Consider the following 57,671-nt stretch of genomic DNA (forward strand, 5'->3'; position numbering starts at 1 on the left):
GCATGATCGACCTATTCTTCATTTCTACTATATAAAAAATAGTAGTGTGGACCAATGCCTTGGTCCGCACTACTAATCTTAGTATGTTTTAATTTCTTCAGTTTACCCAATCCCGCCATTTGCGAAAAAATGGTATATTATAGTCTATGACATCAATGGTTTAAGACAAGGAGTGATGTAGTATCCGTAAACGGTGGATCATTTCAGCAATTGCTGGATTATTGCTTATTTTATTAAGTGTAATAGCCTTCAATTATTTCGGGAGCGATAAAACGGAAAAAGGAAAAAATGCGGAAGCCAAGGAGTCCAAAATTCCTGAGGTGCAGGATTATGGCGGGATCCACCTAGAACAAGTCGGCGATAAGGTCCGCCAAAAAAATTGGGGAACCTTCACATTGCTTGAAACGAAGTCCATTAATGAGTCATTTGAATTGGCACCAATGGTCATCACAATCAAGGATATACGAAGGATTCAATTGTCTTCACTCTCAGATGAAGCAAAGGAGGAGCTCAAGTCCTATACGGGATTGAGTTTTGAAGAGGCTTATTCGATATATTATAAAGAGGATTTATCTATGGAGGAAATCGATCAACGGGCTGCGTTGTCTAAAACGGATATTGATGAAGAGGTTTCCTATCTAGAGATAACTTATTCCGTGGAAAATAAAGATTCGAAGGAACTTCAGTTCTTCAGCATGGAAAATGTTACTTTCAATGATGATCTTACATATGATGTGCCTACTAAAAATTTCATCCATTCCGGGGATACTTTTATGGGGACAAAAAAAGTAAGCCGATCAGATTACCAACCAGGAGAAATAAGAAATGGCACAATTGGCCTTTTGGTTGATCCCGAGGAAAACTTCGAAAGGCTCGATTCATTTACATTCAGTACCGATGATATAGCCGATGGTGAGTCTCATGAAATATTGGTGGAGGGGACTTCATTTGATATTCCCCTAAAAGGAAGGTAGTTTTATAGTTTATAAAGATAAGATGGAAAACCCTAAATAAGGGGGGCCTCGAAAAAAGGTTTCACTTATTTAGGGTTTCATATGAGTTCCCTAACGATAAGAAATGCTCATCTATCCCCGACAGTAGGGCTCTGTGTTACTTCCTCCATTAATATTCTGCGCAATATTTTCCCTACAGCTGATTTTGGCAGTTGTTCCCTGAACTCAAAACTTCGCGGCACTTTGTATCTGGCCAATCGTTGCACGCAAAACTCCCTGATTTCCTGCTCCGGGACTGACTTTCCTTTTTTTAAGACAATGGCCGCTTTTACCGTTTCCCCACGGTATGAATCCGGTACCCCATATACACATGTCTCTTTTACGGCTGGATGCTGATAAATAATATCTTCAACTTCGATTGGATAGACATTATAACCGCTTGCAATGATCATATCTTTCTTCCTGCCTACGATATAAAAATATCCTTCTTCATCCATCGTCGCGATATCCCCCGTGTAAAGCCATCCATCCCGCAAAGCCGTTGCCGTTTCCTCTGAATTCTTCCAATATCCCTTCATTACTTGCGGACCTTTAATGATCAGTTCGCCTCTTTCACCTGCTGGCAATTCATTATTGCCTGTTTTCAGGTCGACGATTTTAGCGTCGGTATTTGGGTATGGAATGCCGATACTTCCTGGCTTTTTCTGCCCTATGACTGGATTTCGATGGGTAGTGGGGGATGTTTCCGACATTCCAAACCCTTCCAATATCGTGACCCGTAACTTTTTTTCGAACTGATGAATGATTTCTATCGGGAGCGGGGCTGAACCACAGCTGCAGTACTTAAAGCAGCTTAAATCGTCCGCCGTTAAATCCAGGTGATTCAGTAAAGCAATATACATGGTCGGTACACCTGGAAATATGGTTGGCCGATGTGTACGAATCAAATCCACCACCTTGTTTATTTCAAATTTCTCTAATGTGATAAAAGTCGAACCGGCATATATGGCACTATTCAATCGTCCATTACCAAACACATGGAATAATGGGGTCAATCCAAGCATCCGTTCCCCAGGCCTTTGGAGTTGAAGGGCATTTGCCGTAAAGGCAAAGTCTTGATAAACATTCGAGATTAAATTAAAATGCGTGAGCATGACCCCTTTTGATTTCCCTGTAGTCCCCCCTGTATATTGAAGTACAGCCACAGCTTCCTGGGGATCGATGGCCAGAGGAGGAAGTTCCTTTTCTTTCCTTGATAAGTCCGTTCCAGTTTCCATTAATTGTTCGGCAAATATGAACGTTAACCTATCAGAAAAACTTGTTAGCAATAGTTTTTCCCGTTGTTCCTCACGCCCAATGAACCAATTGGCTTCGGAATCGCGTAATATATAATCCAATTCACTCGCCTGATACAGTGGGTTCACTTGAACGACCACACCTCCCAAACGATGAATGGCATAATAGGCAATGATATACTCTAGACAATTTGGCAGCATGATCGCTATACGATCCTCTTTTTGAAATCCACGGTTGCATAAATTAACAGCAAAACGATCGGAGGCATCCTTTAATTCCATAAATGTCATTTCCCGATCCCCATCTATTATGGCTTTGCAAGTTGGATAAAGTCGGGCTGAACGTTCAAGTAGTCCATATAATGACAATACAGGAATGTCAATTTCAGCAGGAGTTTCTTTCGGATAAAATCCATGCCAATTTCTAGTCAATTTTTTTCACACCTCATTCTTTTCAATTAAAATGGAGCATCGTCATTTGTCAGCCAACTTGATCATCCTTGCCTCATTTATCACGAATGATTTTAAAAATTCCTGTGCCCTTAGCAATTGTGTTGCCCTCAGTATCTTTTATTTCTCCTTCAGTAAAGGCAATTTTGTATCCTTTTTGAAGGACTTTTGCTTCCGCAAATAGTTCTCCGCTCGATATGCTGGCTAAATAATGTACAGTTAAGCTTGTCGTAACGACTTTGGATTTGGTAACGGAACGAGTCACCATTCCTAGAATGGTATCCAGCATGGTGGCATGAATGCCCCCGTGCAGTGTTCCATTAACATTAAGCAAATGTTCTTCTATGTTCAACTTTATCGTAACATTCCCCTCTTCAAACCGAATGATTTCAAAACCTATATGTGCAAAGAATGCACTACTTTCAAATTGATTCCGAATATCTTCCACTTCGACAGGCAATCTTCCTCCCCCTCACTTTGGCGCGATTCAACTTATATACGTAAAGGAGCAGAAACGTATGGGGTTTCCACTCCTTAATCGTTGGCCTATACCGTTTCAATCATAATAGCCATTCCCTGTCCGCCGCCAACACAAAGTGTAGCAACACCATATCTTTCTTTCCTGCGAATCAGTTCATATATTAGCGTTGTCACGATCCGGGCGCCCGTCGATCCGACTGGGTGTCCAAGAGCTATCGCTCCGCCATTTACATTAACTTTGTTTTCATCTAGCGATAAATCCCTGATTACTGCCAATGCCTGTGAAGCGAACGCTTCATTTAATTCGAAAAGCCCGATTTCCTCAACCTTTTTCCCGGTGCGCTCCATAAGTTTTCCGACGGCTGGTACTGGACCAATTCCCATGACTTCAGGCGAAACTCCCGCGGTAGCCCAATCGACAATCTTTGCGAGTGGTTGTATTTGTAACCGTTTCGCTTCACCCGCTTTCATTAATACCAATGCAGCAGCCCCGTCATTACGGCCACAAGCATTCCCCGCAGTGACGGTTCCGTTTTCCCTGAAGGCCGGTTTTAAACTTGCAAGTTTTTCCATTGTGGTTTCCGGACGTGGATATTCATCCGTATCAACGGTAACCGTACTCTTCCTGTCAGAGACCTGAACAGGAACAATCTCATCTTTAAACTTTCCTTCTTCTATCGCTTGCGCCGCTCTTCGTTGACTTTCCACTGAAAAGGCATCTTGTTCTTCCCTGGAAATGCTGTATCGTTCTGCGACATTTTCAGCGGTGATTCCCATCCCCAAATTTTTTCCATAAATTTCTTGTGGCTGCTGTCCAGCTTCAGTATTGGAATCCACTAGCTTGGTCCTGTCTCCCCCAAAACGGGCACTTCTTAAATAAAGCGGTGCGCGGCTCATGCTTTCCGTACCGCCGGCAACGACTATATTTGCTTGACCTGAGCTTATCTGCTGTGCTGCTGAGGTGATGGCCTGCATTCCCGATGCACATAACCGGTTTACCGAAAAAGCCGGTGCAGAATCGGGAATCCCTGAGCGCAGCGCTGCCACTCTCGCGACATTCGAGGATTCGGTCGTTTGCCTAACCTCCCCGAAAATGACTTCATCCACTTGTTCTGCTACAATATTCGCACGCTTAATCGCTTCTTTAATGGCTATGCTCGCCAAATGACCGGAACTAATCTCTTTAAATGCTCCACCGTACCTTCCAATCGGTGTTCGAACAGCACTAACGATTACGATATCTTCTCCCATTTCGTTCGTCCCCCTTGAAATTCAAGATTCATAGGCAAAAGACTGCCTGCCCGAATAAATAGTAAGAAATTAACACTCTTCCAAGACATTCCTTGCTATGATTAAACGTTGGATTTCATTCGTTCCTTCATAGATCTTCGTTATGCGGGCATCCCGATAAAAGCGTTCAACTGGATATTCAGCCATATATCCCATTCCGCCATGAATTTGAACCGCTTTATCCGCGACCCGATTAAAAACGTCTGAAGCGAACAGCTTAGCCATTGATGCTTCCTTGATCACTTTTTTTCCTTCATCAATCTTTTGTGCCGCCATCATCGTCAATGCTCTTGCCGCTTCCGTTTCGGTTGCCATATCAGCAAGCATCCATTGAATCGCTTGGTTGTCCGCAATTGGTTTGCCGAATTGAATGCGCTCTTTTGCATATTTGGCTGATAATTCAATCAATTTACCACTTGATCCCACTGATCTTGCAGCCAAACCTACACGCCCTTCACCTAAAATTTTCAGGGCAGAGATATATCCCATTCCAACTTCGCCAATAACATTTTCTTCAGGTATGATACAATCCTCGAAAATGACCTGTGATGTATATGATCCCCTTAACCCCATTTTTTTGTCCTTTTTGCCGACAATTAAACCGGGAAAATCTCTTTCTACTAAAAATGCTGTAATCCCTCCCTTTGCTCCTTTATCTTTATCCGTTAAAGCAAATACGGTATAAACATCAGCTATCGGCCCATTCGTGATGAAATGTTTCGTCCCATTCATCACCCAGTAATCACCCTTCTTTTCTGCAGTTGTTGCCAAATTGGTTGCATCAGATCCCGCTCCTGGTTCAGATAAAGCAAAGGCGCCAATTTTCGTGCCTGCTGCCATTTCAGGCAAATATTTATTTTTCAAATGTTCGGATGCAAGCTTAACCAGACCTGTACTGCCTATCCCGGTATGGGCGCTTATTAATGAAACGAATCCATTATGGGTCCTTCCTAACTGCTCTAATACGGTAGCCTTTCCAACAGCATTCAAGCCAATTCCACCGTATTGTTCTGGAATGCTTATCCCGAATAAGCCAAGGTCTTTTGCTTTTTCCACCAAATGCTCCGGGATGGCATCTTCTTCTTCAATTTGTATGGCGTAGGGCTCGACTTCCCTTTCAACAAAATTACGGATCATTTCCTTCATTTGCTGCATTTCCTTGGTTAAAGTGATTGTCATCAGTTTATTCCTCCTTAGTTCTGTTCATGAGTAGCCATTTTTAAGTTTTCTTCATAAGGCATATAGGGTTGTTATCATCTAATCATTCAATGGAATTCATTGTATTCTGGTAAATTGGAGTCCTCATTCTTACAAAATCAGGCTTCACGTTCAATTATCGTGGCAATTCCCTGCCCGCCTCCAATGCAAGCTGTAATAAGAGCAAACCTTCCAGCAGAACGCTTCAATTCATAAACCGCTTTCGTAATGAGGATGGCACCCGTAGCACCTAGTGGATGTCCATGTGCAATGGCTCCCCCGTTCACATTCACTCTTGCGGGATTCATATCAAGCTCCCTATTACAAGCAATGACTTGAGCGGCGAAGGCTTCATTAATTTCAATGATGTCCATTTCATTTAAAGAAAGACCTGATTTCTTCATTACCTTTCTTATAGCGGGAACAGGTCCTATCCCCATATAATTTGGATCTACCCCTGCAACGGCCTGTGCCCTTATCGTCGCTAAAGGCTTAATCCCCAATTCCACCGCTTTTTCCCTCGACATTATGACTAGGGCCGATGCTGCATCATTCAATCCCGAACTATTGCCTGCAGTCACGGAACCTCCTTCTAAAAAAGCAGGTGATAATTGGGCTAGCCCTTCTTTCGTTATTTGCGGACGTGGATGTTCATCCAATTTAAATTCAATATCATCGCCTTTTCTGACGGGAATGTGAATAGGCGCAATTTGCTCATTGAAACGGCCCTCTTCCACGGCTTTGGCCATCTTTTTTTGGCTTTGTAGTGCGAATTCATCTTGTTCTTCCCTGCTGACCTCATATTTTTCAGCTAAGTTTTCAGCCGTGATTCCCATCGGGGGATCGCCAATCACTTTTGGGGACAACCGGGATTTTCTGAACTGCGGTGGCTTTGCACTGTATGCTTTTTCCGGACGATCCATCAAGTATGGCGCCCTGCTCATGCTCTCGACCCCACCGGCGATATAGATATCACCTTCGCCTGCACGGATCGCTTGTGCAGCCAAGTTGACAGCATTTATTCCCGAGCCGCATTGACGGTCGACAGTCAGTCCCGGAAGATGAAGCGAGAGGCCTGTTTCCAGCGCCGTTAACCTGGCAATGTTTCCACCCCCGCTTAACACATTCCCCATGATTACATCATCTATCATTCGAGGTTCAACATTCGCTCGTTTTATGGCTTCTTTCATCACTTCTGCTCCAAATGCGTGGGCGGGCACCGATGCAAGTGCACCTCCCTGTTTACCAATGGCTGTTCGAACTGCAGAAACTATGACGGCATCTCTATTCATTTTCCCATCCGCTCCTTTTCCTTTTTTCACACCCATTTGAAGGCATTCCTTCATTTCACTAGTTTCATTGAATGTAAGCAGGTTCGACCTTGCCTATGAGGACTTAAGGTCAAAGTTTTCCGAACTTTTATTTTTATGCTTCCCTTTTAATTTGGCTGGTTTAACGAATATCGCAAACAGGATGCCAAAAGCCAGGACAAGGATGGCCATGAACAATATCGATAAGTTATATCCCAATAATTCATTGCCTCCTGCTAAACTTATAATATAGCCAGTTAATAGAGGTGCAATAATGCCTGCTATATTTCCTGATGATGTTAAGATGCTTGTCATCAATCCCCCACGCTCTTGCATTTCATTGATCATGATCGTTGGTCCAATCGGTAAAATTGCATATGTAAGGCCCTTTGCTAAACACATGGCGACTATTACCCAGATTGGATTTTGAAATACCATGATTGAGGAAAAGAACAATGCACCAAGAATCATGGCGCCCGCGACGATAAATACCCTCGATGACCGCCAATTCTGATTCTTCTTGAATAAATGATCAGACATCATCGAAACCCCCATATAAATACATACGGAAACGACTCCGATTATCGCAACGCTGGTTCCCATTTGACCTGGAGTCATTTTTACGGCTTCCACTAAATAAATCGGGAGCCAAACAGAAAACCAAACAACTAAAATATACGTGGAAAAATATGCAAGTGTAGTAAACAAAGCAGTAGGTGATGCGAGTAGCAACAAAAAGTCTTTCAATTTAATTTTTTCTAGTTTCACTTTCTTTTTCTTTTGTACGTTTTCATATACTTCAACTGGATTTTCCTTTGTTAAAAATTGAAAGAGGAAGAACCAAACAAGGCTTGCTCCACCAAGGGCGGCAAAGGCAGCTTTCCAGCCGAATATCGTAATTAAAGAAACGAGGATCGGTGCCACGATCATCGCACCAACGGTTCCTCCGCCAACCACTACCGAATTGGCAAAGCCTTTCAATTTCGGCGGAAACCACTTATCGGCATGAGAGTAAGCGATTGGGCTATAAGGCCCTTCAAATGCGCCCAGTAAAATCCTGTATAGAATCAATAATGGAAGAGCGGTAATGGCTAAAACGCCGAATTGCAAAACAGTCCATGTCAGCATGATGAACCCAAGCACTTTTTTAGCCCCCAGCCGATCAGCCCATGCTGCCCCAAAAATCCCTGTTACTGGGTAGAGCCAATAATAACTGCTTCCAACAAGGCCCCACTCCGCATAGGTAAGATCGAATTCCTTCATGATGGGAACAGCTGCGAGACCCACGATCGATTTATCTGCAAAATTGATGACGGCCCCAAAGAATAATAGAATGAGAACAACCCAACGCATATAATTCCCTCCTCTGCTTCATTTTTGTTCACATACTGATCTACCATCAAACTTAAGCCTCATAAATGAAACCACATCCCCCTCTTTCAATCCTTTTCCAATTCTTCTTTAACTAACAATCTTTTTAATAGTTTACCCACTGTATTCCGCGGAAGTTCTTTTCTCAATTCAAATACTTTTGGTACTTTATAAGGAGTCAATTGGGAATAACAATATCCTTCTATTTCTTCAAGATCCACGGAAGCGCTTTCTTTAGGTACGATGAATGCTTTCACAATTTCTCCTTTTTCTTTATGGGGGATGCCCACCACAGCTGCCTCTTTTATTGCCGGATGTTCATATAGAACACCTTCTACCTCCTGCGGATAAATATTGAATCCGCCGACGATGATCATTTCTTTTTTCCTGCCGACTATATAGAAATATCCTTCATCATCCATGACCGCAAGATCGCCAGTATATAGCCAGTCATTCTGTAAGGCCTTTTTGGTTTCGGCTTCGTTATTCCAATAACCCTTCATGATTTGCGGTCCTTTAATAAGCAACTCCCCGACGCATGAGTTAGGCACTTCATTGTTTTCATCGTCAATGATCATACAGTCCGTCCCTGGAAAAGGGATGCCAATGCTTCCTATTTTCCTTTTTCCGAATGGCGGATTGCGATGAGTGGAAGGAGAAGCTTCCGACAAACCGAAACCCTCTCCGATTTTGGCACCGGTCAGCTCCTCAAATCGCTTGATTACTTCAACCGGCAGTGGTGCCGATCCACAAGAACAACTTTTTAAACAATTCAGTCCATAGTTTTCAATTCCAGGATGATTGACGAAGGCATTATACATCTTTGGAACTCCTGGAAAGAATGTCGGACGGTACTTTTTTATTTTTGCAAGTACATCTTGAAGTTCGAATTTAGGAAATAAAAGGATGGCAGCCCCAATATAGATACCTAGATTCATCGCACTTGTCATGGCATAAACATGGTAAAGAGGCGTAGCTGCCAAAACGATTTCTTCACCGCGTTTCAGGGAATCCCCATACATTTCAAAACTCTGCACGACATTGGAGGTTAAATTATGGTGGGTAAGCATGACACCCTTCATCTTCCCAGTCGTGCCGCCAGTATATTGGATGACTGCTGTATCTTCATACGGGCTTATCATTTCGGGCTTCTTAATGGCATCTCCGGTTTGAATCATCGTTTGAAGGGAACAGGAGCTATTTTGATCATTTTCCGTATCGATGCAAACATCAAATTCATATATCTCTTTCGTTTCTTGGATTGTATTTGCGGCCGTTTGGTCAAATACAATATTCTTGGTATCCGAGTCTATTAAAATTTGCAAAAGTTCCCGCGGTTTATACAGGGGATTAATCTGTACAACTATCAGACCCAGTGCCTGTGCAGCGTAATAACTGATTATGAAATTTGGGTGGTTGGCCATCATCAGACCAATGCATTTCCCTTTGACAAAGCCCATTTCTCTCCATTTCCCCGCAAGTTTGTCTACTTGCATTTTTAGATCCTTATAATTTATTGAATGGTCTTCATAAATGATGGCTGTATGATGCGGAAACTTCCTTGCTGTTATATCAAGCAGTGAATAGACCGATATTTCCGGCAGCTCCATAGATTTCATTCTTTCAACATACCATTGCTCCCATGGTTTATTTATTGTTTTTCGCACCAGTTATCCCTCCGCACATAAACGAATTTCATATCGTGCATGTTAGATTTATACTTATTATTATTATTATGATTATGCAACTTGCATGCCAAGTCCCATTTTTGTGTAAAATCGCTTAGTAGTAAGACCCGTCAATTCATAAATGAATTTTATTCAGTTATATTGCCTTTCTAGAGAGGATTCATCGAAATGCCAATAATTCATTTTTGAATTTTTTTAAAAAACTCTAATTGGTATTCTAGCGATTATGAAACTAGTTTTTCACCATATTATAGATTATACCTACTCACAAATCGTCATTTTGATTTTATCCATTGGTTTTATAAATTTGAATAGCCCATCCAGCAACGGATGGGCTATTGCAACATGTATTGAAAAGTGGCTTACTAGTGAATGATATAGAAAATCTTTTGATCAAGTTCCATTCCTGGATTTTTAGCTTTTGCGCATTCATGGACTGATTGGGCCACCTCTGTATCCAATAATCATCCATAAGTGGTTCAATCGTTCAGACCATCCAGTAAAGATCATATATACAATCAGTCACTTTTTAGTCTCGTTAATAAAGTATAAAAACACTCGAAAAATTCAGGACCGATTTGCAGTTTTGCAGTTCCCAGGGATTTTTTGATGAGCCCCATTAACAAAAATCAGGCTACCGTTTCCCCAGATCCTGTGGTGATACGGCAGCCCTCGAGCCAAAACTACGCGTTCATTTTGTTTAAAAAGCTCGCCATGGATGTGGAAGGAAATAAGATTCTATCGGATTTCACATCATATAACCCAAAGGGATTTAAACGCAGCCCAGGAAGAAAGTCGCAAGTTAAGAATAATAAAGTATACAAAATGTCGTGAAAAGGAAAGCCTCTCTCTTGGAGCACCTTCAATAATTTGTCATTAAATTCAACTGCCTTATCAAATGAAGGATCAGAAGTCATCATTCCGGTAAGCTGTAATGGAATTTCAAGTATTATTTCATTGCCATCGACAATTACGATTCCTCCTCCCAGTTCATGAACTCTGGAAGCTGCTTTTGCCATCGCCTCTGGATTTCTTCCGATGGTGAGCAAGTCTGTCGTTGTATTAAAGGTCGAGGCCATCCCGTCTAAATTCAACGCAAACCTTTCTAAAATACCTTTTGTCACCCACTCCCCCTTTCTATCGATTAGAGCTGCATACATTAGACCCTCTTGGGCCGAAAGATCGACATACCCATTCTTGGCTGGGAGAAACAAATTTTTTCGTTCGGTTATTACATTACTGACAAAATGAATAACAGGGACTGAATCATTAGAAGAGGTGTGTGGATATAGATACAAATCAAGATTTTCCAGAATTTCTCTTGAAAAGGAAAATGTATTTTCAGGTAAATGCTTATCCCAATCCAAATCTGGCATCTGGATCGTCAATTCTCCATTTTCTGCAACAATTCTCCCGTTTGAGATCACTAAGTCGGGACGAAACTGCTCCAAATCTGGCAACAATAATATATCCGCTTTTTTACCAGGAGCCAATCCGCCAATATAATCGTCCTGTTTAAGGTATGTAGCCGCATTGATGGTGACCATCTGAATAGCTTCCATAACCGGGACTCCATGTTCCACAGCCTGCCTTACAAGTCCATCTACGAATCCTTCTTTTTCAATAAATGATGGATGCGGACCATCCGTAGTCATCAAAATCCTGCCCGTACTTACCTGTCCCTCTGTAATCAGCTTGATTATTTTTGACAAGTCCGGACGAAGCGAACTGTTTCTTAGGACTGTCCATAAACCCAACCGTAAACGATCCAGGGCCTCTTCCGCCGTTATCGCTTCATGACAGGCACTTATACCCGAAGCTGCAATCGAATTTAATTTTTCAAAAGAGCACCCCGCATTATGCCCATCTGCCACTTTCCCCATTTTTTTAGCCGCATCTATAATATCGAGTAAAACCGGATCCCCTTTGTATAGTAAAGGCCAACGAGTCACTTCTGCCGTTCCAAGTACTTCTTCAATCGAAAGAAGGTCCATTATATCCTCTTTGTTGAACCAGTCCCTTTCACCTGGATATCCAGCCTGTGAAACTAATCTTATTAACCAAAAAAAGTTTCCTGGCAGTTTCCTCAACTCGCCTAGAAGCTTTTTAAAGCCCAAGTGACCTAAGTGCAAATAAAAAAATAGATTATCATTCACTGTAGTCGTAGTCCCCAGTGGCAATACTTTTGCGGTGATACTTATAGGGTTGTATATAACCCACGGATGTGCATGAGTTTCGATGAATCCTGGAGATACATACATACCATTTGCGTTTATTACTTTGGTGTTTTCATCTATCTTCACTTCATTTTCCCCTACATATGCGATGCAATCTTTATACAACGCAATATTATGCTGAAGAAATTCACCAGAATATACATTAATAACCGTTCCGCCTTTAATGAAAATATCAGCGGGTCGTTTTCCTTGTGCCACTTCGATCAATTCATGCCGGTATGCTCTTGGATTCACTTTTCTCGCCTCCCATCATTCAAATGACAATTGAACCTTGATGCTGGATGAATCCCCTTTACTGTAGACATTCATTTTGAGTCCGCATTCAAGGAGATTGAATCCTCCTTCTTGTTTACGATTGTGATTTGACCTCTGACTCTCTTAATTTAAATCTTTGTATCTTTCCTGTCGAAGTCTTTGGTAACTCGTTCACGAATTCAATGTCACGGGGATATTTATATGGTGCTAACACTTTTTTGACAAATCCCTTTAATTCCGCTTTTACTCCTTCACCTGATTCCGCATTTGCTTTTAATACGATAAAGGCTTTTGGCTTTACTAAACCATTTTCATCCTTTACTGCAACAACAGCCGTTTCCAGTATATCGGGATGTGATAAGAGTGCGTTTTCTATTTCTATTGGCGATACCCAAATTCCATTTACCTTCATCATGTCATCATTGCGGCCCGCGTACCAATAAAAGCCATCTTCATCCTTGAAGTATTTATCCCCTGTCACCAGCCAATTACCAATAAACTTCTTTTTGTTTTCTTCATTAAGATTCCAATAAGAGGCTGCAATGCTTTCTCCCTTAATTAAAAGGTCTCCCACTTCATTCACCTGAGCTTCATGACCTTGTTCATCCACTATTTTAGCTTCATAACCGGGAACGATTTTTCCTGTGCTTCCTTGCCGGATATCATCTACTTGATTGGAAAGGTATATATGAAGTGATTCGGTCGAACCAATTCCGTCTATAATATCCAATCCGAAAACTCTCTTCCATTGTTCGATATAAGAAGCCGGCAGTGCCTCTCCTGCTGATAAGCAAAGTCTAACTGAAGAAAGATCGTACGTTTCCTTCGTCTTCTCAAGGTAATTGAGCATCGATCCATACAGAGTCGGGACACCAAAAAAAATCGTTGGACGATACTTCTCTATCGTCTCGAACACCTTTTCTGCAGTCGGTCGGTCCGGCATTAAAACAGTGGCGGCCCCGGCTCCAAAAGGAAAATACATCGCGTTTCCCAAACCATAAGCAAAAAAAAGCTTCGAAGCCGAAAAAGTAATGTCATTTTCGGTGATTTGCAAAATGTTCCTGGCGTAATTTTTAAAAGCTTCTTCCATATCGGTTTGAAGGTGTATAACCCCTTTTGGCTCACCTGTGCTTCCTGATGTATAGAGCCAGAACGCTTGGTCATTAATGTTGCTAAAACATGGCGGCAGTTCTTTATTTTGTCTGTGAGTAAGAGTCTGGAAAGAATGTTCGTTTTCTTCCTTCAGGTTCAGATCAATCCCATCAACCAAGATGACATGCCTCAAGAAAAGCAATCTATTTTTAACAAGCTTTAATTTCTCCCATTGTTCACAAGTAGTAACCAACACTTTGGAACGGCTATTATTCAAAAGATACTCATAATCCTTTATGGGCAAAAGCGTATTGGTTGGAATCGGGATTGCCCCAACCTTTATTGCACCGAAGAAACTGATGATGAATTCCGGAGAATCATGTAATAAAAGCAGGACGCGCTGCTCCATCTCCATGCCCAGTTCCTTTAATGCCGCACCAAATTGATTACCTAGGGTATTGATTTCTTGATAGGTATAAGATTGATTTTCATAATAAATAGCGGTTTTATCCCCTCTGCCTGCCTCAATGTTTTTTTGGAAGAAATTATAGGAAGCATTGTACATCGCACCCAATCCTCTAATTTTACATTCGGTTTTTATCACACATTTCCCCTCCTCAAAAAGCTACTGGTTTTAGACACGTCACTCCACCGTCTCCTTTATTCCATAAAGAAGGACGGCTGCCATACAAGCCGGATAAACTCCCTATCCTTCCATTTTCAAAATCCCCTTTGTGGAAAAAGGCCATTCACTCGGAAACGCTATACGAACTAATTTGAGCAAATCCCCTTCCCGACAATGCTCTTTTTCATTCAGTAACCGCTTTCAAATCAGTCAAACCTCCAATCAAGGGTAAAGCAATTTCATCAGGCTATGAAACTTATCTTCTGATATCTCCCCCAATATTTTAAACATTCACAGATGCATATTGCACTGGTAAGGCTTTTAACAAGTAGTGACTACCCATTCAGATCAGTTGGCTCATGAGGTCGATCAGTGGAGATAGAACCTTTCCATCGTATACTTTCAAAAACCGTTTTACAGTTTAGGCAATAGTATTGCCTAACGAGCTGTGCAGTACCGAAGGATGAATATAATTCAACATTTTTGCCATCACAAAATGGACATGCCGGATTTTCCTTTTCAACGGGCATTTATTATCTCCTCGTCCCTTAAACGCGGAATTAAAGCTTCCTTATAGGAGTTTACTAAATTACTATTTACAGGAAGGATCTCGTTTTCAATTAGCACACTATTGTTTTCCACTTGTTTCAACCAAGTAATTACTTCTTGTTCACAAAGTTTAAATGCTCTCCCGAAACGGGCAGGAATTGAGCCTCCATCATTCAGTAACTTGAGTGCCCAGTTTTTCGAGTACAGAATATGCTCTACCTGTTCTCTTGCCAATTTATTGAATTGCAGTTCGATTTCACTTTCTTTTTGGTGACTGGTCAAAGCGGTTATCAATGTATTGAATGCCGTATTCATAGAATAGAGGCCTGCAATCAGTGGTATCCACTCCCCGATTTGAACGATGCTGTCAAACGCTTTACCCGTTTGTTCCTTCACTTCCTTTTTGCTGCCTTTTCCGCTCTGCAAATTCGTTCCCCAATTATAGAGAAGGCGGGCATGACCTAGCTCCGATTGGGCCATTGCAATAGCGGCAAGGGTCCCTTCTAAGTCTGGACCACTGACACCGACCTCAACAAGACGATCTCCTAAAATGAATTTATTATCAGCAATCGTCTCTATCAAGGTAATCAATTCAGTGTTGCCATTTGTTGAATTCACCATATTAAATCACCCTTTTCTTAAAAAATGGTTCTGCTTCTCTTATGCAAATCATGTTTTCCCGTTTGACTATAAACATTTCCACCCATTTTTCTTCATCGTAAACATAACGGGCATAAACACGTGCCAACTCATCATTATCTGCTTCAACTGTTCCAATATGCATTAAGTCATCACCACGATTGATTCTTGAAAACACATCATATTCAAAGTTTTGTACCTTATTATCACTCATTTTGAACTGACCCCCCAGGACTTTAATATCTGCCTGCCTGCTTCACTCATTTGGTCGACCGTCCAAGCTGGACTCCAAACCACCTCTATTTCCACTGCATGAACACTTTCTTCTTGAAGAAGCCTTTTTTTAATATCACTTTCGATCCACTGCATGCACCCGCATCCCGTTGAAGTATATGTCATCGTTACATACGCTGTATTCCCTTGCTTTTCTACCCCATAAATCAAGCCCATATCCACGATGCTTATAGGAAATTCAGGATCAGAAACTTCTTGTAACGCATGGATTAATACCGGATCCTTATATAACGTTCCACCCATCTAAATCGCCTCTTTTCGATATGCCTCAAGTAGCTGATATCCTTTTTGAATCCGGTTAACGAACTCCTGATTTTGTGGACCACGCTGCTTAAAACGGTTGATGACATTATCCCACGTATCGGGTTCATCATATTTCCACCGCTTGTTTTCCACATCGAATTTACATGGAAAAGGAACTTTCAATTCATACCTTCCAGTCCCTTCATTATAATGAGCAGGTAGTTTAAGTCCGAGGGATTCACAGAAAGGAACGGCCGTGGACATCCATTTCTGCCTCAATTCATCATTAGTCTTTCCTTTCAATTTATAATCCAGCTGGGCTGACCTGCTTTTCAAGTTATCTGCTACCCCGAAGAATTCAAGGGACATGATGAACATCCAATCAATCGCGTCTTGAACCTGCTTAGCCGTTTCAGGATCTTTCATGGCTGCCTTCATTATGATTTCCCCGTTTCTTAAATGGAATAGTTCCTCCTTATCAACCTTGACCAATGCCCGTTTCCAAGGTCCGTATGAAGTATGTTGGTGCGCATCTCCCAATAAGGTGTAGCCGGCTCGATCAAATAATCCGTTGAATACTCCCAGTTCAACCCAGTTATCTAATTTAAAATCAAAAGCATATGGATTCTTCCATCTATTTGGCGATCGCTCATATAACATGAATTGTACGTTTTCTCCCAAATCCTTTAATAATCTGTACGCAATATGCGCATGGCCGATTTCATCCTGCATCACAGCTAGTGCCGTGATTTTGTAGTTTAAATTGGGGGCATCTTTATAAACAGTCAGAAGTGGCGGAACACTTAATAGTTCTGTATCCGCAACTATCATCAAAGTTTGTTTCAATGCCTTTTTATAGTTTTCATCCATATCTTCCAGTCTCTCGACCACAAACCCAGCTTGGATCTTGCCCATCAAATCATTTGTAAACCCTGTCATCTGTCTCTCTCCTATCATATTATGTTTTTTAAACCATCGTCTTATATAAGTAATATAATAATTTACTTTATCTGGTTAGTCAACACTTTATCAGATTTTTCAGAAAACAAATAAAACGAGATGCACAAAAGTGCAACTCGCTTTATTTGTTATAATTCGTAGCGAAACATTCCGCCATTTGAAATTTTTTGTATTCTGTTTTCTGCAACTAAATATTCCAGATGTGCTAACGTTTCCGCAATGGCGAATCGCCATTGATGATCAGTGAGCTTCTTATGTTGAAAAAGCTTTTCCGTAATCTTATACGCGTCTTTTTTTGATTCCAGAATGGTTAAAATGGTCGCTATACGTTCATGATGATGTTCAATGATTTCCTTAGCCCGCTGGGCAAGGTTCACTATTGGTGTTCCATGTGCAGGATATGCAATGCTCACATCCTGATCAACAAGTTGATGCAAAGTAGAAAAGTAACTTTTTAGAGGGTTTTGATCGGAATTTGGCCAAAGACTAATATTCGGAGTGATCTTATTCAATACTACATCGCCTATTAACATGATTTTTTGGGTCTCTTGATAAAAACATAGATGTCCCTCCGCATGACCGCCATATGTTTTGGCGCTCCATCTTCCTCCAGGACTATCTATATAGGTTTCTTGAAAACTTTCAATCTCAGGAAGTGGACTCACTTTATTCGAGAAAAACAATACGTTTTCTCTCACTTTAGTCAACAAAGGCTCAGGTACGGAATGTTTACCAAATAATTCGTATATTGCTTCAGCCTGTTTTGTATTCCCTCCAAAGACAGTTTTAATCATCTGGGCTTCCGCATCACTCATATAAACGCGAGCACCGGTTTTTTGCTGCATCCAGCTGATTAAACCAGTATGATCAGGGTGAAAATGGGTCAGGATAATCTTTGATATATCTGTTGGTTTAATGCACAACTCTTCAAGGACTTCTTCCCAATACTTCTTGGCGATTTCTGTTGGAAACCCAACATCCACCAGTACGATTTCTTCTTTCATTCGAAATAAATAACAATAAACATGCTTCATGGGGAATGGAACAGGTATGCCTATGCGAATCAAATAATCCGTTATTTGTTGATAGTTCCCAGATGGCTCAGTAATGATCATCACTCCCTAAAACTGGTTTCCAATTGTGTTGAAAGGCAAGCAACGCTTCCTTTCTATCTCCTGTTACGACTGTACACTCATACGCTTTTGATCCAATAGCAATGCCTGTTGTAAATCAGCAGCATTCCCCTTATTATATATTTCCCATAATCAAGGCCATCCAGCCCTTCCAAACCTTTTTCTGTAACATGGATTTTTTACTGCATAACCCCCTTCTTAATCATGATAGATTTCTGAAAAAGGGTTAATGGCTTTCTCACGATTTACAAATCCTGCTTTATCGGGAGGATATTCCATGATTGATTCAAAATATTTCACTGCTTTGACCGAGGTGAGCTGATGAATATTCCAAAATAGCTCCCTAGCCTTGATTCCATGCCAGTCTTCTGGTAATAAATCTAGCGGGAAACCAGGGTCCATGAAAAGGAACTTCCTATATTCATGAACAAGACGGGTTCGTTCATAAAAACATTCTTCATTTGAAATGCTATCTTCCCATACAGCCTGCTGCATGTCCTGAAGCTTCGTTTCATATTGCTGTATGAAAGTTAAATAGTTCTTGTTTATTTCATTTAAATTCCAACAAGCACGTAAAATCTCTTCATTTGAGTGGGTGATGACTTGACTAGAACTGAAAATAATCAGGTAGTCCTTTAAATCATATGTATCCATCAAGGTCAGAACTTGTTTTTCCAAAGGATTGGGACTGACCCAAATACTATTGGACAATAGCCCGAAACCTGTCCAGCTCAATTCCTTACGCACTTGATTCCTCAGCACTCGCTTTTCCTCAGGGATGGAGTAAGTAACAACTCTCCACAAACCATCCCAATGATTATTCCGGATCGTATAAACACGTTTGACACCATCATCCATATTGCGTTTCCCTTTTTGAGTTAATGAATAATAGCTTTTATTGCCTATTTTTCGCCCAGTAATTAAATCCTGTTGGACAAGACGGAGAATAGCCCCACGCACAGAGGATTCAGAAACACCAAAATGCCCCATCATTTTAATAAGTGTCCCAACCCATACTTCCCCGCCGTAGAATTGGACGAAATCACCAAAAAGAGTATACAATAATGACCTTGGTTTCATGTTGATTCTCCTGTTCTCATAAAGCCTTTTCTTCTTAATGTAATCTAAATTGGCTCAATTTTCAAACTTGTTGGAGTTATACATCCCTTCATATCCCACTAAAGGACTTTTAATATTCTTTTTATACTTTCTGGAATTGGTACAGCCTTGAACCCATCATCCCCGATGGAAGTCCAAGCGCGAATTTCATAACCATGCCCAGTCCTATTATCACCACAATAAACCTCATGATGAAAACGAATGGTCTTTGTTTTCACCTCATTCACATGAGTGTATACTGTCACTTCATCGTCATAATACAGCGGTTTTTCAAAAGTACACTTAGCTTCGAGTAATGGAATGATGATCCTCTTCTCTTCTTCTAAATATTTAGGGCTCATATCTATGGAACGAAAAAAATTATGACCCGCTAAATCAAACCATTTATAATAATTCGGATAATAGACAATTCCTGCTCGGTCTGTATCACCCCATTGAATTTGAAATTTCGTTTCGTTCACGCGCCTTTTCAAATGAGTTTCTTCCATTATAGATACACCATCCTCCCAATAGCATTCGTAGTAAAAAAGCAATATCGGCAGGAACCGATATTGCTTTTTTTATTTTTAAAAGGACAAATCACTCATTTACCTTTCCACTGGGGTTCACGCTTTTCAAGGAAGGAAGCTAAACCTTCTTTAGCATCTTCAGAGCGGAATAAAAGATTCTGTATTTCCCCTTCATAACGAATCGCTGCGTTTAAAGGCATTTCTTTACCGTTCATTATCGATAGTTTTATATTAGTTACTGCGTAACTAGCCTTATTTGCGACTTTTTTGGCATATTCCAATGTTTTTTCACGTATTTCATCTTGTGGGAAAACCCGATCTACTAATCGTATTTCCTTAGCTTCCTGAGGTGAGATGGACTCCCCTGTGATATTCAGGTCGATTGCCTTGGAGTGACCAACTAATCTAGCCATACGTTGTGTCCCCCCAGTACCTGCAAGGACCCCAAGGTTAACTTCCGGTAAACCGATTTTCCCTGCATGATCACCCATAAAGCGAAGATCACAACCCATAGCCATTTCCAGTCCCCCGCCTACCGTGTGACCTTCGAGGCATGCAATCCAGATTTGCGGTGAACGAGCAATTTTATCAAGAGTTTCATTACAGAATAAGCAGAATTGTGTTTTAAAAACTGGATCAGCAGCTTTAAGGAAGTTAATGTCCGCTCCGACCGAGAAAAACTTAGGCATATCACTCATTAATACAGCCACTTTCATATCTGGATCAAAACGAATATCATCAATCGCAGCATTTAATTCTTTGTAAAAATCAAGTGTATAGGCATTAGTCTTATTAATATGAAGATGTACCTCCGCTACCCCAGTTTCTTTGTTTTTTTGAATTGTAAGCGTCTGCTTTGTTTCGACTGCTGTACTCATTCTTCAACACTCCTCTGAATTTTGTATTATGTTTTATTACCCTCCGTTTATATAACATAATATACTACTAAATTTTCAGAATTGCAATTATTTTTGGTAAATTATTTAAAATTTACATTTGATATGTTATTTATATCTGTTTGAACAATGATTAAGATTGATCATTTTGACAGCAGTAGAAAGGGTATGAGTTTAATAGAGGACATGATCGATCATAAAGAAAAGCTCTTTTCGTAAGGATTGTCGTTTTTAAAACGAAACTATTTAAGGTTGATTGGAGCGGAAGTGCCGGGAGCAGCGGGACAGGTGAGACCCAACAGGCGTTCACGACGAGGAGGCTCACCGCTAGCCCCGCGGAAAGCGAGCATCTGGAGGGGAAATCAACCACCCGCACTACTTGGTGAATAACAACAAAGTATACGAAAACAGCCTAAAGAAATGACCAACTCATATAGAATTGGTCATCACTTTCATTAACTTCCTGCTAATTTTTAATTCCCTTTAATACCCACACACATCGTTTCTTTGCTTGGATTACTTTTCTAAAATCCTTGGTTGCTATTACATTTTTGAACCACTTTTTCAATCACCATTCTTCATGGTCCAACATATAATACCTCAAAGGAAAACCGGGGGTATCAACATGCAAGACAATCAACATGGATCGCAAATGAATGAGGTTGAAAAGTTTGACGAATGGGTAAAAAGTTTTTTTCTGGATCCGGAAACTTGTGCGTTGGATCATCAACTTTTTTCAATTGATATATACGAAAGTGACGATGAGTATATGGTGGAGGCGGTTTTGGAAAATCATGATGTGAAAGATATAAAAGTTTGCCTATGTGATAATGAGCTATCGATCATCGTTGACGATACTGATAAGCCAATTCTTGAAAAAAAAGAAGATACACTGCCCACACAGAGAAAGATCCCTTTCCCCTTTTCGATTTGCTCTCGAAGAATTACCGCTGAATTCTCGAATCCGATCTTGGTGATTCGCATCCATAAGTTTTCCCCCGGAAAAACGGCTGAAGATATTAACATTGAGTAGTTCATTCATAAAAAATTAAAAGAATGGCCTAGGGAACCACTTCTCCCTTAGCCATTCTTTTTTTTTGATTATCCAGCAAAGTAAAAGGACGTTCGACTTCCATTTTGCGTGGATATGACTTGCAGCTGTGCATCGATTCTTTCTTTCAATTCTGGCACATGGGAAATTATCCCTACCAGTCTACCGGTGCTTTGTATATCCATTAATGCTTCAATCGCATGATCAAGAGATTCAGGGTCGAGCGTACCGAAACCTTCATCGATAAACATCGTTTCAAGTGAAATACCGCCTGCATTCTGCTGGACAACATCCGCAAGACCCAAAGCAAGTGCAAGGGATGCCTTGAAGCTCTCGCCTCCCGAAAGGGTTTTGACATGTCTCTCATGTCCTGTATATTGGTCATACACAGATAACTCCAGACCGCTTTGGATGTTCCTGCGTGTAGGATCAAGCTTTCGCAACAGCTGATATCTGCCGCTTGTCATTTTCAGCAGCCTTGAATTGGCTTCTTTTAAGATATCATCTAAAAAGGCTGCCAGTACATATCGTTCAAAAGTTATTTTGAAGGAGTTTTGACCTTTGGAAATCTCGGACAGATGACCGACGATACTGTACCTTTCATCTAAACTTTTCTGATCTTCCCTGATTTGCGACAATTTCTTTTTGATTTCTTCGTTAGTCCGAATTTCAGCCTGCATTTCATTCTGTTTTTGGCGCAACGACTCCAATTCTCCATCTATGAATTCGAAAGTCTTTTTCAATCCTTCAAGATCTGGTTTGGCCACATCTTTTAATTTCATTTCCAAATCATGAAACAGACTTAAAACACTTTGCCAATTTTGATTATACTGCTGTACTTGCTCCTCCAAATTTCCAAGAGCCGCTTCCGATTTTTTTGCTGCCGTATATTCTTTATAATTGGAAAAGCCTTGATTGGTCATATCCGTAATTAACTTTTCCCGCTCCTCTTTCAATTCTGTATTTAAGGCCTCTATATTTCCACTTAGGGATTCTTTTTTTGCAATGATGGCCGATTCTCTTTCCTTCACCAGTTGGAGGTTTTTTTGTGCATCTTCCAAGGCCGATTGTAAGCGTTTCTGTGTATTTACAGCCATTTGATATGCTTCATTATATCCTTCCTCAGTCCGTATTCCGTCTGGCAGGGAATCGGTTAATCCTGTTAGTTTTGTGGAGTTTTCAATATACCTCGTTTTCCCTTGGTCCTCTTTTCTCTCTAAAGAGATCATATTATCCTTAAGCTGGGATGCTTTCTCTTTTAAATCCTGCAACCTTTTTTCCAGATCATTGAATAGAGACTTTTTCCGCATCAATTCTTTTAGCTGCTCTTGCAGCACTTTTCCTTTTTGTCCAAACTGCAGCAAATGAGCATCAATATTTTCACACCTAAACTCTGGCATATCATTTTGTAAGTCACTAAGCTTCTCTTGTGAAGACTCCACCAGTGCATCATATTTGTATTTCGCTTGATAATATTCACTTTCCGCTTTGCTTTTTTGTTGCTCTGCAGTTTTCAGTTTGTTTTCTTGCTCTTTCAGTTCCAAATCCGTCGGCATATGCTCATGCAATTTCGCTGGTTTTGGATGACTTAGCGAACCGCACACAGGACAATTTTCTCCAGAGTGCAGCACGGAAGCCAGCATACCCGCTTGACCAGATCTCCAGTTTCGGTTCAGGGTTTCCAGTTTTTCCTTCTCCTGAATTTGTATTCTTTGTAACTCTTGGAACCGATTATCCTTATCATCCAGAACTCGTTTCGTATTCTGGATTTCATTAAGAACTGCTTGAAGCTTTTTAATCTTCGATAACGATTGATTATTTCTTTCTGCTTCAATTTCCTGGTCACGATAAATAACAGCCGCTTTTTCCGCTTCTGTTTTTTCTTGAGCGACTTTCTCTGCTTCCGCTTCAACGGCCAGATGCTCCGAAACAGTTTTTTCACGTAGTCGTTTACTAATTTGCCACTCTTTTTCATCTAAAGTAACCTGTGCTTTTAAGCTTGCAAAAGTCATGACAGCCTCTTTTACCTGCTCAAGCTGATGAACAGTCCGTACTGCCTGCTCTCTTTGATCATCCCTCAACTTTTCCTTATCATAGGAATTCTGCTTATCAATGCGCTCAATCCGTAACTTCTCGGACTGCTCATTTAATTTTTGAAGTTCGGCATTCGCCTCTTGTACTTGTTTGCCAATTCGCAAATAGTATTGTTCCTGCTTTTCAAGCGAAGCCGCTTTGTGTGCCATTTTTATTTGGACTTTCACAGATTCCATTTCTGGCAGCTTTGCTTCAAGGGCTTCTTTTTCATTTCGCAGTTTTTCTTTTTCCGAAAATCGGTTTAATAAATCGACAGCTTTTGAAAGTTCTTGATTAACTTGATCACGAGCTTTCTGCTTTTCCTGAATTTGTTTATTTATATTCTCACTTTTTTCTGCCGCTTGCAAAATGACTTCCTGTAACAGCGGTAAGACCTGTTGTTCATTAGGCTCTTCCCCTTGTATTTGTGCCTGTAATTCCACATTATAGCCAGGCTGGATGCCTTTCATTAATTCAATTCGCCGCTGTGCACTTTTTTCACTTTCCTTTTTTAGGATGGAAGCCTCTTCTTTTAATTTTTCTTCTATTCGTTTATAAAGTTCAGTATGAAATAATTTCTGGAGAATCTGTTCTTTATCCTTGCTGTCGGATGTTAACAGTTTTCGAAATTCATTCTGAGGAATCATCAGGATTTGCCGGAATTGATTAGCGTCAAGTCCAATGAGTACTTTGATTTTTTCTTCAACTTCCCGTACATTTGCTCCCAGCAATTTTTTTCCTTCTGCCAATATCTCATATAATTCAGCCTTTGCTCCAACCGTTGTTGTTCCTTCACCTGATTTTTTCTTGCGTTCCTGCTGCGGGGACCGGGTAACCAAATACGTTTTTCCACGCAGGGTAAATTGTAACGAGACTTCCGTCAATATATCATCTTCGGCAAACTGACTTCGTAAATCTTGCCCGCTTCGATCTTCACCACTGGCTTTTCCATATATCGCAAAACTAATACCATCAAATATCGTTGTTTTCCCTGCGCCTGTCTTTCCAGAAATGACAAACATCGTTCGTTCTCCAAGGGAATTAAAGTCAATAGTTTCCCTTCCTGCATATGGCCCAAATGCCTGCATCGTTAAAATATCGGGTCTCATTTCAAAGCCTCCTCTTTCTTAACTGCCTCAATTACCGAAACCATCAAATCCTGCTTTTGAGAATCAAAATCCCGATCGGTCATTTCTTGGTAAAACGTTTCAAACAGGTCCAATTCTGATTTCCGTTCATCTTTTACAGAGGAGAAAGATTTTTTTCTTCTAAGATCGGTCAAATCCCATTTACGCTCTAAATGTAGTACGTTCGGATAAATCTGGCGCAAGCGGTTAATAGGATCGATGAGTGCCCCCTCATCATTTAGTGTTATTTTCAAATAGTCATCCCTTTTTTGCGATTGATAGAAAACGGGATCGAGTAACTCTTCCATAACTCCGGATATTTCCCTCATATCGAACTTGGGTGCCAAAGATCGATAGCGTATATCAAAGCTTCCATCTTCTTGCATATCGACGATGGAAAGCGACTTATTTTGCTTGGCCTCGGAAAAAGAATATTTTAATAGTGATCCAGAGTAAAACACCTTAGGATGACGGATTGCGTCTGGGCTATGTAGATGCCCAAGTGCCGTATAATCGAATGCATCGAATAAGTCGGATGAAACACAGCCGGAGCCACCTACAGACAAGACCCTTTCCGAATCGCTCGTTTTTCCGCCTAATACAAAAGCATGTCCTACGAAGACATTCGGCTCATCTTTATTGAAATTCTCGGCAATCGTTCCGGTTATCCGCTTCATCGCTTCTTGATGGGAATGGATGCTATCATCTTCAAAAAGATGGCGAACCGTCCCAGGTTCTGCATATGGAACACAATAAAAGTTCACGCCCTTGATGCGAACCGGCTCACATTTTTTTGTCAATTTCCCATGAATGTATAACTGGCTATGACGATACCATGATGAACCGAATGAGAGCCTTTCCGCAGAATCATGGTTTCCCGATATCGCAACGATCGGTGTATTCATTTTCACATTAATCGTATAAAGGATTTCATCAAGAAGCTCCACCGCTTCAGTCGGCGGAACGGAACGATCATATAGATCACCGGCAATCACAACGGCATCCGGTTTTTCCTCTTCGACAATTTCTATGAATTGCAAGAGTGCATGCCTTTGATCATCAGTCATATGTACACCGTGAACGATTTTTCCTAAATGCCAATCTGCCGTATGGATAAATTTCATAGTTTCACTCCGTCCTAATTTTTACTTACTATTATTATATCAAAAATTTTACGAATAGCATGGTTTGGGTACAGACGTTCTAATTTTTACCACACTGCACCTTTCTTTTGAAAGATTCAGAATAAAAAAAGCAAACTCCAAAAGAGTCTGCTTTTTTCATCATTAGCTGAATAAGTGTTCATATGGAACCATATTCACCTTTCTTTCAGCCAATTTTTTTTGTAAAAATTTATGGTCACGTTTTGGTGTGGCAATGATATAGCCGCGTATCACCAAATCTTCCGTAATATCGCCCGCTTTTTCCTCTAACGCCAACTCTCCGATTTTCCCCGCGATTTTATGACGTGCAACATCACGAAAAAGTTCTGGCACAGGACTCACTAAATCTTCCAGCAATTCCTTTTGCTGCTTTGACCATAAGTGCTTTGTTTGTTCCAAATAATATTCTTCCCAATCCATATCGGATTTTCCATCTTCTTTGGGAAATCTTTTCAGGAACTTCCGAAACATGAAAAAGCCACCTATGCTCATCAATATAATTAATAGGGCTACCCAAAATAGAATAAACCATAAAAACCATCCACTAAGCAAAGTACCACCTCATATGTATAGAATGATCGTCACTATTATTATAGACAGTAACCCATATCTTTACAAGACTGGCAATGCAATCATTCCTGACCGTTCACTTCCAGCAAGACAAGTGAAAATTCCCCCACCGCATTTTCTTCATATAGATTCGTGACCGTAGTTGCATAGTTAAAGATTTCTGCTCGAAACTCCTCGTTTGACTGTGGAATCTTTAAATCAAATACCATTTGATAAAGCAGTGTTGTAATATCATGATATTCACTATGTGTAACCTTGAAATTGAAACTGACTTTTCTGATTTCCTTTCCTTCAGAATCCTTTACAGTTTCAGAAAGAAAGTCAGTGACATGCAGTGGAACATCGTTTAAAATGACCTTGTCTACCATTATCAACATCTCCTTAATAAATTGGTTAAAGACATGTTATCACTTGAACCTTTCTGCTTCCAATTATTTAACCTCGAAAAAATAAAAAAACGTGCACAGGAAACCCGAACACGTTTTCTTCAAACCAGTTTATTTCCCCTTTTTCACGATTATACGCCATTTAGCGTCATCGATTTGCTCAAACTCCGTGATTTCATGACCTTCGGCAGCAGCCCAACGCGGAATGCTCTCCGTTGCTTGTGTGCAATCGAAATTAATGATTAATTCCTCTCCTATTGCCATGTCCACTATCGCTTCTTTTGCTTCCACTAAAGGGAATGGACATACCATTCCATTCGTTTCCAATACTTTTGCCATTTATATTCCACTCCTCAACTTAAATTTTTTTGATTCGTACCTTATGCCGCTTTGGATGCAGCAGCTGTCTGCTTTTGCTTTCGGATAATCGTGAAATAAGTTGCTACCCATGTACCCAGCAGGAAAAAGACAATCGCGATCCACCCCTGCCAAGCAAATAGCGCCGAGTTCACCAGACCATTACCGATTGTGCATCCCCCGGCAACACTTGCACCGAACCCCATGATCACACCGCCAATTGCATTGTTACGTAACGTTTTCATATCAGGCAAACGCCAACGGAATTCCCCGCTTCCTTTGGCAGCAATGAAAGCACCAAGGAAAATACCCAATACTAAAAACGTACCCCAATCGATTAACGCATCGTCTCCTGTTATAAGGAATGTTAGAATGTTCGCGGAAGGCGCTGTAATTCCTAGTCCGAACATCCTGCCTGTCATTGCACTTAGCGGCCATGCCATGATTGCAATAAGACCGACCAATAATGCCGTAACAAAGGGATGCCACCGTTTCTCGAATAAGATGTGGGCCAATCCCGTTTTTTTCGGTTTCATTTTAAAGATTGGAAGTTTCGGCTTTCTCATTTCACGAATCACCAATAGGCCAACCAAAAGTGTCACAATAATAACAAGCACCCATGGCGAAACATTTAATGTTTCATGAATATACGTATCACTTGTACGATAAGATAACAGATTATCTCCAGCCACTTTCCATACACCATATTTCGTCATTGCTGCCCCTAGCATGTATCCAAAAAGAGCAACCCAACTTCCGATCATACCCTCTCCGGCACGATACCATGTTCCAGTGGCGCAACCTCCTGCCAGAACCATACCAATGCCAAAAATAAAGCCACCCACGATTGTTCCCAACCATGGAAAACCATCATTTCCAAACTGAATGACCCCTGTATCATTCAATGCATAAACACCAATACTTTGTATTGCTATTACAATAAATGTAGCTAAGAACATCCGTCCATCTTTAGCTAAAATCAAATCACGATATGCACCAACAACACAGAAACGGCCTCTTTGAAGCACAAATCCCAGCAGTAAACCACAAATAATCCCGAAGATAATCATTTGTAACATGAACCGTTTCCTCCTTAAGTAAAATATTATAATACTAATATAATATAATTCGGATAAAATTACTAGGTTTTCAGGTGATTTTTTTTACCTTCATAAAAAGTTTCCAGGCAAATGAAAAACCTGAGTCATTATCGACTCAGGTTTTTTGAATGTTCCTTTGATTGAATCCTACAGTACATGTATTACACCATGCTACTTCTGCCGAAACTGGCTGCTTTAACCTTCTTGTATTGGTAAAGCATGGCAATTCTCCACGGAACGATCATCGCAAAAGCAAGTAAGAAAAACATTCCACTCAATACACCGATTTCAATCGTGCTTCCCAACATCAGTTTTGCCACCAGTCGAACCACCATGAGACCAATCAATATGAATATGAAAGCTTTAGATCGCAGAATATAAATTTTTTCATCTCTAACTTCAAATTTAGATGTTTTTATCAATAAGATGGAAAATAACATCCCTGCAACAAGAGCCTCCAACAATTCGTATCGAGTCACCCGGAACATCGGGAAAATAAACATCAACGCACCCGTACTCATAAAAAGCGGCGGTAAAATGATTTTCTTTTCATTAACTGGTTTTTTCGTTTCCTTCATCCGTAACATGAAAACACCTATAGCCATCACAATCGCTATACCTGTTGATATATATATCATCTCTTAACCATCCCTTTAAACTAAAAATAGGTAAGTGCCATTTAAAATTATATATGACTTCAATTTATAAACAAAGTATATATTACCTATTTGAGATAAACAAGGAGAGTGTTATTAATCAAGTACCGTTTTAATGTCATCCAATACTATGGCAGAGCACATTAGCCTGAAATTCCTTCTTAATTTCTTTAACGGCACCCAAGCCCCGCTCAAGATTGGCATGGGAATATTCATCATTATAAGGTCAGGATTGGATATAATTCAATGGCTTCTCGTCCATTCCCGCCTCACTGACCACTGCATGTCCTGCTTTAGGTAAAATGTTTGAAAGTATCATTCTCATAAACTTTGCATCTTCAACGAATAATATTCGGGCCATAGCCGTTCTTCCTGATTGTTTAGACAGAAAAAAAATTAAAAAATCACGTCATAAAACCTAATTAAAGACAATCCATTTTTGAATTTTATTGAAAAAATAACTTATTATGGACTAAAATCCGGTAAAGCCACCGAATAGTCTAGACAGGACTGCGATTATTTTGGTCATCCAATCAAAAAACAAAACCACACCCATTACAATCATTAAATATCCGCCAATCTTCATGATGTATTGGCTGTACTTTTTGATCCATGTCAATTTTCCGACAAAGAAGGATAATATGAAAAACGGGATGGCAAATCCTAAAATATAGGCAGTCATATAGCTCATGGCCGCACTAGGATTAGTTGCACCCAGTGAAATGACAGCACCTAATAGCGGACCTGCACAAGGGGTCCATCCAGCCGCAAAGGCAAGTCCGATAAGAATGGAACCTATATACCCGCTAGGTCGGTTCTTAAATTCAAAACGACTGTCTTTCATAAAAGATTTCGGTTGAAAGATTCCTACAATGAATAAACCAAAAATGATAATCAGGATGGCCCCAATCTGACGAATTAATTCTTTATAATTCGAGAAAAAGGAACCTAGGTATGATGTGCTAAACCCTATTGCAATAAAAACCAGGGAGAACCCCAGGAGGAAGAATAAAGTATGCAGCATGCTTCTTCTTTGGAGCATGGCGTTCTCGGATTTGATTTCACCAACACTCATACCAGTGATATAAGATAAAAAGGCCGGATATAGCGGTAAGCAGCATGGCGAAATAAAACTCAGAAATCCCGCCCCGAAAGCTAAAAAAATATTAATATCATCCAAATAAGCTCACTCCTATGTATGGCAACCTATAAACATTGTAACAAATAAGATAAAAAAATACATTTATGGAACTGTGAATATTTAATGACAACCAAATCCTTATAACTGGATGGGGCTCGGGATAAGTTAACTTATTTGAATTCATTAATCCAAGCCGATATAATTGTTATATTCATACATATTTTACAACGAACACATAAATTAAGGGTACCTTGAAAAAATGTTGGGGCCAGAAAGGAAAGATAATGGCTAAAAAGAATGAATTTCTCGAACAAATTGAATTAAAGAGAAATGAACTTATCAAGATTGTCGCTAAAGATGGTTTAAACTCGCATGTTGCCGTTGAATATAGCCAGCAACTTGATCAATTATTAAATAAATATAATGAACTTTTTTATAAAACAGGTACAGGTTTTTAACTCAGTTCATCTCCAGTGATAACCACATATATTATTATATGAATTATTTTGCTGTCAATCTCCCCTTTTTTACATTCATTCTCAATTTGAATACTTAGGCATGACCATTGCTATATAAAAAACAGGCAAGCGCTATGTGTGCTGCCTGTTTTCCTGTTTTATCATTTAAAATTATGCATATGAATCATGTTCAATATCAACATCGGATGCCGGTGCATAGTTTGTCACAACAAGAACAATAGGAGATCCAGCTAAGAAAAGAAGAAGCGTCCGGTACAGTAATCACAAGACTCCCTACCCCAAAGGCACCTGGTGTGTATGTGGATATAACCTCCATTTGGCTGCATACCATAAACACCTCATATGAGCTATTTTCATTAATTAATACAGGTTCGCACGTGGATTGCAAAAAGAATCGCGGCAAATGACTGCCAACGAATTTATGAAGAGTTGGAATTACTGACATAGATAATCAGGTAACACTGGATCCCAAGGTATCCTATATGAAATTTATTTTAAATGGCGTTTTACAGCCTAATGTAAATTACACTGTTGAAAAGGGAGAGCTTAAATTAAATACCACCAAAAAAGGCACAATCAAATTGCAAATGTTCATTATTTAAATATCTTTAAGTAATAAGCAGTTTTAAACCTTTTCAAATTCCGCCTATAGTCAACAATTAAACAGTCTGTTATTCTTGGTCGACCTTTAATAAATATTAACGAACTCCATATACTATGTCCTATATACTTGTTCAGGAGGGCATTCGCTTGAAGAATTTAATTATGACTTTAGCAGTTTTCATCCTTTTTTTATCATTTGACACTCCAATTATTCATGCCTTTACTTCAAGTCGAGAGGTATATGAAAAAACTGGTTATGTTGTTTGGGAGGGCAATACAAAAGAAAAAATCGTAGCCATAACTTTCGACGACGGACCACATCCTTCGTATACACCTCAAATCCTCGATATATTGGCTAAATATAACGCCAAAGCTACCTTTTTTGTCTCTGGTAATAAAGTGAAAAGAAACCCTGGCATTTTAATAAGAGAAATAAAGGAAGGTCATGAAATTGCTAATCACACCTATCATCATTATTATGATAAAAATATGACCGCTGAGTTATTATCTGCTGAATTAGATAAAACAGATAAAGTGATTTGGGATATTGCCAAATACAAACCTACGCTATATCGTCCTGTAGGTGGACTTTATAACGATATAATCATCAATACAGCTGTAAAAAAAGGATATAAGGTTGTACTGTGGTCCTGGCATCAAGATCCCCAAGACTGGAAAAGACCTGCTCCAAATAAAATTTCCACTCATATCATTAAGTCGTTACGAGCTGGCGATATCATTCTCCTGCACGATTGGAGCGACCGTCCCCAAACGGTAAAGGCGTTAGAATCGACATTGGATTATTTATATAAAAACGGCTATGAATGCGTTACGGTGTCTGATTTATTGTTTCGTTCCAATGTGAGCTCACCCGATTTTTTCAGAACCTTCCCTGTTGAATGAGCCTTAAAACTTAAATTTATGTTTGACAAATCGCTCAAAAAGTATTATCTTTGATTAAAGATAAATTAATTCGAGATAATACCTTTATTTTTTTAATATAAATCTCGAATTAAAGATATCTAAATTAAAAATAAATTCCAGGAGGAATCATAAATGATTGGTATAGGTTTATTAGTTATACGTGTGGTAATCGGATTATCGTTTGTTGGACATGGAGCTCAAAAATTATTTGGATGGTTTGGCGGACATGGCTTGAAAGGCACTGGAGGCTGGTTTGATTCGATTGGCATGAAGCCAGGAATTACCATGGCCCTATTTGCAGGTCTATCAGAGCTTATTGGCGGAGCCTTATTTGCTTTAGGTCTCCTTACACCCTTTGCAGGTATATTAATTGCACTTACAATGCTCGTTGCAATCGTTAAAGTCCATGGAGCAAATGGCTACTGGGCAACTCAAAATGGTTATGAATATAATCTTGCCGTTCTTGCAGTGGCGATTGGCGTTGCGTTAACCGGAGCTGGCCCATACTCACTTGACTCCTTCCTGTTTTAAGGAAGGCTTCGGTTTTATACTCTTTACATTATGAAAAACACGGTGTTGGATAAAACCACTCCGTGTTTTTTCTTTTTCTTTAGAACATCCAGGACATATTTTCTCCAGATCCTAATCTTTGGTACGTACGAATGTATAAGGGTCAGACTTCCAACAAGTGATTTTCGTCTCTTACAGTTTTTTTGTCCTCTATATATTATTGAAATTTATCCGAATTGGAAAAATGAAGATCTACCGAATATTTTACAACATTCCTGACATAGTGGAACCCCTCTTGAAAATGGGCCTGATGGCTATACCAGATCCTTCATTAAACTGAAAAGGCTATCGCAATCGATTATAAACCTAAAAATGGAAGGATAAACTTTTCATTGTATTAAGTTATTAAAATTAATCATTTAGATTAGTATATTTTTTTATTAGATTCCATGTAGTGTTTTCTGGATGGCAGTATACATTATTTTTTTAAAATACTTATACTTTGGTTCCCAATTTGTATTCAATCTGCCCTCTATTAAAGCTTTGTTTCAGGAAGGGTGGTGTCCTCCTTCCTTTTCCTAGCGTGTTCCGTAAAGAAAGCCCCTTTCCCCGCCAAAATTACTGAATGTATGTGCCGTTGAGACCTAATGGCTGTTCAATGAAAATCCGTAAGTCTTTCCCCTATTTGATTTTCCGAAAAAACTTGGCTTTTAAAGGATTGAATTTGAAAAACTTCTATAAATGATCCTCCATAAACATAAAAACCCCGGACTAAGGAACACTTTTATATGTGTGTCCGTTGCCAGGGTTTATTTTTCCAAGTATATTCATTCCAAAATGGTTTTGGAAATCCATTATGCATTTTTCATTTCAGTAATATATGAGCGTCTATTTATTCAATCCCTGGAAACCATCCTGGAGAGTGGATGATCGCTTGCCATAATGGGTCTGGAATATCAAGTTGCTGCTGATTATCCTTGTTTATTTTTGTCACGATCTCTGCTTCCCTGCCTTGTTCCACTTTTTGTACCCATTCAGGATCGATAATAATTTCACGGCCTAATGCGATTAACGGAACCCCCGATTGCAGTGCTTTGATCGCATCATCCGCTGTATAGATGGAACCAACACCAATGATCGGTACTTGATCTCCTATACGTTCTTTTATAATTTCTATCCGAGGTCTGTCAACCTCGGCTCCCCGTCTTGCTTTCGACCAGAAATCCATTAATGAAACATGAAGATAATCAAGATCTTTTGTTACAAGTCCATCAATTAATGCAAGAGTATCATCCATGGTGATTCCTGGTGTTTCCGGCTCCTCCGGTGAAAAACGATATCCTACGATGAACGGATCCTTGGCATGTTCAGCAACAGCCTTTATCACTTCATCCACTACCGCTAATGGAAAAGTCAGACGTTTATCAAGGGAACCACCCCACTTGTCTTCACGACGGTTTGAATGAGGCGAAAAAAATTGCTGTAGCAAGTAACCATTTGCACCGTGAATCTCGACACCATCAAATCCCGCTTTTATGGCACGTCGGGTAGTTTCACCAAAATCGAGAATGATCGATTCTATTTCCTTTGCAGATAGTGGACGCGGAACTGCTTTCCCTTCGCCTTCCGATGGGATATTGCTTGCACTGACAACATCGCCATTTACTAATTCCGGTGGCACCTCGCGTCCGCCATGAAAAATCTGAAGAATTGCCTTTGCACCTTTCGCTTTAATCGCTGATGCCAAACGACTTAGACTAGGTATCAATTCATCCTGATCTCCGCCAAATTCCCCATGAAAGCCTTTGCCATTAGCAGTTACGTAAGTACATGCCGTTATAACCATGCCGACCCCGCTTGACCTACGTTCATAATAGTTTACTTCGGCGTCGGTTACAGTCCCGTCAGGATTAGAAGAGAAATTTGTCATAGGCGCCATCACCAATCGATTTTTCACTTCTATTTTCTTTCCTAAATTGTACGATTCAAATAATGGTGTATATTTAGAATTCATTTAGTCATCCTCCATTTAGTTACCCACCATATTGGCTGGTATAAGTCCTTAATTCACAATACACATCCGCATATTATGATAATTATTAGGATCATGCATGTTTTGTGATTAATGCCGAAATGGCTTCTTTTGGCTGGAAGCCAATAGCTTGATCTACCTTTTCTCCATCTTTGAATAGAATTAGAGCTGGAATTCCCATCACTCCATATTCGCTTGTCGTATCTGAATTTTCATCCACATTAAGTTTTACGATCTTAACCCGATCACCCATTTCCACATCAATTTCATTAAGCACTGGGGCAATCATTTTACACGGACCGCACCACGGTGCCCAAAAATCAACCAATACTAAACCTTCCTTGATTTCACTAGCAAAATTATCATCTGTTACATGTTCTATTGTCATGATCATTTCCTCCTTGTATTATCCGAAATATTTATAGTCTTTATTCTTCATCTATTTAAATCAAGTTTAGCGATTCTATTTCCCGAGATAAGAAACTCTGAATTCCTAGCATTTATTTTAGGATGGATTTTGATGGATTCCAATTTACCGGATAACTCCATAAACCATGTTTCATCTTTAGAAAGTAACGCTAAATCAATTAAGGCCAAAAGATGATTTTCGTTACTGACTTCTAAATCCGGCAGTTTTTCAGTCCATTTACTCGGAATCCAAATCGATTTCCCAATCGCCTTTTCATTGTCACTTTCCACCACATTCACTTTAACGATTTCTCGATTATCACTTACCGTTTCAATGAAACCATGGATAAGTTCCCCATCTCTTGATTTTCCCTGTACCCAATCCCCATTTTTGAGTTGATTGTTTTCAACCATTTCCTTAACACCCCTTTTAGTTCAGTTGATATTTAAACTATAGTTATTAACTGTAATAATAAAATATACATTTAGTGCAAAGAAAAAATTAAATCAATATCACGGACATTGTTTAATTTTTTCCAAAAAAGTGCTGAGAGTTATATCTTCTAAATATTTTTCAAAATATAATTCAGCTTCATCGAATATTTGATTCATGACTATCTGGGTATTGGAAGATATGACACATTTTTTCTCCGGATCCCCTGTACACCACTTTGGTTTCAAGGTCCCATGTGAAACAGTTATATAAATATCCGCCAAACTTACCTCTTCAGGGTTACAGTCTAGAATATAGCCTCCGCCAACACCTTCTTTAGTTTTTACAAAACCTTTTTTTCTTAAGCAGCTCATCATCTTTCGAATCCTTGCCGGGTTTGTACAAACGTTTTCTGCGATGGACTCGCTGCTAGCCATATGATCTGGTAGATAAGCTAAATAGACCAAACTATGCACAGCTATTGTAAAATCACTATTCACTTTCGCATCCTCCTCAAGAAGATTACTGTAATAATAATATTTACAGTTGATAAAGTCAAGCCAAAAAACTCAACAGCTTCCACAACTATTTTGTTTATTGAAATCCACTCTAAAAAAGGATAGAGGAGATTTTTAGCGAGATATCTCATTGTTGAGAAAGATTTAATGCATATGCCGATATTAGATTAACCTGGATTGCTCACTTTTATCCCGAGGATATAACCATATAATCACCCATTAACCCAAAAGAAATTAAATGCCCCTATACCAAGCCCTGATATTATCGTAAATGTTACAACTTCAGCCATTTGCGGTTGGGATTTGAGTATGATTCCACAAAGGATTCCAAATAAACCAATGGAGGCTGTCGAGGAAGTTGGTCCTGGTGTAAATATTCCTATATAAAAAAATAAGCACTCGACCAATTCAGGTTAATTGCATTTCTTTTTATAAGGTTCATTCAACTCAAAAACACCCGATTACTTGGATGCTAACCATTAACCTATATATTAACTGACTCTCTATTGGCTAAGTGCCTAAATAAAAAGATTAATAGCATTTGAATTTGGATTCCTATTTGTTCTCTTTAAATTCACTTTTGTGTTCAAATGTATGTTCACATAAAGGAAACCATACCTTTACAAGTATCCTCTAAGCATTTTTTGACAAAATCATTTATCATATTAACATCCTCCTTGATACTGTATATACATCTTTAGATGGAAGGTGTGGGCAAGTATTGTTTTTAGTTTGCGTTTTTACCTTCAAAATAAAAAAGCGCTCACATAGAACGAGGAGGACTTTCCTTTCAATTCCAAAACAAAAACCACCTTTACTGAATCATTCAGAAAAAGTGGCTTAAGAAACATAAATGAAAGATAAAACAAAATCTTAAATAAAATCGGTGGAAAAATTCAGTCTAAATGGATCAACTATTTCGATATTATATAAAATTATGAATACAATCTTCCAAGAACATTGATATATCAAGGTTTCATGCTATCTTATTTTGTTTGTTGTTTATTCATGGCGCTCATCATTTGATTAATTTTCTTTTGGGATGGTTTCATACCCATTTGCATCATCATCATTTTCAACATCTGTTCGTTAATTGGCGGATTTTTCTTTAAGTAATCCATCATGTATTTACGAGCGATGAAAAATCCCAGCACTACTCCAGCAATCAATGCCAGTACGCCAACTAGAATGTAAACCCACATACTATTTCCTCCTTCATGTTGTCTAACATCAGTGTACTAGACCAAAGGTTATTATACAATACCCGCTACCGAAAAGTCCCCCATTTAGACAAATTTTCTTTCTTTTATCGGTTTTAACCAACCGTATTTTTCATGTTCAAAATCAATTGCCAGAAAACTCGCTTCATATTTTCGAATACTTTCAAAGAAAGCGGTCTCCGCTTCATAATCTCCTTCAGCTTTAAGAGTAATGGACTCATTTTGAATGATTAGAACGGCTTTACTTGTTCCATTTGTTTTTTCTAAATAGTATTTTCCATTTTGAGTCCAATAATTCATCTTTTTTTGCAAACGTTGTTCAATAGCTACCTGCAATTGGTATATCGGGACTGTTTTGGTGACATATTCGATTTGTTTTTGCAAAATACTCTTCAGTCTGCCCCTTGCTTGAATATACTCCAAAAACAAATTGAAAAATAGCTTTTCTCTTCCATAATAATGATGGGCAAATTCATCTTCGATTAAATAAATTTGATAGGTTCTCATCAGCCAATGCCTCCTAGCTCTCCTATTTTGATCACGAAAACAACTAACCACCAGGACACTCTCCACTATTTTCCACTATTGATGACTTTCCCCTTTAACTGACACAATTAAACGAAATTTATTTATTCTCATTATATATTGACAAACTAAAAAGATATGTTGTTTACTGGAGAAATTTTCTTCTTTTTTTGTCGAATGGAAGATTTCCTTTCGAATTGGAACACATTCAATTTAAAATAGGATTGCTTTTAGTAAAAAAAACTGACACCAATACATTTGGTGTCAGTTCCCATTACTATTATTTAATCATTTCCTTAACTCGAGCAACTACATTTTCTACAGTGAAACCGAATTCCTCCATGATTTTACCGCCAGGTGCAGAAGCTCCAAAATGATTGATGGCCAATATTTCACCCTCATCACCTGCATAACGATCCCAGCCAAATGGTGAAGCCACTTCGATAGCTAGACGTTTTTTCACTGCCGGATTTATTACGCTTTGTTTATATTCTTTAGATTGAGTTTCAAATCGATCCCATGATGGCATACTGATTACCGAAACATCAATTCCTTCGTTCGCTAAAGCTTTCTGTGCTTCCACAGCCAAGTTCACTTCGGAACCAGTCGCAAGAAGTAATGCATCAGCTACTTCTTTCTTAGAAGCAGAGATGATGTAAGCACCTTTTGAAACACCTTCATACGCAGTTTCGGAAGTGTCTTTTATTGTTGGCAATCCTTGACGAGTCAGTACAAGTGCAGTTGGTTTATTTGTAGACTCCATTGCCACTTTCCAGGCTGCTGCCGTTTCATTGCCATCAGCTGGACGTATTACCCCTAGGTTAGGCATTGCACGCAATGATGCTAATTGTTCGATTGGCTCATGAGTAGGTCCGTCTTCCCCTACAGCAATGCTATCATGAGTGAACACATAGTTTACCGGCAGTCCCATTAGTGCTGCCATTCTTATGGCTGGACGTAGATAATCAGAGAATACAAAGAATGTTCCTCCGTATACTTTTAAACCACCATGAAGTGCCATTCCATTTAAAGCCGCACCCATAGCAAATTCACGTACACCGAACCATATATTACGCCCACTGTAATTACCAGGTAAGAAATCTGTCTCACCTTTGATGGCAGTATTATTCGATCCAGCTAAATCTGCAGAACCGCCAATGAAGCTAGGTACCTTTTTGGCAATTGCATTTAGTACTTCCCCACTTGAAGCACGGGAAGCTAATGTCTTACCTTCTTCGTAGACCGGAATTTCCTGATCCCATTCAGCAGGCAGTTCACCTTTGATGGCAAGCTCCAATTGCTCTGCTAACTCAGGATGCGCTTCTTTGTAATTTTTAAACAACTCATTCCAAGCTTCTTCTTTTTGAGCGCCTGCATCAACAACAGCTTCATTGAAATGTGAATACACTTCCTCCGGAACATGGAAGTCCTCTTCGAATGTCCATTTATATGCTTCTTTTGTCAATTTCAGCTCATCTGCACCAAGCGGAGCTCCGTGAACAGCAGATTTACCTGAACGGTTTGGTGAACCGTAACCAATAACCGTTTTCACTTCGATTAATGTTGGGCGTGCATCGTCAGTTTTCGCTTCTTCAATCGCTTTGGCGATTTCCTGAAGATCGTTCCCATCCTCAACGCGAATATATTGCCATCCATAAGATTTGAAGCGGTCTGCTACGCTTTCACTAAATGATTGACTTAAGTCTCCGTCAAGTGAAATATCATTAGAATCATATAAAACAACAAGTCTTCCGAGTTGTAGATGTCCAGCTAATGAAGCCGCTTCTGCAGAAACACCTTCCATTAAATCCCCATCTCCACAAATGCTATATGTATAATGATCGACCACATTATAAGAATCGCGGTTATAGCTTTCTGCCAAGTGACGTTCTGCCATTGCCATTCCGACTGCCATTGCGATACCTTGTCCAAGCGGCCCAGTAGTTGCATCTACACCAGCCGTATGTCCGTATTCAGGATGCCCTGGAGTTTTACTGCCCCATTGGCGGAAGCTTTTCAAATCATCGATAGATAAGCCATAGCCGGATAGATGAAGAAGGCTGTATAACAGCATAGACCCATGACCAGCAGAAAGAACAAAGCGGTCTCTATTAAACCATTCTGGATTTTTCGGGTTATGGTTCATATATTCGGTCCATAGTTTATACGCCATCGGCGCTGCACCCATTGGCATACCTGGATGGCCAGAATTAGCCTTTTCAATTGCATCAATCGATAATGTACGAATTGTATTAATAGAAAGTGCATCTAATTTATCTAACATATCGTAAAAACATCCCTTCCTGTAATGTACCTCTTTATATTATAGTGACAAGCTTAATATCACAACTAAAATCACTATTTACTGCCTCAATATTACAATTTTCTAGAAATAAGAGAAGCCCCCTATTTAGATTAAACTAAATAGGAGAATACATACATGAATGCACTCTCTTTTTACTCCTAAATGCTAATAGAATCTTCAAATGGATGTTCCATCAGAAGAATCCAAGCATTATTAATGTAAGTTTCTTTTTTCTTTTATATTTTTTATCTTTTGAGGAGTTACGTCATTACCTTCTGGATCGACGACTTTCACATGCTCCAACGTATTGGTCATGGACTTTCTGAATGTTTCCAAATACTCACTTCTCAATTGGGTTTGCTCTTTCGCCTCAACTTCCGTCAAACCTTCAGCCTTTGCCTTTTTAGAAAGTTCATTAATACGGGCTAATTTTTCTTTTGATAACATAATTTCGCTCCTTCATAATCTGCGGATATTGTCATGGTATTAAAAAAATAGCGAAATTACAAGTTCTATGATTGACTTTCCAGTGTATTCAATTGATGTTCGAGAAAACGCCTGTTCACTGTAGCCTTAGATACATTGTATCCAAAGCCCCTCAAAGTTGCTGCGATCTCTGCAAATGTCAATCCATTGGCCCGAAGTTTAATGATTTCTTCTATAGGAATCTCCTTACGGTCCCTTCCGGTGGAATTCCTTTGATTCTGAAGGTTTTTTTGAGGTCGATACCCCTTTTCAACGGCCCTTATCATCCCGCGCTTTATTTTTAGATTATGTAGTTTCCTTTGATATTCTTCTACAATTCCGACAATCTGGATGACCATCGCATCCGAATCCGATAGCTCAAGTTCGCCATCGTGTGAGAGCGTATAAATTTTCACATCTTCTTTAAGGATGACATGGAAAAGGGCTATTTTGGCATTCCCTCTTCCCAGCCTCGTTTCGTCCTGGATTAATAGTACTTCAGCTTCTTTGGTTTTAAATAGTTCGAGCATGTCAAAAATGCCATCCCTATTCAACTCATAACCACTAGCCTGTTCTTTTATTATGGAAATGACTTCAACATCCATCTTTTCTGCCAATTTGACTAATTCATCTTCCTGCCTTGCCAATGATGTTTCCTGTGACTCTTTTTCTGTGCTGACCCTACAATAGATTACCGCTTTCATAATACCCTACCTTCACTGCTTACTGGTCACTGGCCAAATTCTGGACAAGTTCTTCCCCTTTAACCGGTATGACGATGACTTGACCAGGTTTAATCGAATCTGCCCTTACTCCATTATGCTCTTCTATCCAACCAATGAATTCTTTTTTTGTCAAATTTGCTTCTTCATATTCTTCGGCAATTCCCCATAGGGTGTCACCTTCACTTACTTCTATAGAAAGGAAATCATTTTTTTGATCATTGTTCAATGTACAAGAGAATAAAATTGAAAAGATAAATACTGATCCCGCTAATAGAATCGTATAAATATAATTTTTGTATAATTTTTTCATAAATATCCCTCCAAAGCGAATGTTCGTTCGTATGTTATGACCAAATTATAATACGAACGTTTGTTTCAGTCAACAACAAAATTCGAACTTATGTTTGTATAGAGTTGGGGGCCATGCTATAATATAGCAAAGAACATTGGGGAAGAGGTGCACTAATGACTAAACTATCAAAACGGCAGCAAGATATTCTTGATTTCATTAAAGAAGAGGTTCGCCAAAAAGGGTATCCACCTTCCGTACGGGAGATTGGCGAAGCAGTGGGACTTGCATCAAGTTCAACAGTACACGGACATTTATCCCGCCTGGAAAGTAAAGGCCTGATCAGACGTGACCCAACCAAGCCAAGGGCCATTGAAATAATGAATTCGGAGGAAGCGAACAATATTCCAAAAGCCAATGTCGTGAACGTTCCGTTACTTGGAAAAGTAACAGCGGGCATGCCTATAACGGCCATCGAGAACATAGAAGAATACTTTCCGCTTCCCGAAAGCATGGTTCCGCATGATGATCATGTATTCATGTTGGAAATCATGGGTGAAAGTATGATCGAAGCTGGAATTCATGATGGAGACTATGTCATCGTGAAACAACAAAGCAATGCCAATAATGGAGATATCGTCGTGGCCATGACGGAAGATGATGAAGCCACTGTAAAACGATTCTTTAAGGAACCGGATTACATAAGGCTTCAGCCCGAGAACTCAAATATGGAACCAATTATTTTACGAGATGTTTCGATACTTGGAAAAGTAATAGGCTTATATAGACAAATACACTAAAAGCGCTAACCGCGCTTTTTTTTTGTTTGTTTAATTTATGTCCCGAATTCTCTCAATATGCATATGGAAGAGTAGGTTTTAATATATTTTTTAATAGAATCTATTCTCATGTGAATATTACATCTTTTGGAAAGAAACTCATTCAAAAAAAGGAGAGTGTTGAAATACCGTTGCCAGTTAAAAATTCCATTTCATTCTTAATATTTGGTTCACTTTAATAAGGTAAAGATCGCCCAAGCCATTTCACTATTGAATCTGTACTATTGTAGAACATATGCTTTACAAGAGCAGAGACTGAATCCCTTTTTTTGACAATTAAGACTTCCATTCCATGACGTCCCGTTTACGTATAGATTGGCAAGATCTCGAAGACTTTCTTCCCAAGATGGGTATTTCCTGAATTTGTTCCATACTTGAACGGGTACAGCGGTGAGGTATTCGATTGTTTGGATAATGTCAGACTCGCCCTTAAAGTCACCTTTTGTACCGAATATATTTTTTCCTTGACTTGCTAATAAGCTTGTCCCATATCCACTCTCCAAGCAAGCTTATGCAATAACAACAATGGTAAAATATTAATTCCTTTTGAATTTTCTGGGCATAAGGAGCATTCTCCTTAATAAATGTTTCCTTGCTCATTAGATCTTCGCATTAATAGACGTTTTTTACTGTTTATCTTCATTGTCGGCTCTTTCCGAGTTGTTTTAAACCATTCCCGCGGCCAACCAGAAAAAGCCGTCAATCCATATAATTATATGGATTGACGGCTTTAAAATTGAACTCTGAAAATCTTCAAAACCTGGTTGCATAACCTTTTATATATTAGTTTTAAATATGAATTTTTTTATTATAGTATAAAGCCTTGATAAAAAGTAAAAATTAATTTTGAAAACTTCTATTTAAGGTGGTGAAATTATGGACTTCCCAACCATCCATACAAACTTTTGGGATGCAGTAATAGCCATTCCTATCATCATGATTCTTACTCAACTAATTAAGGTCATGTTTCATATTCGCCCAAAATTCATCCCTACCATCGCTTTGGGTCTTGGCTTGTTCATTTCCATTTTCATCAGTCATCGTCATCACTTGGTTGCAGGGATTTTCATGGGCTGGTTTTATGGCTATGCAAGCATTGGCAATTATGCTGCACTTAAAACAGGTATTTTGTCTTATAGAGAATCTTATCAAAAGACAGATTAAACCCGTTGTCTCGTTTCAATTCATCAATCTCTTGTATTGCCACGAGCCCGAGTGGCTTCTATCCCCATCGAACATCCGTTAAATTAAAATCTAAATTAACAATTACGACCTTAACTTTGGCTGAATCACAAAAACTCTCATGTTAACCATACCATTATACATTACCCACAAAATACCTTTTCAATTAACAAAAGGTATTAATTGGTAAAAAGGAAGTTCGGAATGCACTTATCCCGAACTATGATTTTTAATAAAAAACTGAATGTTCTTTTAGAAAAAAACGTACCCAAACTGACTTTCCTTCGAATTTGATACCTTCTCAATAAGATGGCATTTCACTATTTCTCGATATAGACCGAACGAACCAGAGTCCGGGTTCTTTCAGTGCCATCCACATTTTTTTCCTTGACATCAATAGTTACATTATAGACACCTGACTTAGGCACTTCTGGAAGGGTGCCAGTAAAATTTTCGGTCTCCAGTACCTTAATTGAGCTTTTCCCACTAATTTCATTACCGGTTTCATCTACTAAGCGAACCAAAAAAGTTGTGCTGTTTGGCGTTTTTTTATCATTCATTGGATTCTTTATTAAAAATTTTGCATCTTTTTCCTTAACTTTTCCGGCCATACTTAATGTAATGGGATTCTTTTCGTTAAATTGAGCTGTGAACAGGTAGGCGTCTTTTGGCGATTTACTCTTCATTCGCACCTTCCAGTCACCGATTTCGAGGTTGTTTCTATTGAATGTCTGGATGGTTGCACCATTAAAAAAGGAAGTTTCATTTTGGGCTGAATCAACCATTAAGGAAGGTGAATATTTTTTATTTGATGGAGAAATCAATTCAACCTCGACATCATCTGAGGCTGTATATATGGTTATATTACCCGGGGCTGATTCATTTACATGGAAACTTTGTTCAATCCAAACATGTTGTTTCAGGGCATCACCCATAACGGTTTGAGCAAGTGCGGTTGTAATGACATCATCTTCAACTCGTTCTTTATAATTGACATTAAATCCAGGAATCCCAGCGGTGGTAGCACTCCTTAAATAGGGTTCAATTCTTGAAAATACAGCTGAACCGACTCGGATATTGTCGTGATCAAAGTTTGGATCCGTAAATAAATGTGTTGCGTAAGGTATTTTTGTACTCCAAACATTTACTAGACCATCATTTTCCCCATATGAAGATAAATATTGTCCACCCATTGATAAAGCTGAAAGAACCGGGCCTCTGTTCATACCTGCCACAGTGAAATACATGTTTTTACGAGAGTTAACATGGTTATCCGTGACAGAACGAAATTCCGCCATTTTACCAACTTGTAAAGAATAAGTTCCATCATCTTTTTGACCTAATAGGGAACCAAGCCAGCCCGCATACCAGCTATAAGCCAAATCAGCAAGGTATGAACCATGATGAGGGGAAGCTAAAGTGATCACCCTTCCAACATATTGGTGTGCTCCATAGTGTACTAGAGCCGCTTGGGTGTCTGTCCCCCCTTTGCTGTGAGCTATAATATTTACTTTTTCGCCCCCGAAATGGTTACTGATTTGTGAAAGCATTTGAGCTAAAAGCCTTCCGTTATCATATTGGCTCGCTGATCCATTTCCAGCCGAATCATGAAGCTGAACAAAAACCGTTTGGTAGCCTGCTTCATACGCCTTGGTATACATATCATTGATCCCATGATATTCAGTTTCACCGTACCAGCTGGTTGAACTGCTGTTTCTCCCTTGTACAAACACGATCGGTGGTTTCTCTTTGTCAAGATTGGGAGGAATGCTTCCAAGAAACCAATCCCCTGGACTGAAGGTTTCGGAGGGCGGCTTCAATTTCCCTGCTGAGGAAATGCCTGGCTTAGCCATAATTAATATCGTTAGAATGAGGACAAGAAAAACGACATAATTGAATACATTCCTTTTCAATTGTTATCTCCTCCAAATGGTATTTTTTCGAACTCATCCTTTTATCAATGCCCCCCCTTCCCAGGACTTCCATAGCCTTCATTATTATATAATTGTACTTTTGCATACCATTACCTGCCATCCTCATAAAGATGGGAGAAATAAACTAGAAGAAGTTCATTAAAAATGGAGATAAAGTATGAAGATTCGCTTTCAATTCATTTAGGTTTGCAGTCTTTTTCATTTTATGAATACGAACTTACGGAGGAAATTGGAATGCCCCAAGTTCACAAGCATGAAAACAAGCCTTTATCCTGCAAAGGATAAAGGCTTGTTCATCCATATTAACTTTTCCTTCGAATTTGCCATTGTCCAATTGCTCCTAATCATGGTGTTTTGAAAATCCGTCCTATACATTAAGTAAATAAAAGTGTTTCACAGCAATTGGCTGTCATTCAGTGGGATCTCAATTTCAATCGTCAATTTTATATTTCAGCATACAGCCTTTTTATTAAGGAACATCAAGAAGTTTGGATTTTTATTCCTTAAAAATACTTCCTCCTCTTCCTCCTGCATACGCGTATTTCATCCTGAGAACCGAATCAATAATTTCAATGAAAATCCAATTTGACAACACCGTCGTGTACGATAATATCCTCAATGGCCTCCCCACGAAATACCTTCCAATATAATATGTGCTAACGGCAGCAGCCCCTACTGCAACTTCCCTTTCCACCTTGTTCACCTTCTTTCCATCATTCCTTGAATCTTCTCCCACGGAAGTTAGGATTGTATTGATTGGACTTTACATTGCGAATGGTCGGTCTGTTGAAGAAACGCTGGTACACTTGAACTATCAACTACATTTGAAGTGTAGGTGAGGGTCAAAAAAAATGATCTCGTCGATTGAGAATCCTACACATTCAGCAAATAAATAAGCCTTATCGATTCGCAAAGGAATCTTATATTGCTCATAGTCAATGTAAGTCCTCTTGGCCATCTTCAGCACTTTAGCCATTTCATCTTGAGTCAATCCTTTATACTTCCTCGCTTGTTTAAGTGTGAATTTAATGTTTGTCATATCTTTGTCACCACCTGTCTAAAAAAATAATACCACACTTGAAGTATAGTTTCCAACAACTTTTCGCAAAATTCACGCTCTTTAAGTTTACTCACTTTCACTCATAGTGTATATTCAAGTAAGAGGTGAAGAAATATGCACATTGGTGAACGGATTAAAATGTTAAGAAAAGAAAGAAAAATGACACAAGAAGATTTGGCAAATATTTTAAAAGTGGCCCCAACAGCAGTATCAGCCTGGGAATCCGGAAGGAATAAACCTTTAATGGATAAATTGAGCATGATGTCCACATGCTTTGAAATACCGCTATCCCACCTGATTGAAGGAGCACCTGCCGTTAGAAATAATCCTGGAATGGAATTCCTAAATGAAAAGAATGTAAGATTAATTGGTGTTTACGGAAATATCCCTGCTGGAGATCCTCATTTTACCAATGAATATATTGAAGCCTATATGCCGACATTAAATTCGATGCTAAAATCGAATAAAGAATATTTTTTCCTTAGAGTGAATGGCAATAGCATGAACGAAGAATTCAGTGACGGATCATTGATTCTCGTTGAAAAAACGAACTTCGTTGAAAACGGAAAAATTGGTGTGGTTTTAGTAAATGGTCACGATGCTACAGTCAAAAAAGTGAATATCAATGAAGAAAACATCACACTCACTCCCTGCAGCACGGATCCTTTTTATGAAGACAAAACCTATAACATCAAAAATGATAGAGTCCGTATTTTAGGAAAAGTGGTTCAAGCCATTAAAATATACGATTAATATCCATCTCGAGGGTTACTTTACATAAAGGAAAATAAAGGGTTAATGAGCAACAATACATAGATTCAATTCAGTTATTTGCTGATACACTTTAGGTACAAGCCATTATGGTTTGTGCTTTTTATATGCCTACAAAGAATCCATTTAAATTTGTGTCCGTCTATATGAAAAAGCGTAGCTTACATTTCACACCCTCCACTATTATCCAAGTGATGGACAAATCAGGACAGTCGAATGTACATGATGATTTCATTACATACATATTCTTGAACCTGGAAAAGCCCCTCTCTTTTTGAGAAGGGCTTCCTGCGTGGAGTGCTTCTGGAAGTTATAAATAATTTAACCAATCAATTATTAATTATTCATTTAACCCGCAACTTCTGGTTTACCGTAATGTTGTACTGACTGTCAAGACCGTTCCAATCTTTAATTTGCTGAACCGTACTGCCATAAACGATGCTTAAGGAGTATACGGTATCCCCACTAACGACAGTGTGGTATACAGCTATACTTTTCTTTGTAAGATTGAAGCATTTAACTAAACCGTTTACATGTCCGCGAGCGAGTGATTCGATAAAGGAAGCCGTTTTCAATTTGGCTGCGTCATTGACATTATCGATAAATCCATTTTCAGACAGGAGTGCAGGCATGTCCGTTTCACGAAGTACATGTAAATCTCCTGTTTTTTGTCCTCTGTCTTGGATGTTGATAAGCTTCATGACCTCTGAATGAATATGATCTTGATACGTTTTCGTGACCTGGTTAGTGGACGTATAGATGTAATCCTCGTACCCGGTTCCGCCGCCGGCATTTATGTGGATGGAGAGATAAAAGTCCGCTCCCCACGCGTTCGCTGCATTCGTACGATCGTTTAAGGAGGGGTACGTATCTTGGGTCCTGCTCATTTTTACATAAACATTATTATATTCTATTAATAAGATATCTTTAATTCGAGTTGCAATGGATAAAGTTAAATCCTTTTCTCTTAATCCATTCCCCACCGATCCTGGATCCGTACCTCCATGGCCGGGATCAATAAATACTTTCACCATTTCTATCACCTCTATTAATCTTATGTTAAGCAAGAACAAATGCTTGTACATATTACTATCGGATTAAAGAAGTTTCAAAAGATATAGTATTCTTCATCTCGCCTGCCGTTCCAAAAATATACACACCATTAGGTGTTTTTGGCCTTTTATATTATGACATTCTCCCATTGGACGAGAATTTTTTGAAAAAGCTATCTGCTTTTTTTCACTTAGGCATCAGCAGGAATTAATGGGGAATAACCCCTCTATAAAAATAGTGGTGGAGGAGATTAAGAGATTTAAGAAAAAGTCAACATTAACAATAATGCTCAAACAAAAAGCTTAATATTTATTGTTGATGGTTTATTTTATTTATTGCTTCCCCACAATCTTTTATTACGTCAACCACTATGGCGGGTCCTGATAATTGTGGAAAATGTCTACTTTTTTCAGCGATGATGTGTTTGCTGTTTTGTGACAATGAAAGTAATTCCAATTGATTCTCAAATCGTTTTTTCGAACTTCCTCAGGCATAATTCGATTTTCTTGTCCACCAGTAATTACAAATACAGGTATTTCGGGAAATGTATCAGTTTGCTGGATTTGATCACAGTTTTTCCCACAAAATAGAATTAATTACGTTAAGAAAAGGAATTCAACACCCTGAACATCTTATTAAAGTTTTTAACTTCCTTGCCTAGATATTCATTAAGGCTGATATCTTTCGTGGTACTGAATTTTTTTAAAAACCATTCCCGCTACTTCTTTTGGGTAAAGCCGGGAATATAAATTAGCATATAAGCCGCCTGGGGAATGTCCCACCAATAAAGGGGGCTCAAATGTTAACAATATTTATCCTGTCTTGGTTTTCCTTCGGTTTATCGCTGCCAGCAACATCAAAACGATAATAGGAAAATACTGATTCAGATTCCGAAATTGCCGGGAGGATTTTCATCCAACCCTCTATCGGTTCAGCACCACCGTTAAAAAACTTTATTTGGATTTCCGTTTTCAGTAATATGATATTGTAACGTCCCTTTTGGTGTATCCACTTTATATTTTTCAATTTTCATTTTCAGCACACCTCACTTGTTTAAATTACTGTAACAATCTATTGGTTTCATTTATTGAATTTGCAGCAATGAGGCCTTTGAATTTTTCGCGAAAGTTATAGGAAAATGTGAACTTAAATTCCTTAACAATGAACGGGATTAGGAGATGACATATGATGAACGATAAGTTTGAACGATTGGTTCATAAGTTTGATCAAGGAAACAAGCTAATTCGCGCATGGGAATTAAAAGGCGGTATTTCTGCACAGGTAATTGGACTTGAACTATTACAATCGTCAGGGCGAATCGTAAAAATGATCGTTCGTCAGCATGGTGATAATGACTTGAAACGGAATCCGAATATTGCAGCAGATGAACACCAGCTCTTAGGGATATTGAAAGCTGCCGGTTTGCCTGTACCGATGCCATATTACCTTGAGCAATCCTGCGAGATATTTTCCAAGCCATGCCTAATTCTCGAGTTTATTGAGGGTAAGTCAGAATTCTCCCCCTCAAATCTTAATGATCATATCTTACAATTGGCAATCAATCTAGCAAAAATCCACCGTGTTGATTGTGCAGATCTATCTTTATCATTCCTGCCTAATGTAGAAAATACATATGTAGAGATGTTAAATAATAAAGAAAGGGTACTCTTGGACGATACATTAAATCTAAGCATGATTAGGGATTTGTTAAAATCTTTCATGCCATTACCCGCCATGAATAAAAAAGTGATCCTTCATGGTGATTATTGGCCAGGAAATATATTATGGAAAGAGGATAAACTAGTTTCCATAATTGATTGGGAAGACTCAGGCTTAGGGGACCCTTTGGCTGACCTTGCCAATAGTCAACTCGAAATTTCATATCATTTTGGAATGCAAGCGATGGATGACTTCACCCATCAATATAAATCCATGATGCCGGAGTTGAATTTTACAAACTTACCATTCTGGCAATTATTTGCAGCGTTACGGTTATCTACATTTCCTGAATGGGGCTTGGAAAAAAGCAAGGAAAATAGCTGGAGGAAAAGACACGAGTCATTTGTTCGCCAAGCAATTAACCAAATTCGTTTAAATTAATGTTTATTCATTTTTTAATTGATCGAAAATTATAATATGTATATGAACTTTTGATAAAGGCATCTATACCAGTCCCTTTATCAATTTTTTTCATAAACTAACAATGACTCTCAAAAAAATCCAGGAGGTGTTTAAATGTATAATAAGCCCTGGGGGCATCCGAAAGGCGGTCAATTTCCACCACAATATTTCCCGCCTCACAGAATGCCTACTCAGTATAATCCACCTCAAATCTCCCCGACAAAGCAAAATGTTAAAACTAATGTCATTAACAACGTGATTCCAGTTTTTCATCCGACACATACAACTACCGTGAATAAACATTTCACCACATATATTCCGCATACCCGAAGTATCGTGAAAGAGTGTTATAGCCAAAGCTTTGTTTGTGGAGTTCCTCAACCCCCCAGTCTTTCGAGGAGAATGTTAAGATATTAATTAAAAACCCCGATTCGGGGTTTTTATTCATTCCTTCCATCAACTTTTGAAATTGACATTCAAAGGATTTACAACTGTCTAAATGCAAATTCCCTATACATTTTAAAGTTTTGTTTCTTATAAAACTCTTTTGCAGCAATGTTTTCACACCAATAATCCAGTTCAATTAAATCTATATCGTTCTTTTTAGCCATTTCATAGACCTCATTCATTAGTTTTTTACCGTAACCTTTTTGGGTTTGTCTTTCAGTGATACTAAGCTGATGCACATATACTGCTTTATACTCATTTTTAAAAGCGCTTTCTGGATAGGTTTTAAATTCAATCCATGCGTAACCGATCGGTTCTTCAAGTTCTTTTAAAACGAGAAAAACAAAACTGTTATTTTTCACCAACTTTTCGAAAGTTCCTTTCATTGCACAATAATCATATTCCTTAAAATACCTCGGATATAGTTTTGCATGCAGATTGTGAACATTTTGATTTAATTTTGCAATCACTTCATGATCCCAGGTTTGACTAACAATCATAATTATCCCCTTTCTATAAACCTGTGAATTTTTATATTACAAACCAAGCAACGTCCACATTCCAAAAGTACAATCCTAGCCGTAAAGAAGAACCCCATTCCTAAAACATAAATATGCCTTCAAGTTTCTTTTTACATCTGGGTAAAAAAGGCGCGAAACAACAGTTTCAAAAAACTAATAAATAAAGTGAAAATATCTTTATGATATTTGTAACATATCTCCTCAACATACTGGAAGGTGATGATCATGACTTTCCCTCTTTTTATTGTAACTGGCATTAGTGGCTCAGGAAAATCAGCAACCTCACTGGAATTGCAGAAACTCATGGTGGATTTCAATGTATTTGATATAGATCTTATCGTAAACAATGACGATCATCTAACAGCTTGTGATAATTGGTTGAAAGTTGCCTATTATAGTGCTTATTCCGGACCGTATTATTCGGCAATGTACCCGCTCCATATAATGTTGAAATTTGCGACCATTTCCCTTTCTTTAATCCAGTTCATTACCTGCATCTTTATTGTAACGGTGAAGCTCGTACACAACGATTATCGGCTCGCGGCAAATGGACGGCTGACAGCATTAATTATATGAATGCACTATCTGAGAAGTTAGTTCAAGAAGCCAAAACATCAGTTCCACCAATACCTACTTTAGACACTTCTACCACTTCGCCGCCCCAAGTCGCTAAGTTAATTAAACAATGGATAATGAAGAACTTACCTAAATAAAGGAAGATTAACTCTATAGATGCAGATTTGAAGCTTTCTGATGAAATACGTACTTTTTCGAAAGCCACTCTTGTCTGATGCTGGCTTTCTTAGCCAAATAAACGTGCCGGTCTAACAAAGGTTTTGTTTAGCTTTTAATTTTTGGGCACATATATTCCTGATATTCTTATGAAGTTAAAGAACTTTGTTAGTGAAGAAGTAGTAAAAAGGGATCTTCCTATAGAAGATCCCTTTTTACATGCCGATACATCTGATTCACTAGTTTTGTATAGTTTATGCACAAGCATTATTGAAGTGGGATACCTGAAAAATGTTGGGAAATTGACCTATTCGCCGCAGTCTGGGAATTCTAATCCTATTAATGATGATGCCAATAGAGCTGAAATACGGATTCTAAGTGTAGCTACATCATCAATTTCAGTGACTAAAAAGAATGACCATCAACTTCTAAGATACAAGGTGATTGCACTCTTTCTTCCCCCCTTTCTATTAAAAGATATAGTAATAGAGGAAATAGTATGTTTGGTTGTTATGTAGATAAAGAACAATCAGAACACATGAAAATAAGGCATTTTAGCAGTTATTGTATTAGTTTTGCATTTGGAAAAAGAACTACCCAGCAGTAGTTTCGATCTTACTGTATGATTGAAGTGGCGGTTTACTAAGAACAAAAAGGAATAAGTATGACTTGTTCTCCCCCTTTCTTATTTTGTTTCATCTTTTTATTTTTCCATGTTATAAAATGAAGCCCCATTGGCTTAAATGCTCAGGTATTGTACTTGGTGCGTTCCTTACTGGATATAGGAAAATAATCACTACTGAAAAACGTATCATGAGTATTTAGCTATCATATGGTCATATTTATTTCATATATTCTACCGTGGTTTATTTTAAAATAAAATCTTTCGACAGTACTCAAGCAAGGCAATACGACTGATAAATACATAATCTTACATTCGCTTTTTCCTGACGTTCTTATTAAAATAATTTCTGTTACCTAGATGTGCATCATTGATTATAAGCCGCGTGCGATTACAGAAGCAGAGTAGGATATTCTCAAGTCACTTGCACAAATCGCCATGGATGAAATGGAATTGTGCATGGCTTCATTTCACATCAATAAACTCAGTAAGGATAAATCCGACTTTTTTGGGGTCTTAAGTCATTTCATTAATCCGATGTTACCGGTTGGCGATTCACTCCTGTTATTCTTTTCCTACAGTCTTTCCGCTTTAGTATGCTCTCACTGGTGAAATTAGGTGAAGATAGGAGGAATTATCGCTTGGCTCGATTAAGATAGGTTTCATTGGACCACCAAAACTTAGCTTTACCTCTTTTTCTTTTATCGCTTTTAAGGCATCCAATAAAAAACTTCCATCCAGTGATATACTTAACCCCGCATCACCTCTGATTGCCTTGATGCTTTGCGTTTCTTCTATCTTCCCTAATTCCGATGAATTAGAAGATATCCTTAGCTTACTATTATCCAAGATTTCTAAATGAACATTGTTATTTCTCCATTCACTTGCAAAAAGGCAGGCCCTATCAATACCCTTTAATAGTGCATTGGTATCCATGGTGATGATCGTTTTCAAATCTTGGGGCAGCAATCCTGATACATTCGGGAAATTACCTTCAATCAGCCTTGAATAAAGTGAGATAGTATTTGCTTTAAAGACGATATAACTTTTTGTGATGAAAATATGTATGATACCTGCTTCATTATTAATTAACTTGGTTAATTCATTTAGGCATTTACTTGGAACGATGAATGACCCATTCACCTTCGATTCTAACGGAAGTTCTCTTAACGCTAAACGATGGGAATTTGTTGCAACACAAGAAAGCTTGTTATCCTTGATTGACAAATTGACTCCTGTCAAAGCAGGTCTTACACCGCTTTTAGAAACGGCAAACACTGTTTGTTTTATGATTTCCAATAATTCAACACTTGGGATATTAAAATAACCAGCTTCCTCCACTTGAGGAAGATTTGGATATTCCCCGGAATGTAACCCATTTAGGTTTGTTACTATTTCATTTGATTGGATAGTAACTGATTGATTTTCGTTCATCTTTACATGAATGACATCAGGTGATTTTTTAACGATTTCACTTAAATATTTTGCCGATAATACAACCGTGCCCTTTTTAAAAACCTCCAATTTCATTACACCGTCAATCGTTAAAGGAATGTTTTTTTCAATGACAATATCGGAATTACCGCCAAGAAGGGTTAAGCAATCGCTATTAGCCACTATCTTTATTCCTGATAAAATGGGAATATGTGTTTTTATGGAAACGGCATGGCTGACATCTGTAATCGCCTTATTAAAGCATTCTTTGTTTATTATAAATTCCATGAAATAAGTTCACCCCAATATAATCGTTAAAGGAATAATTCGACAAAATTCCTGAAAATTCCTGTTCGCCCTACTTATATGTTGCTGTCAGGTCCGAAGAAGCGGCTTATTGCATCACCTTCAGCCTAATATTGAGCGTGTACTGCAATGACAGTAAATATGAAACTGACTATAGGCAGTATTAGTTTTATATGAGTCCTTTAGATGATAAGATTCTTGGGGAAGTGATTGAAAAAATAGATCAATATTTAGGAGGAGTTCATCTTGAATCCTTATGCATTTTTGGCAATAGCCATCCTAAGTGAAGTGTTTGGCAGTTCGATGTTAAAAATATCAAACGGGTTTAAAAGGTTATTCCCTTCCATAGGTGTGGTAATTGGAATGGGTTTGGCTTTTTATTGCCTATCGTTATCATTAATAACCATACCGCTAGGAACGGCTTATGCCATTTGGTCGGGAATAGGCACAGCTTTAACTGCTTTAGTAGGAGTTATCGTTTATAAAGAAAGCTTTAACGTGAAAAAATTTTTAGGTTTAGTCCTGATCATTGGAGGAGTGGTGGTTTTGAAGCTCTCAAGTGGAGGCAATTAACAATTTAGTAATCGGAGGTAATAGTATGAAAGGATACATGGCTTTAGGAATATCCATCTTAAGCGAAGTCTTTGGTACGACCATGCTTAAGTTGTCTGAAGGATTCACGCATTTATTCGCTTCACTTGGGGTTATAATAGGATTTGGAATTGCATTTTATAGCTTATCTATATGTCTTAAAACAATTCCGTTAAGCTTAGCTTATGCCATTTGGTCAGGAATAGGCACAGCTTTAACTGCATTAATTGGCGTACTATTATGGAGTGAGCCATTTAGTATCACTACATTAGGTGGCTTAGTATTAATCATTGGTGGAGTGGTGTTACTAAATGCTTCCCATACTCCCAAACAAGCAGAAGGATCGTCAAACTAATGGTTTGATGATCCTCCTCTCCCCCCGTTCGTTTAAAAATAAAAGGCTCTTTTCTAAAAGATTGTTGCTACCAGAAAAATGAATTGTATAATATTAGAAATAACTGAAAGGTCTGTTAATATCTAATTAGGAGGTGTTTAGATGAAATTAAAGAGCTTCATAGTTACCTTTGGTTCATTTGTATTGACGACAGGAATGCTTTATCTGGTTGGTCATATGTTTACTATTCCTTGGTTAATGTTCCATCACGAATATACAGAGAACGGAAACGGCTTCTTCATTTCAGCTGGTTCGTTGGTTCCATTAATTATCGGTTTGATTGTATGCTTTTTTGCAGAAAAGATTTATAGTTACAAGTTCCGATAAAAACTTGGTTGATAATGCCACGTTTTTTACGCTCTTAACTTGGAGCGGTTGTAAAATATACTCGTTGACAGGGTGTAAGAAACAAATCTTTTAGGAGTTCTTGAAAAGGCACTTTTTTATTCAACTAAGAAATTGGTGCCAGAAAAGGTAATTATCAATGTACTTAGTGGCCACTCCTTGAAAAACGGTCCATCTGCATTTTTAAACGTTTGTGGCAGCCATTTACGTGCTGGATATGATAATACCTTTTCTTACATAGACCTTCTTACTTACGTTAATAGGTTCATGCTGAAGACCCTTCATTATCTCGATTTTCTTAAAGTAAGTGGCTGTATCAGTGCAAAGCAAAGCAGATGTGTCGGTATGGCTTCCTAACACCTTGTCCAACTCGACAGCAGTATCTCGTCCTTTTCCTGCTCAGGGAACAAATCTTCTTTAATAGCATTAAAGAGCTTTAAATGTTCTATTGGAGTAAGGACTGAAAAATCCTCACAAATATCTAACCACATTGTTGAATGCCCCCCTGTGTAATCAATTATTCGAAAATATAGTATGATTCCAATAGCAACAATCTTATACCAAACAGCCTCCAATTCGAGGTCTATAAGAATAACACGATACATTGAACAGCAGTAAAAAAGGCCGCCACGGCGACCTTCTCTTTTTGAATGGAGCTGACCTTTCATGAATCATTCCATCTCTTCCATATAATTCTAAGGCATTTCCCTTGGCAATCTAATTGTTTTTTCATTTCATCTCTAGCCTGCCATTCATCAATTACCTTTCGCATTCACCAAGTTCTTCGTGCAAAGTCCGTGAACTTGAATTTATCGGGTCTATGCCTGGATTCACTATATTGAAACAAGCTTCCATCGATTAAATGGACCGTACTTTTCACAACTGCCACCATATCGAAGTCTTCAATGTCCAATAATTGTCTATCTTCTTCACTGCATGGCTCCACGGTAATTTCCTTATTGGAAAAACCGATCTGGAGTCCGAGTCCCTTTTCAATATATCCATAAATCGAATCCTCACAAATTTCCTTTGTCAGGTTGGTTACGAACTCGCTTTTGAAATAGTCTTTATCCAGTATGATTTTCTTGCCGTTGATTTGCCGCACCCGAAACACTTTCCATACTTTACCACCATCCGTTAAGTCCAGAAGCTTGGCCATGTTTGCGTCAGGGGTCTCAAGCTCCAACTTATGGATGATCGTTCTGGAATGCAAATTCAACTTTTCCACCATTTCTTTATAGGAAATCAACCCTGCTACAGGAAAATTAAATTTGCTGAAATCCAAGACAAATGAACCCTTGCCTTTGATTTTATGGATATATCCATTTTGTTCAAGCAACTGTAATGACTTTCTCACAGTATCCCTGGATATGCCATACTCTTCCATGAAGCTGCTTTCGGAAGGAAGCTTTGAATTTGTCGGAAAGGTTCCTTCTTCAATTTTTGAAACGATATCACTATATAGCGATAGATATTTGCTGTTCATTTCATCACCACAATATATTTTTCTTGTCTGCTACTTGTCCTTTTTCAACAAATAGGCAACCGATTCATAGGGACGAAGGATAAAATCACCTGCAAGTTCTTTCGAATCGATATAGTTTGAGAGCAAGAGCTCTGAGTTGTATCCAAATAGGTCCATATCTTTTGGAATCTTGAAGGACGCTTCTTTTG

General features: G+C 38.8%; 63 protein-coding genes and 1 pseudogene (1 of these 64 running past the window's edge). 15 read left to right on the top strand and 49 right to left on the bottom strand.

Annotation, left to right across the window (positions count from 1 at the left end; genetic code table 11):
- Positions 1–221 precede the first annotated feature (221 nt).
- A complete protein-coding gene (locus ACQKFG_RS20870) occupies positions 222–974 on the top strand; it encodes a hypothetical protein (RefSeq protein WP_427562389.1) in 753 nt (250 codons plus the stop codon).
- Positions 975–1,081: 107 nt separating this feature from the next.
- Here the strand turns inward: ACQKFG_RS20870 and ACQKFG_RS20875 are convergent, their stop codons facing one another.
- The 18 genes from ACQKFG_RS20875 to ACQKFG_RS20960 form a co-directional block, all read right to left on the bottom strand.
- A complete protein-coding gene (locus tag ACQKFG_RS20875; protein ID WP_427562392.1) occupies positions 1,082–2,680 on the bottom strand; it encodes a long-chain-fatty-acid--CoA ligase in 1,599 nt (532 codons plus the stop codon).
- Positions 2,681–2,753: 73 nt separating this feature from the next.
- Positions 2,754–3,158, bottom strand: coding sequence for a PaaI family thioesterase (locus tag ACQKFG_RS20880; RefSeq protein WP_192204372.1), 405 nt, complete (start codon positions 3,156–3,158; stop codon positions 2,754–2,756).
- Positions 3,159–3,244: 86 nt separating this feature from the next.
- Positions 3,245–4,429, bottom strand: coding sequence for a thiolase family protein (locus ACQKFG_RS20885; protein WP_427562396.1), 1,185 nt, complete (start codon positions 4,427–4,429; stop codon positions 3,245–3,247).
- 69 nt (positions 4,430–4,498) lie between these two features.
- The gene (locus ACQKFG_RS20890) at positions 4,499–5,647 is read right to left on the bottom strand and encodes an acyl-CoA dehydrogenase family protein (RefSeq protein ID WP_192204370.1); all 1,149 of its coding nucleotides are present in this window, start codon (positions 5,645–5,647) and stop codon (positions 4,499–4,501) included.
- A 137-nt stretch (positions 5,648–5,784) separates the two neighbouring features.
- Complete coding sequence (locus tag ACQKFG_RS20895) at positions 5,785–6,957, bottom strand: thiolase family protein (RefSeq protein ID WP_427562713.1); 1,173 nt, start codon at positions 6,955–6,957, stop codon at positions 5,785–5,787.
- 93 nt (positions 6,958–7,050) lie between these two features.
- Positions 7,051–8,328, bottom strand: a complete 1,278-nt coding sequence (locus ACQKFG_RS20900) for an MFS transporter (RefSeq protein WP_427562400.1) — start codon at positions 8,326–8,328, stop codon at positions 7,051–7,053.
- An 86-nt stretch (positions 8,329–8,414) separates the two neighbouring features.
- On the bottom strand, positions 8,415–10,013 hold the full coding sequence (locus tag ACQKFG_RS20905) for a long-chain-fatty-acid--CoA ligase (RefSeq protein ID WP_427562403.1): 1,599 nt from the start codon (positions 10,011–10,013) through the stop codon (positions 8,415–8,417).
- 704 nt (positions 10,014–10,717) lie between these two features.
- On the bottom strand, positions 10,718–12,505 hold the full coding sequence (locus ACQKFG_RS20910; protein WP_427562407.1) for an adenine deaminase C-terminal domain-containing protein: 1,788 nt from the start codon (positions 12,503–12,505) through the stop codon (positions 10,718–10,720).
- 115 nt (positions 12,506–12,620) lie between these two features.
- On the bottom strand, positions 12,621–14,183 hold the full coding sequence (locus tag ACQKFG_RS20915; RefSeq protein ID WP_427562716.1) for a benzoate-CoA ligase family protein: 1,563 nt from the start codon (positions 14,181–14,183) through the stop codon (positions 12,621–12,623).
- 395 nt (positions 14,184–14,578) lie between these two features.
- Positions 14,579–14,773 (bottom strand): hypothetical protein, encoded by a 195-nt coding sequence (locus tag ACQKFG_RS20920; protein ID WP_427562410.1) that lies wholly within the window; start codon positions 14,771–14,773, stop codon positions 14,579–14,581.
- Entirely contained in the window at positions 14,763–15,413 is a 651-nt protein-coding gene (locus ACQKFG_RS20925; RefSeq protein ID WP_427562413.1) for a Phenylacetic acid catabolic protein, read from the bottom strand. Before ACQKFG_RS20925 ends, ACQKFG_RS20920 begins: the two co-directional genes overlap by 11 nt.
- Before the next feature lies 1 nt (position 15,414).
- Positions 15,415–15,645, bottom strand: a complete 231-nt coding sequence (locus tag ACQKFG_RS20930) for a hypothetical protein (protein ID WP_076368864.1) — start codon at positions 15,643–15,645, stop codon at positions 15,415–15,417.
- The gene (locus ACQKFG_RS20935) at positions 15,642–15,968 is read right to left on the bottom strand and encodes a metal-sulfur cluster assembly factor (protein WP_369619043.1); all 327 of its coding nucleotides are present in this window, start codon (positions 15,966–15,968) and stop codon (positions 15,642–15,644) included. Before ACQKFG_RS20935 ends, ACQKFG_RS20930 begins: the two co-directional genes overlap by 4 nt.
- Positions 15,969–16,907: a Phenylacetic acid catabolic protein gene (locus ACQKFG_RS20940; protein ID WP_427562416.1), complete on the bottom strand. Its 939-nt coding sequence runs from the start codon at positions 16,905–16,907 to the stop codon at positions 15,969–15,971.
- Positions 16,908–17,056: 149 nt separating this feature from the next.
- Complete coding sequence (locus ACQKFG_RS20945; protein ID WP_427562419.1) at positions 17,057–18,043, bottom strand: MBL fold metallo-hydrolase; 987 nt, start codon at positions 18,041–18,043, stop codon at positions 17,057–17,059.
- A gap of 216 nt (positions 18,044–18,259) precedes the next feature.
- Positions 18,260–19,141: a PaaX family transcriptional regulator gene (locus tag ACQKFG_RS20950; RefSeq protein ID WP_427562421.1), complete on the bottom strand. Its 882-nt coding sequence runs from the start codon at positions 19,139–19,141 to the stop codon at positions 18,260–18,262.
- 98 nt (positions 19,142–19,239) lie between these two features.
- Positions 19,240–19,668 (bottom strand): acyl-CoA thioesterase, encoded by a 429-nt coding sequence (locus ACQKFG_RS20955; protein ID WP_349729318.1) that lies wholly within the window; start codon positions 19,666–19,668, stop codon positions 19,240–19,242.
- Between the two features lie 95 nt (positions 19,669–19,763).
- Positions 19,764–20,567, bottom strand: coding sequence for an enoyl-CoA hydratase/isomerase family protein (locus ACQKFG_RS20960; protein WP_427562425.1), 804 nt, complete (start codon positions 20,565–20,567; stop codon positions 19,764–19,766).
- A gap of 643 nt (positions 20,568–21,210) precedes the next feature.
- Here ACQKFG_RS20960 and ACQKFG_RS20965 point away from each other — a divergent pair.
- A complete protein-coding gene (locus ACQKFG_RS20965; protein ID WP_192204361.1) occupies positions 21,211–21,618 on the top strand; it encodes an Hsp20/alpha crystallin family protein in 408 nt (135 codons plus the stop codon).
- 68 nt (positions 21,619–21,686) lie between these two features.
- Here ACQKFG_RS20965 and ACQKFG_RS20970 read toward each other — a convergent pair whose 3' ends face one another.
- From ACQKFG_RS20970 to ACQKFG_RS21010, 9 genes are all read right to left on the bottom strand, one after another.
- On the bottom strand, positions 21,687–24,818 hold the full coding sequence (locus ACQKFG_RS20970; protein WP_427562428.1) for an AAA family ATPase: 3,132 nt from the start codon (positions 24,816–24,818) through the stop codon (positions 21,687–21,689).
- On the bottom strand, positions 24,815–25,960 hold the full coding sequence (locus tag ACQKFG_RS20975; RefSeq protein WP_192204359.1) for an exonuclease SbcCD subunit D: 1,146 nt from the start codon (positions 25,958–25,960) through the stop codon (positions 24,815–24,817). The genes ACQKFG_RS20970 and ACQKFG_RS20975 overlap by 4 nt, the downstream gene beginning before the upstream one ends.
- Positions 25,961–26,122: 162 nt before the next feature.
- Positions 26,123–26,551 carry a DUF2621 domain-containing protein gene (locus tag ACQKFG_RS20980; RefSeq protein ID WP_427562433.1) on the bottom strand — a complete coding sequence of 143 codons (429 nt, stop codon included), beginning with the start codon at positions 26,549–26,551 and terminating at the stop codon, positions 26,123–26,125.
- A gap of 80 nt (positions 26,552–26,631) precedes the next feature.
- The gene (locus tag ACQKFG_RS20985) at positions 26,632–26,937 is read right to left on the bottom strand and encodes a YkvR family protein (protein WP_260287484.1); all 306 of its coding nucleotides are present in this window, start codon (positions 26,935–26,937) and stop codon (positions 26,632–26,634) included.
- Positions 26,938–27,066: 129 nt separating this feature from the next.
- A complete protein-coding gene (locus ACQKFG_RS20990) occupies positions 27,067–27,294 on the bottom strand; it encodes a sulfurtransferase TusA family protein (RefSeq protein ID WP_427562436.1) in 228 nt (75 codons plus the stop codon).
- 41 nt (positions 27,295–27,335) lie between these two features.
- Positions 27,336–28,391: a YeeE/YedE family protein gene (locus ACQKFG_RS20995; RefSeq protein WP_260287486.1), complete on the bottom strand. Its 1,056-nt coding sequence runs from the start codon at positions 28,389–28,391 to the stop codon at positions 27,336–27,338.
- Positions 28,392–28,573: 182 nt separating this feature from the next.
- Positions 28,574–29,050, bottom strand: coding sequence for a CcdC family protein (locus tag ACQKFG_RS21000; RefSeq protein WP_192204355.1), 477 nt, complete (start codon positions 29,048–29,050; stop codon positions 28,574–28,576).
- A 244-nt stretch (positions 29,051–29,294) separates the two neighbouring features.
- The gene (locus ACQKFG_RS21005) at positions 29,295–29,429 is read right to left on the bottom strand and encodes a hypothetical protein (protein WP_427562440.1); all 135 of its coding nucleotides are present in this window, start codon (positions 29,427–29,429) and stop codon (positions 29,295–29,297) included.
- 111 nt (positions 29,430–29,540) lie between these two features.
- Positions 29,541–30,248, bottom strand: coding sequence for a cytochrome c biogenesis CcdA family protein (locus ACQKFG_RS21010; RefSeq protein ID WP_427562443.1), 708 nt, complete (start codon positions 30,246–30,248; stop codon positions 29,541–29,543).
- Between the two features lie 245 nt (positions 30,249–30,493).
- On the opposite strand from ACQKFG_RS21010, the gene ACQKFG_RS21015 reads away from it, so the two are divergent.
- The 4 genes from ACQKFG_RS21015 to ACQKFG_RS21030 all read left to right on the top strand — a co-directional run bounded on the left by ACQKFG_RS21015 (position 30,494) and on the right by ACQKFG_RS21030 (position 32,746).
- Entirely contained in the window at positions 30,494–30,667 is a 174-nt protein-coding gene (locus ACQKFG_RS21015) for an aspartyl-phosphate phosphatase Spo0E family protein (RefSeq protein WP_076368851.1), read from the top strand.
- A gap of 464 nt (positions 30,668–31,131) precedes the next feature.
- Positions 31,132–31,290: a DUF4183 domain-containing protein gene (locus ACQKFG_RS21020; protein WP_427562719.1), complete on the top strand. Its 159-nt coding sequence runs from the start codon at positions 31,132–31,134 to the stop codon at positions 31,288–31,290.
- A 163-nt stretch (positions 31,291–31,453) separates the two neighbouring features.
- Entirely contained in the window at positions 31,454–32,194 is a 741-nt protein-coding gene (locus ACQKFG_RS21025) for a polysaccharide deacetylase family protein (protein ID WP_427562722.1), read from the top strand.
- Between the two features lie 153 nt (positions 32,195–32,347).
- Positions 32,348–32,746 (top strand): DoxX family protein, encoded by a 399-nt coding sequence (locus tag ACQKFG_RS21030; RefSeq protein WP_427562447.1) that lies wholly within the window; start codon positions 32,348–32,350, stop codon positions 32,744–32,746.
- Between the two features lie 871 nt (positions 32,747–33,617).
- Here the strand turns inward: ACQKFG_RS21030 and ACQKFG_RS21035 are convergent.
- From ACQKFG_RS21035 to yneA, 10 genes are all read right to left on the bottom strand, one after another.
- Complete coding sequence (locus ACQKFG_RS21035; protein WP_349729314.1) at positions 33,618–34,739, bottom strand: NADH-dependent flavin oxidoreductase; 1,122 nt, start codon at positions 34,737–34,739, stop codon at positions 33,618–33,620.
- Positions 34,740–34,830: 91 nt separating this feature from the next.
- Positions 34,831–35,145, bottom strand: a complete 315-nt coding sequence (trxA, locus tag ACQKFG_RS21040) for a thioredoxin (RefSeq protein ID WP_098372925.1) — start codon at positions 35,143–35,145, stop codon at positions 34,831–34,833.
- A 47-nt stretch (positions 35,146–35,192) separates the two neighbouring features.
- A complete protein-coding gene (locus ACQKFG_RS21045) occupies positions 35,193–35,579 on the bottom strand; it encodes an IDEAL domain-containing protein (protein ID WP_342615517.1) in 387 nt (128 codons plus the stop codon).
- Positions 35,580–35,678: 99 nt separating this feature from the next.
- Entirely contained in the window at positions 35,679–36,098 is a 420-nt protein-coding gene (locus ACQKFG_RS21050) for an RrF2 family transcriptional regulator (protein ID WP_098372923.1), read from the bottom strand.
- Positions 36,099–37,102: 1,004 nt separating this feature from the next.
- Positions 37,103–37,318: a YneF family protein gene (locus ACQKFG_RS21055; protein ID WP_034312934.1), complete on the bottom strand. Its 216-nt coding sequence runs from the start codon at positions 37,316–37,318 to the stop codon at positions 37,103–37,105.
- A gap of 84 nt (positions 37,319–37,402) precedes the next feature.
- Positions 37,403–37,843: a sporulation inhibitor of replication protein SirA gene (gene sirA / locus ACQKFG_RS21060; RefSeq protein WP_192204348.1), complete on the bottom strand. Its 441-nt coding sequence runs from the start codon at positions 37,841–37,843 to the stop codon at positions 37,403–37,405.
- Between the two features lie 298 nt (positions 37,844–38,141).
- A complete protein-coding gene (gene tkt / locus ACQKFG_RS21065) occupies positions 38,142–40,145 on the bottom strand; it encodes a transketolase (protein ID WP_192204347.1) in 2,004 nt (667 codons plus the stop codon).
- Positions 40,146–40,379: 234 nt separating this feature from the next.
- Positions 40,380–40,613, bottom strand: a complete 234-nt coding sequence (locus tag ACQKFG_RS21070) for a DUF896 domain-containing protein (protein ID WP_076368840.1) — start codon at positions 40,611–40,613, stop codon at positions 40,380–40,382.
- Positions 40,614–40,678: 65 nt separating this feature from the next.
- Positions 40,679–41,335 carry a YneB family resolvase-like protein gene (locus tag ACQKFG_RS21075; RefSeq protein ID WP_141995055.1) on the bottom strand — a complete coding sequence of 219 codons (657 nt, stop codon included), beginning with the start codon at positions 41,333–41,335 and terminating at the stop codon, positions 40,679–40,681.
- Positions 41,336–41,354: 19 nt separating this feature from the next.
- Entirely contained in the window at positions 41,355–41,666 is a 312-nt protein-coding gene (gene yneA / locus ACQKFG_RS21080) for a cell division suppressor protein YneA (RefSeq protein ID WP_427562456.1), read from the bottom strand.
- A 155-nt stretch (positions 41,667–41,821) separates the two neighbouring features.
- Here yneA and lexA point away from each other — a divergent pair, with 155 nt between their 5' ends.
- A complete protein-coding gene (lexA, locus tag ACQKFG_RS21085) occupies positions 41,822–42,445 on the top strand; it encodes a transcriptional repressor LexA (RefSeq protein WP_098372919.1) in 624 nt (207 codons plus the stop codon).
- A 260-nt stretch (positions 42,446–42,705) separates the two neighbouring features.
- On the opposite strand, the gene ACQKFG_RS21090 is transcribed toward lexA, so the two are convergent.
- Positions 42,706–42,987, bottom strand: coding sequence for a glucosaminidase domain-containing protein (locus tag ACQKFG_RS21090; protein WP_427562460.1), 282 nt, complete (start codon positions 42,985–42,987; stop codon positions 42,706–42,708).
- Between the two features lie 373 nt (positions 42,988–43,360).
- Between ACQKFG_RS21090 and ACQKFG_RS21095 the strand changes: the two genes are divergently transcribed.
- Entirely contained in the window at positions 43,361–43,648 is a 288-nt protein-coding gene (locus tag ACQKFG_RS21095; RefSeq protein WP_192204344.1) for a hypothetical protein, read from the top strand.
- A gap of 338 nt (positions 43,649–43,986) precedes the next feature.
- On the opposite strand, the gene ACQKFG_RS21100 is transcribed toward ACQKFG_RS21095, so the two are convergent.
- The 3 genes from ACQKFG_RS21100 to ACQKFG_RS21110 all read right to left on the bottom strand — a co-directional run bounded on the left by ACQKFG_RS21100 (position 43,987) and on the right by ACQKFG_RS21110 (position 46,639).
- Positions 43,987–45,519 (bottom strand): esterase/lipase family protein, encoded by a 1,533-nt coding sequence (locus ACQKFG_RS21100; RefSeq protein ID WP_427562725.1) that lies wholly within the window; start codon positions 45,517–45,519, stop codon positions 43,987–43,989.
- A gap of 577 nt (positions 45,520–46,096) precedes the next feature.
- The gene (locus ACQKFG_RS21105) at positions 46,097–46,294 is read right to left on the bottom strand and encodes a hypothetical protein (RefSeq protein WP_427562464.1); all 198 of its coding nucleotides are present in this window, start codon (positions 46,292–46,294) and stop codon (positions 46,097–46,099) included.
- A gap of 120 nt (positions 46,295–46,414) precedes the next feature.
- Positions 46,415–46,639 (bottom strand): helix-turn-helix transcriptional regulator, encoded by a 225-nt coding sequence (locus ACQKFG_RS21110; RefSeq protein ID WP_427562467.1) that lies wholly within the window; start codon positions 46,637–46,639, stop codon positions 46,415–46,417.
- A 135-nt stretch (positions 46,640–46,774) separates the two neighbouring features.
- Here ACQKFG_RS21110 and ACQKFG_RS21115 point away from each other — a divergent pair, with 135 nt between their 5' ends.
- Complete coding sequence (locus ACQKFG_RS21115; RefSeq protein WP_427562470.1) at positions 46,775–47,413, top strand: LexA family protein; 639 nt, start codon at positions 46,775–46,777, stop codon at positions 47,411–47,413.
- A 362-nt stretch (positions 47,414–47,775) separates the two neighbouring features.
- On the opposite strand, the gene ACQKFG_RS21120 is transcribed toward ACQKFG_RS21115, so the two are convergent.
- Positions 47,776–48,465, bottom strand: coding sequence for an N-acetylmuramoyl-L-alanine amidase family protein (locus ACQKFG_RS21120; protein ID WP_427562473.1), 690 nt, complete (start codon positions 48,463–48,465; stop codon positions 47,776–47,778).
- 814 nt (positions 48,466–49,279) lie between these two features.
- Entirely contained in the window at positions 49,280–49,510 is a 231-nt protein-coding gene (locus ACQKFG_RS21125; RefSeq protein ID WP_427562476.1) for a hypothetical protein, read from the bottom strand.
- Positions 49,511–49,672: 162 nt separating this feature from the next.
- On the opposite strand from ACQKFG_RS21125, the gene ACQKFG_RS21130 reads away from it, so the two are divergent.
- Positions 49,673–50,584 carry a phosphotransferase family protein gene (locus ACQKFG_RS21130; RefSeq protein WP_427562479.1) on the top strand — a complete coding sequence of 304 codons (912 nt, stop codon included), beginning with the start codon at positions 49,673–49,675 and terminating at the stop codon, positions 50,582–50,584.
- 204 nt (positions 50,585–50,788) lie between these two features.
- The gene (locus ACQKFG_RS21135; protein WP_228467675.1) at positions 50,789–51,022 is read left to right on the top strand and encodes a CotD family spore coat protein; all 234 of its coding nucleotides are present in this window, start codon (positions 50,789–50,791) and stop codon (positions 51,020–51,022) included.
- 68 nt (positions 51,023–51,090) lie between these two features.
- On the opposite strand, the gene ACQKFG_RS21140 is transcribed toward ACQKFG_RS21135, so the two are convergent.
- Positions 51,091–51,552: an N-acetyltransferase family protein gene (locus ACQKFG_RS21140; RefSeq protein ID WP_427562482.1), complete on the bottom strand. Its 462-nt coding sequence runs from the start codon at positions 51,550–51,552 to the stop codon at positions 51,091–51,093.
- A gap of 246 nt (positions 51,553–51,798) precedes the next feature.
- Between ACQKFG_RS21140 and ACQKFG_RS21145 the strand changes: the two genes are divergently transcribed.
- Positions 51,799–52,149, top strand: a complete 351-nt coding sequence (locus tag ACQKFG_RS21145) for a hypothetical protein (protein WP_427562485.1) — start codon at positions 51,799–51,801, stop codon at positions 52,147–52,149.
- Positions 52,150–53,518: 1,369 nt separating this feature from the next.
- Here the strand turns inward: ACQKFG_RS21145 and dnaN are convergent.
- On the bottom strand, positions 53,519–54,649 hold the full coding sequence (gene dnaN, locus ACQKFG_RS21150; protein WP_427562488.1) for a DNA polymerase III subunit beta: 1,131 nt from the start codon (positions 54,647–54,649) through the stop codon (positions 53,519–53,521).
- A gap of 264 nt (positions 54,650–54,913) precedes the next feature.
- On the opposite strand from dnaN, the gene ACQKFG_RS21155 reads away from it, so the two are divergent.
- The 3 genes from ACQKFG_RS21155 (at position 54,914) to ACQKFG_RS21165 (ending at position 55,979) form a co-directional block, all read left to right on the top strand.
- Entirely contained in the window at positions 54,914–55,240 is a 327-nt protein-coding gene (locus tag ACQKFG_RS21155; protein WP_286182152.1) for a DMT family transporter, read from the top strand.
- A 25-nt stretch (positions 55,241–55,265) separates the two neighbouring features.
- Complete coding sequence (locus ACQKFG_RS21160; RefSeq protein ID WP_192204334.1) at positions 55,266–55,613, top strand: DMT family transporter; 348 nt, start codon at positions 55,266–55,268, stop codon at positions 55,611–55,613.
- A gap of 141 nt (positions 55,614–55,754) precedes the next feature.
- Positions 55,755–55,979 carry a hypothetical protein gene (locus tag ACQKFG_RS21165; RefSeq protein ID WP_342615511.1) on the top strand — a complete coding sequence of 75 codons (225 nt, stop codon included), beginning with the start codon at positions 55,755–55,757 and terminating at the stop codon, positions 55,977–55,979.
- 126 nt (positions 55,980–56,105) lie between these two features.
- Here ACQKFG_RS21165 and ACQKFG_RS21170 read toward each other — a convergent pair.
- The 4 genes and pseudogenes from ACQKFG_RS21170 to treC all read right to left on the bottom strand — a co-directional run.
- Positions 56,106–56,220, bottom strand: a pseudogene (locus ACQKFG_RS21170) (IS1595 family transposase); the annotation flags it as partial.
- 130 nt (positions 56,221–56,350) lie between these two features.
- Positions 56,351–56,665: a hypothetical protein gene (locus ACQKFG_RS21175; protein WP_427562493.1), complete on the bottom strand. Its 315-nt coding sequence runs from the start codon at positions 56,663–56,665 to the stop codon at positions 56,351–56,353.
- A 104-nt stretch (positions 56,666–56,769) separates the two neighbouring features.
- Entirely contained in the window at positions 56,770–57,483 is a 714-nt protein-coding gene (gene treR / locus ACQKFG_RS21180) for a trehalose operon repressor (protein WP_427562495.1), read from the bottom strand.
- A 30-nt stretch (positions 57,484–57,513) separates the two neighbouring features.
- On the bottom strand, positions 57,514–57,671 hold the end of the coding sequence (gene treC, locus ACQKFG_RS21185; RefSeq protein WP_427562498.1) for an alpha,alpha-phosphotrehalase. The gene runs 1,513 nt beyond the window's last position; only the last 158 of its 1,671 coding nucleotides appear in the window; its start codon lies off the right edge, out of view — the gene reads right to left on this strand; it ends in the stop codon at positions 57,514–57,516.

The organism is Peribacillus sp. NPDC076916, assembly GCF_050269675.1.
Classification (GTDB): domain Bacteria; phylum Bacillota; class Bacilli; order Bacillales; family DSM-1321; genus Peribacillus; species Peribacillus aracenensis.

Excerpts from the sequence above, each read along its gene's own strand:
- ACQKFG_RS20885 (WP_427562396.1), bottom strand. The coding sequence starts at position 4,429 with ATGGGAGAAGATATCGTAATCGTTAGTGCTGTTCGAACACCGATTGGA.
- ACQKFG_RS20890 (WP_192204370.1), bottom strand. The coding sequence starts at position 5,647 with ATGACAATCACTTTAACCAAGGAAATGCAGCAAATGAAGGAAATGATC.
- ACQKFG_RS20895 (WP_427562713.1), bottom strand. The coding sequence starts at position 6,957 with ATGAATAGAGATGCCGTCATAGTTTCTGCAGTTCGAACAGCCATTGGT.
- ACQKFG_RS20900 (WP_427562400.1), bottom strand. The coding sequence starts at position 8,328 with ATGCGTTGGGTTGTTCTCATTCTATTATTCTTTGGGGCCGTCATCAAT.
- ACQKFG_RS20915 (WP_427562716.1), bottom strand. The coding sequence starts at position 14,183 with ATGTACAATGCTTCCTATAATTTCTTCCAAAAAAACATTGAGGCAGGC.
- ACQKFG_RS20920 (WP_427562410.1), bottom strand. The coding sequence starts at position 14,773 with ATGCCCGTTGAAAAGGAAAATCCGGCATGTCCATTTTGTGATGGCAAA.
- ACQKFG_RS20925 (WP_427562413.1), bottom strand. The coding sequence starts at position 15,413 with ATGGTGAATTCAACAAATGGCAACACTGAATTGATTACCTTGATAGAG.
- ACQKFG_RS20930 (WP_076368864.1), bottom strand. The coding sequence starts at position 15,645 with ATGAGTGATAATAAGGTACAAAACTTTGAATATGATGTGTTTTCAAGA.
- ACQKFG_RS20935 (WP_369619043.1), bottom strand. The coding sequence starts at position 15,968 with ATGGGTGGAACGTTATATAAGGATCCGGTATTAATCCATGCGTTACAA.
- ACQKFG_RS20940 (WP_427562416.1), bottom strand. The coding sequence starts at position 16,907 with ATGACAGGGTTTACAAATGATTTGATGGGCAAGATCCAAGCTGGGTTT.
- ACQKFG_RS20945 (WP_427562419.1), bottom strand. The coding sequence starts at position 18,043 with ATGATCATTACTGAGCCATCTGGGAACTATCAACAAATAACGGATTAT.
- ACQKFG_RS20950 (WP_427562421.1), bottom strand. The coding sequence starts at position 19,141 with ATGAAACCAAGGTCATTATTGTATACTCTTTTTGGTGATTTCGTCCAA.
- ACQKFG_RS20955 (WP_349729318.1), bottom strand. The coding sequence starts at position 19,668 with ATGGAAGAAACTCATTTGAAAAGGCGCGTGAACGAAACGAAATTTCAA.
- ACQKFG_RS20960 (WP_427562425.1), bottom strand. The coding sequence starts at position 20,567 with ATGAGTACAGCAGTCGAAACAAAGCAGACGCTTACAATTCAAAAAAAC.
- ACQKFG_RS20965 (WP_192204361.1), top strand. The coding sequence starts at position 21,211 with ATGCAAGACAATCAACATGGATCGCAAATGAATGAGGTTGAAAAGTTT.
- ACQKFG_RS20970 (WP_427562428.1), bottom strand. The coding sequence starts at position 24,818 with ATGAGACCCGATATTTTAACGATGCAGGCATTTGGGCCATATGCAGGA.
- ACQKFG_RS20975 (WP_192204359.1), bottom strand. The coding sequence starts at position 25,960 with ATGAAATTTATCCATACGGCAGATTGGCATTTAGGAAAAATCGTTCAC.
- ACQKFG_RS20985 (WP_260287484.1), bottom strand. The coding sequence starts at position 26,937 with ATGGTAGACAAGGTCATTTTAAACGATGTTCCACTGCATGTCACTGAC.
- ACQKFG_RS20990 (WP_427562436.1), bottom strand. The coding sequence starts at position 27,294 with ATGGCAAAAGTATTGGAAACGAATGGAATGGTATGTCCATTCCCTTTA.
- ACQKFG_RS20995 (WP_260287486.1), bottom strand. The coding sequence starts at position 28,391 with ATGTTACAAATGATTATCTTCGGGATTATTTGTGGTTTACTGCTGGGA.
- ACQKFG_RS21000 (WP_192204355.1), bottom strand. The coding sequence starts at position 29,050 with ATGATATATATATCAACAGGTATAGCGATTGTGATGGCTATAGGTGTT.
- ACQKFG_RS21005 (WP_427562440.1), bottom strand. The coding sequence starts at position 29,429 with ATGGCCCGAATATTATTCGTTGAAGATGCAAAGTTTATGAGAATGATA.
- ACQKFG_RS21015 (WP_076368851.1), top strand. The coding sequence starts at position 30,494 with ATGGCTAAAAAGAATGAATTTCTCGAACAAATTGAATTAAAGAGAAAT.
- ACQKFG_RS21025 (WP_427562722.1), top strand. The coding sequence starts at position 31,454 with ATGACTTTAGCAGTTTTCATCCTTTTTTTATCATTTGACACTCCAATT.
- ACQKFG_RS21030 (WP_427562447.1), top strand. The coding sequence starts at position 32,348 with ATGATTGGTATAGGTTTATTAGTTATACGTGTGGTAATCGGATTATCG.
- ACQKFG_RS21035 (WP_349729314.1), bottom strand. The coding sequence starts at position 34,739 with ATGAATTCTAAATATACACCATTATTTGAATCGTACAATTTAGGAAAG.
- trxA (WP_098372925.1), bottom strand. The coding sequence starts at position 35,145 with ATGACAATAGAACATGTAACAGATGATAATTTTGCTAGTGAAATCAAG.
- ACQKFG_RS21045 (WP_342615517.1), bottom strand. The coding sequence starts at position 35,579 with ATGGTTGAAAACAATCAACTCAAAAATGGGGATTGGGTACAGGGAAAA.
- ACQKFG_RS21055 (WP_034312934.1), bottom strand. The coding sequence starts at position 37,318 with ATGTGGGTTTACATTCTAGTTGGCGTACTGGCATTGATTGCTGGAGTA.
- sirA (WP_192204348.1), bottom strand. The coding sequence starts at position 37,843 with ATGAGAACCTATCAAATTTATTTAATCGAAGATGAATTTGCCCATCAT.
- tkt (WP_192204347.1), bottom strand. The coding sequence starts at position 40,145 with ATGTTAGATAAATTAGATGCACTTTCTATTAATACAATTCGTACATTA.
- ACQKFG_RS21070 (WP_076368840.1), bottom strand. The coding sequence starts at position 40,613 with ATGTTATCAAAAGAAAAATTAGCCCGTATTAATGAACTTTCTAAAAAG.
- ACQKFG_RS21075 (WP_141995055.1), bottom strand. The coding sequence starts at position 41,335 with ATGAAAGCGGTAATCTATTGTAGGGTCAGCACAGAAAAAGAGTCACAG.
- yneA (WP_427562456.1), bottom strand. The coding sequence starts at position 41,666 with ATGAAAAAATTATACAAAAATTATATTTATACGATTCTATTAGCGGGA.
- lexA (WP_098372919.1), top strand. The coding sequence starts at position 41,822 with ATGACTAAACTATCAAAACGGCAGCAAGATATTCTTGATTTCATTAAA.
- ACQKFG_RS21095 (WP_192204344.1), top strand. The coding sequence starts at position 43,361 with ATGGACTTCCCAACCATCCATACAAACTTTTGGGATGCAGTAATAGCC.
- ACQKFG_RS21100 (WP_427562725.1), bottom strand. The coding sequence starts at position 45,519 with ATGGCTAAGCCAGGCATTTCCTCAGCAGGGAAATTGAAGCCGCCCTCC.
- ACQKFG_RS21110 (WP_427562467.1), bottom strand. The coding sequence starts at position 46,639 with ATGACAAACATTAAATTCACACTTAAACAAGCGAGGAAGTATAAAGGA.
- ACQKFG_RS21115 (WP_427562470.1), top strand. The coding sequence starts at position 46,775 with ATGCACATTGGTGAACGGATTAAAATGTTAAGAAAAGAAAGAAAAATG.
- ACQKFG_RS21120 (WP_427562473.1), bottom strand. The coding sequence starts at position 48,465 with ATGGTGAAAGTATTTATTGATCCCGGCCATGGAGGTACGGATCCAGGA.
- ACQKFG_RS21130 (WP_427562479.1), top strand. The coding sequence starts at position 49,673 with ATGAACGATAAGTTTGAACGATTGGTTCATAAGTTTGATCAAGGAAAC.
- ACQKFG_RS21135 (WP_228467675.1), top strand. The coding sequence starts at position 50,789 with ATGCCTACTCAGTATAATCCACCTCAAATCTCCCCGACAAAGCAAAAT.
- ACQKFG_RS21140 (WP_427562482.1), bottom strand. The coding sequence starts at position 51,552 with ATGATTGTTAGTCAAACCTGGGATCATGAAGTGATTGCAAAATTAAAT.
- ACQKFG_RS21145 (WP_427562485.1), top strand. The coding sequence starts at position 51,799 with ATGACTTTCCCTCTTTTTATTGTAACTGGCATTAGTGGCTCAGGAAAA.
- dnaN (WP_427562488.1), bottom strand. The coding sequence starts at position 54,649 with ATGGAATTTATAATAAACAAAGAATGCTTTAATAAGGCGATTACAGAT.
- ACQKFG_RS21160 (WP_192204334.1), top strand. The coding sequence starts at position 55,266 with ATGAAAGGATACATGGCTTTAGGAATATCCATCTTAAGCGAAGTCTTT.
- ACQKFG_RS21165 (WP_342615511.1), top strand. The coding sequence starts at position 55,755 with ATGAAATTAAAGAGCTTCATAGTTACCTTTGGTTCATTTGTATTGACG.
- ACQKFG_RS21175 (WP_427562493.1), bottom strand. The coding sequence starts at position 56,665 with ATGAAAGGTCAGCTCCATTCAAAAAGAGAAGGTCGCCGTGGCGGCCTT.
- treR (WP_427562495.1), bottom strand. The coding sequence starts at position 57,483 with ATGAACAGCAAATATCTATCGCTATATAGTGATATCGTTTCAAAAATT.